This is a genomic window from Nonomuraea sp. NPDC047529 (assembly GCF_040642995.1).
GTDB lineage: Bacteria > Actinomycetota > Actinomycetes > Streptosporangiales > Streptosporangiaceae > Nonomuraea.
On record NZ_JBEYTJ010000046.1, the window covers coordinates 1 to 55,171 of the forward strand.

53 protein-coding genes and 2 pseudogenes (1 of these 55 cut by a window edge) are annotated in these 55,171 nt (G+C 70.0%); 26 read left to right on the forward strand and 29 right to left on the reverse strand.

The genetic code is table 11. From position 1 onward, the window contains the following. Positions 1-112: 112 nt before the first annotated feature. Positions 113-1,339 (reverse strand): M20 family metallopeptidase, encoded by a 1,227-nt coding sequence (locus tag ABZ815_RS44340; RefSeq protein ID WP_357707707.1) that lies wholly within the window; start codon positions 1,337-1,339, stop codon positions 113-115. A 489-nt stretch (positions 1,340-1,828) separates the two neighbouring features. On the opposite strand from ABZ815_RS44340, the gene ABZ815_RS44345 reads away from it, so the two are divergent. Next, positions 1,829-3,220, forward strand: a complete 1,392-nt coding sequence (locus ABZ815_RS44345; protein WP_357707709.1) for a peptide ligase PGM1-related protein — start codon at positions 1,829-1,831, stop codon at positions 3,218-3,220. Here ABZ815_RS44345 and ABZ815_RS44350 read toward each other — a convergent pair. Continuing rightward, positions 3,192-3,422, reverse strand: a complete 231-nt coding sequence (locus tag ABZ815_RS44350) for a hypothetical protein (protein WP_357707710.1) — start codon at positions 3,420-3,422, stop codon at positions 3,192-3,194. The two genes, ABZ815_RS44345 and ABZ815_RS44350, sit on opposite strands and share 29 nt — an antisense overlap. A 198-nt stretch (positions 3,423-3,620) precedes the next feature. Between ABZ815_RS44350 and ABZ815_RS44355 the strand changes: the two genes are divergently transcribed. Continuing rightward, positions 3,621-4,607, forward strand: coding sequence for a D-alanyl-D-alanine carboxypeptidase (locus tag ABZ815_RS44355; protein ID WP_357707712.1), 987 nt, complete (start codon positions 3,621-3,623; stop codon positions 4,605-4,607). A gap of 48 nt (positions 4,608-4,655) precedes the next feature. Here the strand turns inward: ABZ815_RS44355 and ABZ815_RS44360 are convergent, their stop codons facing one another. Beyond that, complete coding sequence (locus tag ABZ815_RS44360) at positions 4,656-5,669, reverse strand: YihY/virulence factor BrkB family protein (RefSeq protein WP_357707714.1); 1,014 nt, start codon at positions 5,667-5,669, stop codon at positions 4,656-4,658. A gap of 30 nt (positions 5,670-5,699) precedes the next feature. Beyond that, positions 5,700-6,977: an amidohydrolase family protein gene (locus ABZ815_RS44365; protein ID WP_357707716.1), complete on the reverse strand. Its 1,278-nt coding sequence runs from the start codon at positions 6,975-6,977 to the stop codon at positions 5,700-5,702. A 61-nt stretch (positions 6,978-7,038) separates the two neighbouring features. Here ABZ815_RS44365 and ABZ815_RS44370 point away from each other — a divergent pair, with 61 nt between their 5' ends. Next, entirely contained in the window at positions 7,039-7,545 is a 507-nt protein-coding gene (locus ABZ815_RS44370; RefSeq protein WP_357707717.1) for a MarR family winged helix-turn-helix transcriptional regulator, read from the forward strand. On the opposite strand, the gene ABZ815_RS44375 is transcribed toward ABZ815_RS44370, so the two are convergent. Next, positions 7,542-8,405, reverse strand: a complete 864-nt coding sequence (locus ABZ815_RS44375; protein ID WP_357707719.1) for a haloalkane dehalogenase — start codon at positions 8,403-8,405, stop codon at positions 7,542-7,544. The two genes, ABZ815_RS44370 and ABZ815_RS44375, sit on opposite strands and share 4 nt — an antisense overlap. Before the next feature lie 93 nt (positions 8,406-8,498). On the opposite strand from ABZ815_RS44375, the gene ABZ815_RS44380 reads away from it, so the two are divergent. The 3 genes from ABZ815_RS44380 (at position 8,499) to ABZ815_RS44390 (ending at position 10,600) form a co-directional block, all read left to right on the forward strand. Then, positions 8,499-8,972, forward strand: coding sequence for a MarR family transcriptional regulator (locus ABZ815_RS44380; RefSeq protein WP_357707720.1), 474 nt, complete (start codon positions 8,499-8,501; stop codon positions 8,970-8,972). Positions 8,973-9,106: 134 nt separating this feature from the next. Next, a complete protein-coding gene (locus ABZ815_RS44385) occupies positions 9,107-10,297 on the forward strand; it encodes a helix-turn-helix transcriptional regulator (RefSeq protein WP_357707722.1) in 1,191 nt (396 codons plus the stop codon). A gap of 96 nt (positions 10,298-10,393) precedes the next feature. Then, positions 10,394-10,600: a hypothetical protein gene (locus tag ABZ815_RS44390; protein ID WP_357707724.1), complete on the forward strand. Its 207-nt coding sequence runs from the start codon at positions 10,394-10,396 to the stop codon at positions 10,598-10,600. 35 nt (positions 10,601-10,635) lie between these two features. On the opposite strand, the gene trpS is transcribed toward ABZ815_RS44390, so the two are convergent. Both trpS and ABZ815_RS44400 read right to left on the reverse strand, forming a co-directional pair. Beyond that, a complete protein-coding gene (gene trpS / locus ABZ815_RS44395) occupies positions 10,636-11,640 on the reverse strand; it encodes a tryptophan--tRNA ligase (RefSeq protein WP_357707725.1) in 1,005 nt (334 codons plus the stop codon). Positions 11,641-11,654: 14 nt separating this feature from the next. Then, on the reverse strand, positions 11,655-12,968 hold the full coding sequence (locus tag ABZ815_RS44400; RefSeq protein WP_357707726.1) for a hemolysin family protein: 1,314 nt from the start codon (positions 12,966-12,968) through the stop codon (positions 11,655-11,657). Between the two features lie 86 nt (positions 12,969-13,054). Between ABZ815_RS44400 and galE the strand changes: the two genes are divergently transcribed. Beyond that, positions 13,055-14,005, forward strand: coding sequence for a UDP-glucose 4-epimerase GalE (gene galE / locus ABZ815_RS44405; protein ID WP_357707727.1), 951 nt, complete (start codon positions 13,055-13,057; stop codon positions 14,003-14,005). A gap of 219 nt (positions 14,006-14,224) precedes the next feature. Next, positions 14,225-15,457, forward strand: coding sequence for an MFS transporter (locus tag ABZ815_RS44410; RefSeq protein WP_357707728.1), 1,233 nt, complete (start codon positions 14,225-14,227; stop codon positions 15,455-15,457). A 34-nt stretch (positions 15,458-15,491) separates the two neighbouring features. Here the strand turns inward: ABZ815_RS44410 and ABZ815_RS44415 are convergent, their stop codons facing one another. Together ABZ815_RS44415 and ABZ815_RS44420 are read right to left on the reverse strand one after the other, a co-directional pair. Further along, positions 15,492-16,466 carry a malate dehydrogenase gene (locus ABZ815_RS44415; protein WP_357707730.1) on the reverse strand — a complete coding sequence of 325 codons (975 nt, stop codon included), beginning with the start codon at positions 16,464-16,466 and terminating at the stop codon, positions 15,492-15,494. Between the two features lie 55 nt (positions 16,467-16,521). Further along, positions 16,522-18,642 carry a transporter substrate-binding domain-containing protein gene (locus tag ABZ815_RS44420; RefSeq protein ID WP_357707731.1) on the reverse strand — a complete coding sequence of 707 codons (2,121 nt, stop codon included), beginning with the start codon at positions 18,640-18,642 and terminating at the stop codon, positions 16,522-16,524. Positions 18,643-19,286: 644 nt separating this feature from the next. Between ABZ815_RS44420 and ABZ815_RS44425 the strand changes: the two genes are divergently transcribed. Beyond that, positions 19,287-19,577, forward strand: a complete 291-nt coding sequence (locus tag ABZ815_RS44425) for a hypothetical protein (RefSeq protein ID WP_357707732.1) — start codon at positions 19,287-19,289, stop codon at positions 19,575-19,577. On the opposite strand, the gene ABZ815_RS44430 is transcribed toward ABZ815_RS44425, so the two are convergent. Then, positions 19,552-20,580 carry a polysaccharide deacetylase family protein gene (locus ABZ815_RS44430; RefSeq protein WP_357707733.1) on the reverse strand — a complete coding sequence of 343 codons (1,029 nt, stop codon included), beginning with the start codon at positions 20,578-20,580 and terminating at the stop codon, positions 19,552-19,554. The two genes, ABZ815_RS44425 and ABZ815_RS44430, sit on opposite strands and share 26 nt — an antisense overlap. A gap of 356 nt (positions 20,581-20,936) precedes the next feature. Here ABZ815_RS44430 and ABZ815_RS44435 point away from each other — a divergent pair, with 356 nt between their 5' ends. Then, positions 20,937-21,452 carry a pyridoxamine 5'-phosphate oxidase family protein gene (locus ABZ815_RS44435; RefSeq protein ID WP_357707734.1) on the forward strand — a complete coding sequence of 172 codons (516 nt, stop codon included), beginning with the start codon at positions 20,937-20,939 and terminating at the stop codon, positions 21,450-21,452. Positions 21,453-21,468: 16 nt separating this feature from the next. On the opposite strand, the gene lysA is transcribed toward ABZ815_RS44435, so the two are convergent. Then, positions 21,469-22,704, reverse strand: a complete 1,236-nt coding sequence (lysA, locus tag ABZ815_RS44440; protein ID WP_357707735.1) for a diaminopimelate decarboxylase — start codon at positions 22,702-22,704, stop codon at positions 21,469-21,471. Positions 22,705-22,826: 122 nt separating this feature from the next. On the opposite strand from lysA, the gene ABZ815_RS44445 reads away from it, so the two are divergent. Genes ABZ815_RS44445 through ABZ815_RS44465 form a run of 5 tightly spaced genes read left to right on the forward strand, consistent with a single transcriptional unit; the run spans position 22,827 to position 27,638 of the window. Further along, positions 22,827-23,693, forward strand: a complete 867-nt coding sequence (locus tag ABZ815_RS44445) for an ABC transporter substrate-binding protein (protein ID WP_357707736.1) — start codon at positions 22,827-22,829, stop codon at positions 23,691-23,693. Then, entirely contained in the window at positions 23,690-24,520 is an 831-nt protein-coding gene (locus tag ABZ815_RS44450) for an amino acid ABC transporter permease (protein ID WP_357707738.1), read from the forward strand. Before ABZ815_RS44445 ends, ABZ815_RS44450 begins: the two co-directional genes overlap by 4 nt. 1 nt (position 24,521) lies before the next feature. Then, entirely contained in the window at positions 24,522-25,274 is a 753-nt protein-coding gene (locus tag ABZ815_RS44455) for an amino acid ABC transporter ATP-binding protein (RefSeq protein ID WP_357707809.1), read from the forward strand. Positions 25,275-25,305: 31 nt separating this feature from the next. Continuing rightward, a complete protein-coding gene (locus tag ABZ815_RS44460; protein ID WP_357707740.1) occupies positions 25,306-26,889 on the forward strand; it encodes an amidohydrolase family protein in 1,584 nt (527 codons plus the stop codon). After that, positions 26,886-27,638: a serine hydrolase gene (locus tag ABZ815_RS44465; RefSeq protein ID WP_357707741.1), complete on the forward strand. Its 753-nt coding sequence runs from the start codon at positions 26,886-26,888 to the stop codon at positions 27,636-27,638. Before ABZ815_RS44460 ends, ABZ815_RS44465 begins: the two co-directional genes overlap by 4 nt. Here the strand turns inward: ABZ815_RS44465 and ABZ815_RS44470 are convergent. After that, entirely contained in the window at positions 27,607-28,530 is a 924-nt protein-coding gene (locus ABZ815_RS44470) for a LysR family transcriptional regulator (RefSeq protein WP_357707743.1), read from the reverse strand. The two genes, ABZ815_RS44465 and ABZ815_RS44470, sit on opposite strands and share 32 nt — an antisense overlap. A 52-nt stretch (positions 28,531-28,582) precedes the next feature. Between ABZ815_RS44470 and ABZ815_RS44475 the strand changes: the two genes are divergently transcribed. Beyond that, positions 28,583-29,164 (forward strand): GNAT family N-acetyltransferase, encoded by a 582-nt coding sequence (locus ABZ815_RS44475; protein ID WP_357707744.1) that lies wholly within the window; start codon positions 28,583-28,585, stop codon positions 29,162-29,164. A gap of 49 nt (positions 29,165-29,213) precedes the next feature. On the opposite strand, the gene ABZ815_RS44480 is transcribed toward ABZ815_RS44475, so the two are convergent. From ABZ815_RS44480 to ABZ815_RS44525, 10 genes and pseudogenes are all read right to left on the reverse strand, one after another. After that, a complete protein-coding gene (locus ABZ815_RS44480; protein WP_357707745.1) occupies positions 29,214-29,519 on the reverse strand; it encodes a hypothetical protein in 306 nt (101 codons plus the stop codon). Between the two features lie 87 nt (positions 29,520-29,606). Next, entirely contained in the window at positions 29,607-30,362 is a 756-nt protein-coding gene (locus ABZ815_RS44485) for a glycosyltransferase (protein WP_357707746.1), read from the reverse strand. A gap of 22 nt (positions 30,363-30,384) precedes the next feature. Further along, positions 30,385-31,146: a zinc-binding dehydrogenase gene (locus ABZ815_RS44490; RefSeq protein ID WP_357707747.1), complete on the reverse strand. Its 762-nt coding sequence runs from the start codon at positions 31,144-31,146 to the stop codon at positions 30,385-30,387. Between the two features lie 365 nt (positions 31,147-31,511). After that, positions 31,512-32,678 carry an NAD-dependent epimerase/dehydratase family protein gene (locus ABZ815_RS44495; protein WP_357707748.1) on the reverse strand — a complete coding sequence of 389 codons (1,167 nt, stop codon included), beginning with the start codon at positions 32,676-32,678 and terminating at the stop codon, positions 31,512-31,514. Positions 32,679-32,687: 9 nt separating this feature from the next. Continuing rightward, complete coding sequence (locus tag ABZ815_RS44500) at positions 32,688-33,890, reverse strand: S8 family serine peptidase (RefSeq protein WP_357707749.1); 1,203 nt, start codon at positions 33,888-33,890, stop codon at positions 32,688-32,690. A gap of 215 nt (positions 33,891-34,105) precedes the next feature. Then, positions 34,106-34,978 carry a radical SAM/SPASM domain-containing protein gene (locus ABZ815_RS44505; RefSeq protein ID WP_357707750.1) on the reverse strand — a complete coding sequence of 291 codons (873 nt, stop codon included), beginning with the start codon at positions 34,976-34,978 and terminating at the stop codon, positions 34,106-34,108. 100 nt (positions 34,979-35,078) lie between these two features. Next, positions 35,079-35,537: a hypothetical protein gene (locus tag ABZ815_RS44510; RefSeq protein ID WP_357707751.1), complete on the reverse strand. Its 459-nt coding sequence runs from the start codon at positions 35,535-35,537 to the stop codon at positions 35,079-35,081. Next, positions 35,518-36,876, reverse strand: coding sequence for a radical SAM protein (locus ABZ815_RS44515; protein WP_357707753.1), 1,359 nt, complete (start codon positions 36,874-36,876; stop codon positions 35,518-35,520). The genes ABZ815_RS44510 and ABZ815_RS44515 overlap by 20 nt, the downstream gene beginning before the upstream one ends. Before the next feature lie 815 nt (positions 36,877-37,691). Next, entirely contained in the window at positions 37,692-38,339 is a 648-nt protein-coding gene (locus tag ABZ815_RS44520; protein WP_357707755.1) for a LysR substrate-binding domain-containing protein, read from the reverse strand. A gap of 127 nt (positions 38,340-38,466) precedes the next feature. Next, positions 38,467-38,592 (reverse strand): annotated as a pseudogene (locus ABZ815_RS44525) (LysR family transcriptional regulator); the annotation flags it as partial. A gap of 144 nt (positions 38,593-38,736) precedes the next feature. Between ABZ815_RS44525 and ABZ815_RS44530 the strand changes: the two are divergent. Then, a complete protein-coding gene (locus ABZ815_RS44530; protein WP_357707757.1) occupies positions 38,737-39,240 on the forward strand; it encodes an SRPBCC family protein in 504 nt (167 codons plus the stop codon). A 252-nt stretch (positions 39,241-39,492) separates the two neighbouring features. Here ABZ815_RS44530 and ABZ815_RS44535 read toward each other — a convergent pair whose 3' ends face one another. From ABZ815_RS44535 to ABZ815_RS44545, 3 genes are read right to left on the reverse strand one after another with little or no spacing between them, the layout of a single operon-like run. Beyond that, the gene (locus tag ABZ815_RS44535) at positions 39,493-40,710 is read right to left on the reverse strand and encodes an NADP-dependent isocitrate dehydrogenase (protein WP_357707759.1); all 1,218 of its coding nucleotides are present in this window, start codon (positions 40,708-40,710) and stop codon (positions 39,493-39,495) included. Between the two features lie 53 nt (positions 40,711-40,763). Continuing rightward, positions 40,764-41,063, reverse strand: a complete 300-nt coding sequence (locus ABZ815_RS44540; protein ID WP_357707760.1) for a DUF3017 domain-containing protein — start codon at positions 41,061-41,063, stop codon at positions 40,764-40,766. Then, positions 41,060-42,181, reverse strand: coding sequence for a citrate/2-methylcitrate synthase (locus ABZ815_RS44545; RefSeq protein WP_357707762.1), 1,122 nt, complete (start codon positions 42,179-42,181; stop codon positions 41,060-41,062). The genes ABZ815_RS44540 and ABZ815_RS44545 overlap by 4 nt, the downstream gene beginning before the upstream one ends. Positions 42,182-42,362: 181 nt before the next feature. Between ABZ815_RS44545 and ABZ815_RS44550 the strand changes: the two genes are divergently transcribed. Continuing rightward, a complete protein-coding gene (locus tag ABZ815_RS44550) occupies positions 42,363-43,010 on the forward strand; it encodes an FHA domain-containing protein (RefSeq protein ID WP_125644444.1) in 648 nt (215 codons plus the stop codon). 237 nt (positions 43,011-43,247) lie between these two features. On the opposite strand, the gene ABZ815_RS44555 is transcribed toward ABZ815_RS44550, so the two are convergent. Then, positions 43,248-44,777 carry a family 10 glycosylhydrolase gene (locus ABZ815_RS44555; RefSeq protein WP_357707764.1) on the reverse strand — a complete coding sequence of 510 codons (1,530 nt, stop codon included), beginning with the start codon at positions 44,775-44,777 and terminating at the stop codon, positions 43,248-43,250. Positions 44,778-44,865: 88 nt separating this feature from the next. Between ABZ815_RS44555 and ABZ815_RS44560 the strand changes: the two genes are divergently transcribed. Together ABZ815_RS44560 and ABZ815_RS44565 are read left to right on the forward strand one after the other, a co-directional pair. Beyond that, positions 44,866-46,296, forward strand: a complete 1,431-nt coding sequence (locus tag ABZ815_RS44560; RefSeq protein WP_357707766.1) for a glycoside hydrolase family 3 N-terminal domain-containing protein — start codon at positions 44,866-44,868, stop codon at positions 46,294-46,296. Continuing rightward, positions 46,281-47,153, forward strand: a complete 873-nt coding sequence (locus ABZ815_RS44565; protein ID WP_357707767.1) for a MurR/RpiR family transcriptional regulator — start codon at positions 46,281-46,283, stop codon at positions 47,151-47,153. Before ABZ815_RS44560 ends, ABZ815_RS44565 begins: the two co-directional genes overlap by 16 nt. A gap of 5 nt (positions 47,154-47,158) precedes the next feature. On the opposite strand, the pseudogene ABZ815_RS44570 reads toward ABZ815_RS44565, so the two are convergent. Continuing rightward, positions 47,159-47,693, reverse strand: a pseudogene (locus ABZ815_RS44570) (IclR family transcriptional regulator C-terminal domain-containing protein); the annotation flags it as partial. Positions 47,694-47,794: 101 nt separating this feature from the next. On the opposite strand from ABZ815_RS44570, the gene ABZ815_RS44575 reads away from it, so the two are divergent. The 5 genes from ABZ815_RS44575 to ABZ815_RS44595 are packed head-to-tail and all read left to right on the forward strand — an operon-like array spanning position 47,795 to position 52,577. Continuing rightward, positions 47,795-48,727, forward strand: coding sequence for an ABC transporter substrate-binding protein (locus ABZ815_RS44575; protein ID WP_357707768.1), 933 nt, complete (start codon positions 47,795-47,797; stop codon positions 48,725-48,727). Next, a complete protein-coding gene (locus ABZ815_RS44580; protein WP_357707769.1) occupies positions 48,724-49,494 on the forward strand; it encodes an ABC transporter permease in 771 nt (256 codons plus the stop codon). Before ABZ815_RS44575 ends, ABZ815_RS44580 begins: the two co-directional genes overlap by 4 nt. Continuing rightward, positions 49,491-50,240 (forward strand): ABC transporter permease, encoded by a 750-nt coding sequence (locus tag ABZ815_RS44585; protein ID WP_357707770.1) that lies wholly within the window; start codon positions 49,491-49,493, stop codon positions 50,238-50,240. The genes ABZ815_RS44580 and ABZ815_RS44585 overlap by 4 nt, the downstream gene beginning before the upstream one ends. Then, entirely contained in the window at positions 50,233-51,003 is a 771-nt protein-coding gene (locus ABZ815_RS44590) for an ABC transporter ATP-binding protein (protein WP_357707771.1), read from the forward strand. Before ABZ815_RS44585 ends, ABZ815_RS44590 begins: the two co-directional genes overlap by 8 nt. A gap of 5 nt (positions 51,004-51,008) precedes the next feature. Next, the gene (locus tag ABZ815_RS44595) at positions 51,009-52,577 is read left to right on the forward strand and encodes a thiamine pyrophosphate-dependent enzyme (RefSeq protein ID WP_357707772.1); all 1,569 of its coding nucleotides are present in this window, start codon (positions 51,009-51,011) and stop codon (positions 52,575-52,577) included. A 6-nt stretch (positions 52,578-52,583) separates the two neighbouring features. Here ABZ815_RS44595 and ABZ815_RS44600 read toward each other — a convergent pair whose 3' ends face one another. Both ABZ815_RS44600 and ABZ815_RS44605 read right to left on the reverse strand, forming a co-directional pair. After that, on the reverse strand, positions 52,584-53,735 hold the full coding sequence (locus tag ABZ815_RS44600) for a C45 family peptidase (protein WP_357707773.1): 1,152 nt from the start codon (positions 53,733-53,735) through the stop codon (positions 52,584-52,586). A 73-nt stretch (positions 53,736-53,808) separates the two neighbouring features. Next, a complete protein-coding gene (locus ABZ815_RS44605) occupies positions 53,809-54,654 on the reverse strand; it encodes a bifunctional methylenetetrahydrofolate dehydrogenase/methenyltetrahydrofolate cyclohydrolase (RefSeq protein WP_357707774.1) in 846 nt (281 codons plus the stop codon). A 243-nt stretch (positions 54,655-54,897) separates the two neighbouring features. Between ABZ815_RS44605 and ABZ815_RS44610 the strand changes: the two genes are divergently transcribed. Then, positions 54,898-55,171, forward strand: partial view of an ROK family protein gene (locus tag ABZ815_RS44610; RefSeq protein WP_357707775.1) — the beginning only. Its footprint extends 626 nt past the window's final position; only the first 274 of its 900 coding nucleotides appear in the window; its start codon is at positions 54,898-54,900; its stop codon lies off the right edge, out of view.

Sequence of the window (55,171 nt, forward strand, 5' to 3'; positions counted from 1 at the left end):
GGCCCCCGGTGGCGCGGGGCCACGGGCCGGGGGGGGGGGGGGTGGTCTGGCCCGGCCACCCCCCCCCCCCCCCGGCCCCCCCGCGTCGCGCGGCGGGCCGTCGGACCTGGGCTCAGGCCATGGCGTTGTTGCTGATCGAGTCGAGCGGGCCGACGTCCCACAGCGCGGTCAGCGCCGTGGCGGCCATCACCCGCACGCCCATCGCGATCGCCTTCTCGTCGACGTCGAAGGTGCCCTGGTGGATGTCGTACGTGACGCCGTCGGGCGAGCGCGTGCCGAGCCGGGCGAAGGCCCCGGGGATCGACTCCAGGTACCAGGCGAAGTCCTCGCCGCCGAGCGACTGCTGGGTGGGCACCACCGCGCCGGCCCCGAGGGCCCGCTCGGCCGCCTCGGCCAGCATCTCGACGCTGACCTCGTCGTTGACGACCGGCGGCACGCCCCGCGTGTAGTCCATCACGGCCTCGACGCCGTACGCGCCGGCGACGGACTCCAGCAGGGCCTTGATCAGGTCGGGCGCGGCGTGCCAGGCGTTCTCGTCGAGGCAGCGGATCGTGCCCTCGGCGATGCCGTCGTCGGGGATGGCGTTGGCCGCCGAGCCCGCCTCGACCCGGCCCCAGACGAGGCTGAGCGACGAGCGCGGGTCGACCCGGCGGGAGAGCGCGGCGGGCAGCTCCGTGAGGATCTTGGCGAGGGCGAAGACCAGGTCGGCCGTCAGGTGCGGACGGGCGGTGTGGCCGCCGGGGCCGGAGACCCTGACCACGAGCTTGTCGCAGGCCGAGGTGATGGGACCGCTCCGCAGGCCGAGCTGGCCGACGTCGACGCGCGGGTCGCAGTGGAGGCCGAAGATGCGGTCGACGCCGCTGATGCCGCCGTGGGCCATGACCTCCAGGGCGCCGCCGGGCAGCTCCTCGGCGGGCTGGAAGATCAGCCGGACCCGGCCCGGCAGCAGACCGGCCGCGGCCTGCTGGGCCAGGAAGATCGAGGTGCCGAGCAGGACCGTGGTGTGCACGTCGTGGCCGCAGGCGTGGCACGCGCCGGGGACGGTGGAGCGGTAGGGCACGTCCTTCTCGTCCTGGAGCGGGAGCGCGTCGATGTCGGCCCGCAGGGCGATGGTCGGCCCGTCGCCGCTGCCCACCTCGCAGACGAGCCCGGTGCCGCGCGGCAGCACCGACGGGGTCAGCCCGGCGGCGGTCAGCCGGTCGGCGATGCGCTGGGTCGTGCGGTATTCGGCGAAGGCCAGCTCAGGATGCATGTGAAGGTCGCGACGGAACGCCACCAGCTCCTGCTCGATCTCCGCCAGGAACGCGTCCAGCTCTCCCCGCAGCTCACGTCCCCGCATATGTCACCATCCATCCCGTCGAGGCCGCGCGTCCCACGCGGCGACGGCGGCTCATAACGCTCTCGAAAATCATCCATCCTGCGGTAGCCACCTGGTTGAGGCGGCCGCTCGGCGAATCAAAAGCCACACCCGGAGGTTTCGGTGCGCGAGATCGTCAGCACGGGCTTCGCGTTCATCGGTCGCAGCAGCCCGGGTGCACGGCGGTAAGCCGTGAGCCCGATGGCGATGCTTCTGACTTTATCGCCCCCGTGCGCCTTCGCGCCGACAGATACACCAAAAGTTGGCCGACGGCATGCCCGTAACCGCAGGTGGTCACGTTCCGCACATGTCCGCCTGATCCGGAAAATAGTCACAAGGGATCATTAGATGGTGACCCGATGTCGCCACTTCCAAACGTGCTCACCGATTTTGAATCCTGTCACCTTCTGTCATGGTCATGACACTTTGTCGCTTGCTGCATTTGTGAAGAATGCGTGTTTCACTCGCTATATGATCACTAATATCCCGTTCGGGGAGAAGTATGCCGGGTTGAGCATCTTCGAGCCGAGTGAGGGGACCCTGGTGGTCGTACCCTCGCTCTCCCTGCCGCAGGACGAGCTCCGCCGCATCACGGCAGCCCGATCGTACGAGGAGCGCCTTCTCTTCCTCCTCCTGACGCTCCGGGAACCCGGGGTCAAGGTGATCTACCTCTCCTCCGCGCCGATCGATCCCGACATCATCGACTACTACCTCAGCTTCCTCCCCGACCCGGACGACGCCGCCAAGCGCCTGGAGCTCATCAGCCTCGACGAGCCCTGGTCGCAACCCCTCACCCGGACGCTGCTGCGCCGACCCGACGTCCTCGACCGGTTACGGTCGGCGATCGACGCCGACGCCTGGCTGGTGCCGTTCGTCCTCAGCGAGACCGAGGAGGAGCTGGCCGCGTCACTCAACGTCCCCATCTACGGACCCGCCACCTCGCTGGCCTACTACGGCTCCAAGAGCGGAGCCCGCGAGGTCGGGCACGAGGCCGGCGTGCCCATGGCCCGCGGCTTCGGCGACGTGCACAGCATCATCGCGATCGACGAGGCCATCGACTCGCTGCCCGGCGAACGGGTGATCGTCAAGCTCAACGACGGCTACTCGGGCCTGGGCAACGCCATCGTCAGCAAGGCCGACCGCTCACTGACCCGATTTTCGGCGGCCGGGGAGACCTGGACCAGCTTCACGACGAAGATCAGGGAGCGCGGCGCGGTGGTGGAGGAGTTCATCGAACATCGCCCGCTCTACTACCCGAGCGCCCTGGCTCGAATCACGCCAGGCGGGCACGCGGCCGTGCTGGCCACGCACGACCAGGTGCTCGGCGGCCCCAACAACGACGTCTACCAGGGCTGCACGTTCCCCGCCGCCCCGGAGTACCGGCACGAGGTGGGCGAGTCGGCCGAGCGCATCGCCGGCATCCTGGCCGAGCGCGGCGTGGTCGGCCTGTTCGGCATGGACTTCTTCGCCCTCAAGGCCGACGCCGGGTACGCCGCGCTGCTGTGCGAGATCAACCTGCGGATCGGCGGCACCACGCACCCGTACGGCGCCGCGGTGCTGACGACCGGAGCCAGGTACGACCCGGCCACCGGCCTCCTCATGGCCGGGAACCAGCCGAAGTTCTACACCGCGACCGACAACTGCTCCTCGTCCTGCCTGCGTGGCCGCACGCCGGGCGAGGTCATGCGCACCGCCCGCCGGCTCGGGATCGGCTTCGACGCCGACCGGCGCACGGGCAACGTCTTCCACCTGCTCGGCGCACTCCCCGAGTACGGGAAGCTGGGCTTCACCACCATCGGCGACTCGCGCGAGGAGGCCGACGAGCTGCACGCGCTCACCCGGCGCCTTCTTTGCGACGCCTGATCCCGGCCTCCCGCAGACCGCGCCACCCGATCACCGCCAGCACCGCGCCTAGGATCACGTTGACCGCGATCAGGATGCCGTGCACGACGTAGAAGCCGGTGGGATGTCCGTCGGCCAAGTTAAACCCCAGGTTGATCCACTCGACGATCATGAACACGCCGAGGATGACGAGGAAACCGGCGATCTTTGGTGACATGGTCATCTCTCCAGTATCGAAGGCGGATCATCCGGGGAATGTGTCGCCACATGGGCATTCACACGGAGCTACGCTGAGACCGCCATGTGGACGAAATTTGTGCCGGTTACGGCACTTCTCGCCGCGGTCACGCTCACGAGCGGGACCGCATCCGCCACGCCGACGACGCCTGTCGGCGGTGACGCGCTGGGAAGCCGTGGGCTGGTGCAACCCCAAGGCGTCAAGGCGCCCCCCGAGAGCAAGGCTACTTCCTACGTCATCGCGGACGTGGAGACGGGTCAGGTGCTCGCCGCGAAGGACGCGCACGGTCGCTACCTGCCGGCGAGCACCCTCAAGACGCTCACGGCGCTGACGCTGCTCCCGAAGCTCGACAAGAACCGCAAGGTCCGGCCGAGCCAGAACGCCTGCAACCAGGAGGGCACGGCGGTCGGGCTGACGCCCAAGATGACGTACAAGGTCGACGACCTGTTCCGGGCGCTGATGATGTCCTCGGGCAACGACGCCGCCATGGCGCTGGCCGAGACGAACGGCAGCGTGGCCCAGACCATGCGCGACATGAACGCCGAGGCCAAGCGGTTGCAGGCGTACGACACGGTGGCCAAGACCCCGAGCGGCCTGGACAAGCCCGGCCAGAGCAGCTCGGCGTACGACTTGGCGCTCATCGCCCGCGCCGGCCTCGCAAACCCCGATTTCCGGCGGTATATCAGTACAAAGGTTGCCAAGTTTCCGGCGCCCAAGGACTACTACGAGATCAGCAACCACAACAAGCTGCTCTGGCGCTACCAGGGCATGATCGGCGTCAAGAACGGCTGGACGTCGAAGGCGCAGGGCAGCTTCGTCGGCGCGGCCACGCGCGGCGGCCACACGATCCTCGTCACGATCATGCGGCACGAGGGCTACTTCTGGGACGAGGTGGCCAAGCTGCTCGACTGGGGCTTCTCGGTCAGGGGCAAGGCGGCCCCGGTCGGGCAACTCGTCGAGCCGGTGCCCGACCGGGTGCGGGCCGCCCCCCAGGCGCCGGTCTCGAAGGTGACGCCGGCCGCCCAGCCACCGCTGCTCGACGCCGCCGCCTCGAAGCAGACCGACTCCACCCGCACGGTCGGCTCGGCCGTGATCGGCGGCGGCCTGCTGTTCGGGCTGGTGTGGCTCGGCTTCGGCATCCGCCGCAAGCGCAACAGGTCCCGCCCCTGACGACAGGGCGTGGCGGGGCCCGGACCGGGCCCCGAGGAGGGGGCCGGGTCAGGGTTCCGAGGTCGGGCGCGGGGTCGCGCCCTTGCACTCGGGGCCGGGCGCCGGGTCCGGGTCGGCCGCCGGCACCTCCGTCGGGTCCCCCAGCGACGGGATCGGCGACGGGGACGGCGGCGGGCACAACCCCGTGGTGGACGTCCAGGCGGCGGCCAGCAGCACGAGCCGGGCGGAGAAGTTCATCCACACCAGCAACCCAACGGTGGCGGCGAACGCGCCGTAGACCGGGTTGCTGAGCGTGTGGCTGAGCAGCAGGCTCGCCAGTTGCTTGAGCAGCCCGAACCCGATGGCCCCGAGCAGCGCGCCCCTGACGATGACCTTGAACGGCTCGGCGGGCTTGGCCACCCAGCCGAGCATGATCACGAACAGCACCCAGTCGGCCGCGACGCTCGCCACCACCACGAAGATCCGGAACGCCTCGGTGCTGAGCAGCGAGTTGTCGCCGAAGACACGATCGAGCACCTTGTCGGTGACCGTGGTCGCGGCCCCGGACACCAGCGCGGACACGACCAGCGTCGCCCCGAGCAGGATGACCGAGACCAGGTCGCGCAGCTTGCCCAGGAAGTAGTTGGGCGGCGGCACGGTGGTCATCGACATCTCGCGCAGCGCCGCGCGCAGGGCGTCCATCGCGCCGAGGCCGGCGTACAGGAGGCCGAGGAGGCCGATGATGCCCGCGGTGGTCCGGGCGCCGGCGATCTGCTCCAGGTTGAGGTCGGCCGCCATGCCCGGCAGCCGTTCGGTGATGGCGGTCTCCAGCGCCTCCCTGGTCGCGCTGCTGGCGTCGAGGGTGAAGCCGAGCACCGCGTACCCGAGCGCGAGCAGCGGGAAGAAGGACAGGAAGCAGAAATAGGTGACCGAGCCGGCCAGCCGGTCGCCGCCCTGGAGCTGGTAGCGGCGTACGGCCCTGACCAGGTGGTCGATCCACAACCGGCGGACCCGCCAGTGGTCGAGCGTCCTGCGGCCCCAGGCGCGTATCGACGCGATCCGCTCGGTCAGACTCGCCTTCACGCCCTCACACCCCCTGCCGGAGGCGAACGATCACCTCGTCACGGCGTCGGCCGATTCTGTCAGTGACGCCAGGACCGCCGCCAGGTCCTGGTGGAGCATCTGCCCACCTCGCTTGACGGCACGCCCGCCGATCAGCACGGTTTCCACCGCGCTCGGGTCGGCGTTGAGCACGACGGCGCCGATCGGGTCGTGCGCCGCCGCCATGCCGAGCGTGTCCGTACGCAGCAGTTGCAGGTCGGCCTGCTTGCCCGGCCGCAGCGAGCCGACGACGTCGCCCAGGCCCACCACCTCGGCCCCCTCGACGGTGGCCATGCGCAGCACGTCGCGGGTGGTGAAGCCCATGCCCCCGCCGCCCGGCCGGCCGCGTTCCAGCAGGTACGCCGCCCGCATCAGGCTGAACATGTCGCCCGGCGCGCAGCTCACCGTGTCGATGCCGAGACCGGTCGGGATGCCCGCCGCCCTGGCCCGTCCGGTGACCGGGTAGCCCATCCCGAGCGTCATCTCGTCCACCGGCGAGACCGACACGCTGCCGCCGCTGCCGGCGACGCGCTTGAGGTCGTCGTCGCTGTAGCTGGTGGCGTGCACGTACGTGGTCCGGGGCCCGAGCAGGCCGTTCGCCTCCAGGAAGGCCAGGCCGCGGGCGGCGCCGTCCGGGCCCCCGACGCCCATGTGCACAGTGACCGGCAGGTCGAGCTCGCGGGCCAGACGCCATTCCGCCAGCGCGTGCTCCTCGCCCACGATCTCCGGCCCGAGCGCGGCGACGACCATGGTGACCCGCCCGCCGCCCGCCCCGAAGTGCTCCCCGTGCACCCGCAGCCCCTCGCGGACGAGCCCGCCGGGCTCGCCTCCGTGGCACCAGCCGAGCACGGCCCTGATCCCCGAGTCGCGCAGCGCCCGCACGGTCGCCTCGGTGTGGGCGGGCGAGAGCTGGATGTGGGACCAGTCGAGCAGCGTGGTGATGCCGGTGTCGAGGCATTCCAGCGCGCCGGCCAGGTTGCCCGTGTAGACGTCGGCCGGGCGGTAGCCGGGGGCCAGCTCGTTGAGCACGCGGCGCAGGTAGCCGTCGAAGGCGAGGTCGGGGGCGACCGCCCTGATGCCGGCCTGCCAGGTGTGCCGGTGGGTGTCGACGAACCCGGGCAGCACGATCCGCCCGGTCGCGTCGATCACCTCGGCGCCGGGGACGTCGGGCAGGCCGGGGCCCACCTCGGCGATCAGGCCGTCCTCGACGCGCACGTCCACCTGGCCGAGCACCACGGGCTCGGGCTCGGTGTCGATCACGGTGCCGTTCTTGATCAGGAGAGTTGTCATGCCGAAAAGCTTAAGAGGAAGCTTTTCAGAAAGCAATCTGGCGATGGGTATTCTCGATGGCGTGAAACCGGATGAGATCGACGCGATGGTGCCGCGCTGGACGGAGTCCGGGCTGTCGTCGTCGCTGATCGCCGGTCTGGAGCTGAGCAAGCGCCTGTCCCGGCTGCACCTGGTCTTCGAGCAGGCGATCAAGGCCGAGCTGGCCGAGCTGGGGCTGACCTACGCCGAGTTCGACGTGCTGGCCGCGCTCACCCGTACGCCGGCGCCGCACCGGATGAAGCCGAGCGAGCTGTCCAAGGCGCTGCTGCTCACCTCGGGGGGCACCAGCAACGTGCTGCAACGCCTGACGACGGCGGGCTACGTCGAGCGGGAGGCCAACGCGGGCGACGCGCGCAGCCGGTGGGTGCAGCTCACGGCCGAGGGCCTCCGGGTGGCCCTGACGGCGCTCGACGCGTCGTCGCGGGCGCACGAGGAGGTGCTGGCCGGGGTGCCGGAACAGGACGTCAGGGCGGCGGCCGACGCGCTGCGCGAGGTGCTCGGCCTCGTCGGCCGCCGCCGCTTCCGCTAGCTCGCACGCAGGGCGTGGCGGTCGGCCCACGAGCGGATCGCCGCCGCGATGCCTTCCGGCTGGTCCTCCGGGGCGTGGTGGCCGGCCGGGCCCAGGTGCTCGATCTCCAGCGCCGAGATGTTGCCGGCGCACCAGTCGAGCACCTCGCCCTGGATGAGCAGGGTCGGCGAGGAGTCGAAGGTGAGCAGCAGCTTGGGCACGTCGCCGCTGCTCGCCAGCCACTTGCCGTAACGCTCGACCGCCTCGGTCACGTCGGCGGGGTCGCCGTCGAGCGGGATCGAGCGCGCCCACTGCAGCAGCGGCCGGCGGCTCTCCCTGGTCGCGTACGCCTCCAGGTACGGCCGCATCTCCTCCTCGCTCAGCGGGTTCAGCACCCCGCCCGTGTAGGCCGTCCGCACCAGGAAGTCGTCGTCGAGCACCAACCGCTCGCCCTCCTCGCTCCTGATCAGCTCGCCGCGGGCGCGCGGCCCCTCACCCAGTTCGCTCCAGCTCATCGGCCGCACGATGGTCTCGAAGAAGGCCACTCCGCGCACCCGGTCCGGATGCCGCGCCGCCCAGTCGAAGGCCAGCGCGCCACCCCAGTCGTGCCCGACCAGCACCACGTCCTCCAGGCCGAGCCGGTCGAACCAGGCGTCGAGGTAGCGGGCGTGGTCGGTGAAACGGTAGGCCAGGTCGGGCTTGCCCGAACGGCCCATGCCGATCAGGTCGGGGGCCAGCAACCGGCCGGGCCCGCCCACCGCGGGGAGCACGTTGCGCCACAGGTGGGAGGAGTTCGGGTTGCCGTGCAGGAAGACGATCGGGACACCCTCGCCCCGGTCCTCGTAGTACATGGTCGAGTCCAGCACATCGACAACAGGCATGACGCGCCTCTTTCGTTTGTCTCTCTAACGTTCGTTGCTCTAACGAAAGTACATCGTTAGTGCCACTAACGCAACAGGGATAGGATCGCCGGCATGAGCCACGACATGACCGACGCCGGCGACCAGGCCGCCCCCGCCCGCCTGCGCAGCCTGCCGAGCCGCCTGCTGGCCCACGTCGCGACGCAGGCCGACCGCCTGGTCACCGAACGGCTCGCGGACGCCGACGCGCGCAAGTGGCACTACGCGGTGCTCGTCGCGCTGCGCGAGGCCGGCCCGGCCAGCCAGGCGGAGCTGAGCCGGCGCACCGGGATCTACCGCAGCGACATGGTCGCGCTGCTCAACGAGCTGGCCGAGCGCGACCTCGTCGAGCGCGCCCCCGACCCCGCCGACCGCAGGCGCAACGTGATCTCCATGACCGAGCGCGGCCGCGACCGGCTCACCCGGCTCGACGCGCTGGTCGACACCGTCCAGGACGAGCTGCTGGCCCCCCTGACCGGCCCCGAGCGCGACCAGCTCACCGGGCTGCTCGCACGGCTGCGCGACCACCACTCCCAACCATCCCAATAGTGGGCAAAAACCAGTAAAAGCCGAGGCGCGGGAGCTTGCCGACATACCTCCTGACCAGGAGGAACGCATGGCAGCGCCGGTCCGGTGACCCTAGCCTGTGCTGTGTCGGGACCTAGCCAGGAGGCGTCACCCCCATGACCGAAATCAGCACCGGGCAGATGGTGCGACTCCAGCGCGAACGAAGGGGCATGAGCACGACCGCGCTGGCGACCCAGTCCGGCTGCACCACCCGGCACATCGAACTGATCGAGCACGGCAAACGCACTCCCTCGCTGCCCCTTCTCCGCGAGATCGCCAAGGTCCTCGGCGTACGCACCGCCGTGCTCCTGGGCGAGACCCCCCGCGACTCCCACGAGCCCAGCAGGCCGCAGATCCGCGACATCGAACGGGCCCTGTTCGCCTGCCGGGCCGACGAGCCCGACCTCGAACCGCCCGACGCCGGGCAACTGACCGAACGCGTGGCGGCGGCGCGCAACGCCTGGTTCACCTCGGCCCGCCGGTACTCGATCCTGATGGCCGCGCTGCCCTCGCTGGTGGCCGACGCCGAGAGCCTGGCGGCCGAGCGCACGCCCACGGCCTACAGGGCGGCGACGGACGCGTACATGCTGGCCAGAGGGGTGCTCAAGCACCTGCAGCGGGTGGATCTCGCGCACCTGGCCGCCGATCGGGCCATGCGCTACGCCGAGGAGTCGGCCGACCCGCTGATGCTCGCCTGGGCCCACTGGAACCTCGGCCAGTCGATGCTCTCCGACGACATGCACCAGATCGCCCACGACGTGGCCCGGCGCGGCATCGAGATCCTCGAACCCCACGTGGCCGACGGCGACGTCCGGCACATCAAGGCCCTCGGCGCGCTGCACCTGCTGGCCGCCATCAGCGCGGCCCGGGGCGGCGACGACGACCAGGCCAGGGAGACCGTGCGCGGCACCGCCGCCCGGCTGGCCGAACACGCCGACGACCACTCCGGCGCCTACGACCTGGCCTTCTTCGGCCCCACCAACGTGGCCATCCACATGGCCAGCATCGAGAACGACACCGGCCACCCCGAGGCCGTGCTGCGGCTGGCCGACGACATCGACATCCGCAGGACGCCCTCCATCGAGCGGCGCACCACGCACCTGTGCCACGTCGCCCGCGCCTGCGAGGACCTGGGCGACGACGCCGCGAGCCTGGTCTACCTGCTGCGCATCGAGCGCGAGAGCCCCGAGGAGCTCGACCACAAGCTGCTGCTGCGGGAGATGGTCCGCTCGCTGGTGCGCCGCGCGCGGCCGTCGTGGGCGCCGGAGGTGCGCTTCCTCGCCGAACGGCACAACATCGACGTCTGAGGCCGGCGACCGAACTCCGAGTTCGCTCCGGCCGAACAGGGAGATCTGTCACCGCGGTTCGTCACGGAGAGGCGCCGGGGTGGCACTGTGCGTCCCATGACCACAACGCCGAGTGCCGCCGTCGTCATGGAACGTCTGCTGGAGGAGGCGATGCGCGAGTTCCCCGGCTGGGCGTTCAGCCGGGGACGAGCGGGATGGACCGCCGTGTCGGGCGACGTCCGGCTCACCGGCCGGAGCCTGGCCGCGCTCCGCGCCCGGCTGCGCGTACGCCCGCTCGACCGGTCAGGCGCGCGCCCCGGATGACCCGTGAAGGGCGGCGACCCGCCACCCTTCCGGCCTCAGAGCTTGGGCAGGAAGCCCACGCGGTCGCGGACCTCGGCCATCGTCTGCCGGGCCACGGTCGCGGCGCGCTCGGCGCCGACGGCCAGCAGGCGGTCGAGCTCGGCCTCGTCGGCCAGCAGCTTCTCCGTGCGCTCCCGGATCGGCGTGAACGTCTCCACGACCGCCTCGGCGACGTCCTTCTTGAACGTGCCGTAGCCCTGGCCCTCGTAGCGGGCGACCAGGTCGGGGATCGGGGTGCCGGTCAGCGCCGACTGGATGCGCAGCAGGTTGGAGATGCCCGGCTTGTTCTCCTCGTCGAACAGCACCTCCGAGCCCGTGTCGGTCACCGCGCGCATGACCTTCTTGCGCAGCGGCCCCGGCTGCTCCAGCACGTCGAGGATGCCCGCCGGGCTGGAGGACGACTTCGACATCTTCGCCGTCGGGTCCTGGAGGTCGGTGATCTTCTCGACCTCCTTGAGGATGTACGGGTCGGGCAGCGTGAACGTGTCGCCGAAGCGGTGGTTGAAGCGCTGACCGAGGTCGCGGGTGAGCTCCAGGTGCTGCTTCTGGTCGGCCCCCACCGGGACGGCGTTGGCCTGGTAGAGCAGGATGTCGGCGGCCTGGAGGATCGGGTAGGTGAACAGCCCGACGCTGGCCGCGCTCTCGCCGAACTTGGCCGACTTGTCCTTGAACTGCGTCATCCGGGCCGCCTCGCCCATGCCGGTGAGGCAGATCAGGATCCAGGCGAGCTCGGTGTGCTCGCGCACGTGCGACTGCACGAAGACGGTCGAGCGCTCGGCGTCGAGCCCGGCGGCGAAGAGCTGCGCTGCGGCCACCCGGCTGCGCCTGCGCAGGGCGGCGGGCTCGGTCGGCACGGTGATCGCGTGAAGATCGACCACGCAGTAGAAGGCGTCGTGGGTCTCCTGCATCGTGACCCACTGACGGACCGCACCCAGGTAGTTGCCCAGGTGGAATGAGTCCGCGGTGGGCTGGATGCCGGAGAGAACACGAGGTCTGGCCATAGCAGGCAATTGTGTCAGGAATCCTGGTCGGGCGGCGACTCGACGGCGGCCCGGCGTTTCACCCTCACCCGTGCGATGCGGCGCACGTCCAGCTCGGTGACCGTGAGCTCGAAGCCCTGGATCTCCACCTGCTCGCCGACGGCCGGCACGTGCCCCAGCATGGCCATCACGAACCCGCCCAGCGTCTCGTACGGGCCGTCGGGCAGCCGTACGCCGGTCTCGGCGGCGAAGTCGTTGAGGTTGGTCAGGCCGTCGATCTCGATCTCGCCCGCGGGCAGGACGACGACGTCCTCCTCGACGTCGTACTCGTCCCTGATGTCGCCGATCAGCTCCTCGACCAGGTCCTCCATGGTGACGATGCCCGCGGTGCCGCCGTACTCGTCGACCACGATGGCCAGGTGCTGGCCCTCGTCGCGCATCTCGTTCAGGGTGCTCAGCAGACGCTTGGAGGCGGGCACGAACTTGGCCGGCCGGATCGGCACCACCGCGCTGATGGGCTCGGTGCGGCCGATCAGCTCGGGGTCGAGCAGGTCGCGCACGTGCACGAAACCGATGACCTCGTCGTATGACTCGCGGTACACGGGGAAGCGGGAGTGCGGCAGCGTGGCGGCCAGGTGCGCGGCCTCGGCCAGCGGCGTCTCGGCGTCCATGAACTCGACCTCGGTGCGGGGCAGCATGACTTCGCGGAGCTGGCGCTTGCCGGCGGCGAACACCTCGGCGATGAGCTTGCGCTCGTCGGCCGTGAGCTCGGCGTGCCCGACGACCATGTCGCGCAGTTCCTCGGTGGTGACCTCCTCCCGGTCGGCCTCCGGGTTGCCGCCGAGCAGCCGGACGACCAGGTCCGTCGACTTCGACAACATCCAGATGATCGGCCGGGACAGCGAGGCGATGCGGTCGAGGAAGGGCGCGACGAACAGCGACAGCCCCTCGGTCCGTTGCAGGGCCAGCCGCTTGGGGGCCAGCTCGCCGAGCACCAGCGAGACGTACGAGATGGCCAGCGTCACCAGCACGAGCCCGAGCACGGACGCGACGCCCTGCGGCACCCCCCAGCGTTCGAGCACCGGGACGAGCTGCATCCCGAGCCGGTCGGCGCCGAAGGCGGCCGAGAGCATGGTGGCGACGGTCACCCCGATCTGCACCGCCGACAGGAAGCGGTTGGGGTCGCGGGCGAGCTTGGCCACGCGCTCGCCCCTGCGGCCGCGCTCGGCGAGCTTGCGGACCTGGCTCTCACGCAGGGAGACCATCGCGATCTCCGCGCCCGCGAAGAACCCGCCGACCAGGATGAAGAGCAGGACCAGGGCGATGTTCGCCCCGAGGGTGTCAAACATGGTGGTTGGCAGCGTACTCGGCGGGTTTCCCGCGTATGCTGAACGGCAAGCCGTACAAAATCAAACATATGTAAACAGGAGTGAACATGAGGCTGTTGGTCACCGGAGGCGCCGGGTACGTCGGCAGCGTCGTCGCCGCGCAGCTCGTCGAGGCGGGGCACGAGGTGACCGTGCTCGACGACCTGTCCACGGGCCACGAGGACGCGGTGCCCGAGGGCGCCCGGTTCGTCCGCGAGTCGATCACGAACGCCCACGACGCGCTCGACGGCATCGACGCCGTGCTGCACTTCGCGGCCAAGTCCCTGGTGGGCGAGTCGGTGGAGAAGCCGGGCCTCTACTGGGCCAACAACCTCGGCGGCACCCTGGCCCTGCTCGACGCCATGCGCGACAAGGGCGTGCGCAGGATCGTCTTCTCCTCCACGGCGGCCACGTACGGCGAGCCCGAGCGCTCCCCCGTCGAGGAGAGCGACCCGACGCGCCCGACCAACCCCTACGGCGCCTCCAAGCTGGCCGTGGACACCGCCCTGAGCGCCTACGCGGGCATCCGCGGGCTCGGCGCGGTGAGCCTGCGTTACTTCAACGTGGCCGGCGCCTACGGCCGCTTCCGCGAGCGGCACACGGTCGAGACCCACCTCATCCCGAACGTGCTCAAGGTCGCCACCGGCGAGCGCGACTCGGTGAGCGTGTTCGGCACCGACTACCCCACTGCCGACGGCACCTGCGTGCGCGACTACGTGCACGTCAGCGACCTGGCGCGGGCGCACCTGCTGGCCCTGGAGGCGATCGCCGAGGGCGAGCACAAGATCTACAACCTGGGCAGCGGCACCGGGTTCAGCGTGCAGGAGGTGATCTCGGTCTGCCGCGAGGTCACCGGCCACGAGATCCCGGTCGTCGTCGGTGACCGGCGGCCCGGCGACCCGGCCGTCCTGGTGGCCTCGTCCGCGCGCATCCAGAGCGACCTGGGCTGGAAGGCGGAGCGGGCGGCGCTGCGCGACATCGTCTCCGACGCGTGGACGGCACTTTCCGGGAACGCCTGATGCGGGTGGCGAGTATGTGCTGTGATACCCAAATGTGAGGAGCTTTTCACCAAGGGTCACGAAGCTGGTCTTTGGTGCCCTCATCCTGCTGGGCAGCCTCGCCGCGGCAGCCGGGGTGATCTTCGCGACCTCCCAGCCCGCGCCGGCCGCCCAGCCCGTCCCCTCCTGCCCGGGGGTGGACGAGTAGGAGATGCCGGGTGACCAGTAGCGTGTTCCGCCGTGTCACTCCTCCCCGAGAGCGGGACCGTCCGCGCGCTCACCTACGCCACACTCCTGCGTTCCGTCGGCCGCGGCCTGTTCGTCACCGTGAGCGTGCTGTTCTTCAAGCTCTCGGTCGGCCTGTCGGACGGCGAGATCGGGCTGGGGATGACGATCGCCGCGGCCGTCGGGCTCACCGCCGGGCTGCCCGCAGGGCGGCTGGCCGACCTGGCCGGGCCGCGCCGGGTGCAGATCGCCTTCTCCGCCGCGGGTGGGCTGCTGGTGCCGGTGTACGCGCTGGTGTCGGGGTTCGCCGGGTTCGTCGTGGTGGCCGCCCTGGTGACGTTCGCCGAGGCCGCGGAGGGCACCGCGCGGGCGGCGCTGGTCGGGGGCGCGGTGCCGGGGCCCGACCGGGTGCGGGTGCGGGCGTACCTGCGGGCGGTGACCAACGTCGGCTGGTCGGTCGGCGGGCTCGGCGCGGGCGCGGCACTGCACTTCGACAGCAGGCCGGTGTACCTGGGGATGATCTTCGGCTGCGCGCTCTGCTACCTCGGGAGCGCGGCCCTGACGTTCCGGGTGCCGTCGGTCGCGCCGGTCCGGCGGAAGGCGGGCGAGCCGGTCTGGATCGTGCTGCGCGATCGGCCGTACACGGTGCTGGCGCTGCTCAACGCCGTGCTGTTCATGCAGAACGGGCTGCTCACCATCGCGATCCCGCTCTGGGTGGCCGGGCGCACGTCCGCGCCCACCTGGACGGTCGCCGCGGTCGCCATGGTCAACACCGTCACCGTCACGCTCCTTCAGGTGCGGCTCAGCCGCGGCACCGACGACGCGGCCGGCGCGGCCCGCGCCCAGCGCCGCTCGGGCGTGTTCCTGCTGCTGGCCTGCGTGCTGCTGGCCCTGGCCGCCGGGCAGCCGGTCTGGGTGGCGCTGGTCGCCCTGTTCGGCGGCGCGCTGCTGCACGTCTTCGGTGAGCTGCTCCAGGCCGCCGGCTCCTGGGGCCTGTCGTACGAGCTGGCCCCGCCGCAGGCCATCGGCCAGTACCAGGGCCTGTACGGGATGGGCCAGCAGGTGGCCAACATCGTCGTGCCGGCCGTCATGACCACGGTCATCGTGGGCTGGGGGCTGCCGGGCTGGCTGCTGTTCGGCGGGCTGTTCCTGGCGGCCGGGCTCGCCGTGCCGCCGGTGGCCCGCTGGGCCGAGCGCACCCGCGCCGCCGCCCTCCCCCTCACGACGACGGACGCGCGCCCCCGCTGAGCCGGGGACGCGCGTCCGTGGTGTCGCGCCGGGTTCAGATGAGGCCGAGCTCGCGGACCGCGTCGCGCTCCTCGGTCAGCTCGCCCACGCTGGCGTCGATGCGCTCGCGGGAGAAGGAGTCGATCTCCAGGCCCTGGATGATCTCGTACCGGCCGTTGACCGAACGCACCGGGAAGGACGAGATGAGCCCCTCCGGCACGCCGTACGAGCCGTCGGAGACGACGGCGGCCGAGGTCCACTCGGTGCCGTTGACCCAGTCGTACACGTGGTCGATCGCGGCGTTGGCGGCCGAGGCGGCCGAGGAGGCGCCACGGGCCTCGATGATGGCGGCGCCGCGCTTGGCGACCGTCGGGATGAACGTCTCGCGCAGCCACTCGCCGTCGACCTGCTCGGCCGCGACCTTGCCGCCGACCTCGGCGTGGTACAGGTCGGGGTACTGGGTGGCGGAGTGGTTGCCCCAGATGGTCATCTTCTTGATCTCGGTGACCGGGACCTGGAGCTTGGCGGCGAGCTGGGACAGCGCGCGGTTGTGGTCGAGGCGGGTCATCGCGGTGAAGCGCTCGGCCGGGACGTCGGGCGCGTTCTGCTGGGCGATGAGCGCGTTGGTGTTGGCCGGGTTGCCCACGACCAGGACCCTGATGTCGTCGGCGGCGTGCTCGTTGATCGCCTTGCCCTGCGGGCCGAAGATGCCGCCGTTGGCGCCGAGCAGGTCGCCGCGCTCCATGCCGGCCTTGCGCGGCATGGCGCCGACCAGCAGGGCGACGTTGGCGCCGGCGAAGGCGACGTTGGCGTCGTCGGTGATCTCGATGCCGGACAGCAGCGGGAACGCGCAGTCGTCGAGCTCCATGGCGGTGCCCTCGGCCGCCTTCACCGCCTGCGGGATCTCCAGCAGGCTCAGCTTGACCGGGACGTCAGCGCCGAGCAGCTGTCCCGACGCGATGCGGAACAGCAGTGCGTAGCCGATCTGACCGGCGGCCCCGGTGACGGTTACCTTGACGGGCGTGGCCATGGCCTTCCCCTAACTCACAGGATGAATTCGTTGGACTTTCGGATGTTACCGCTCGTCATCCGCAGGGCTCCATCGCGGGCACCTTCAGCTCGGGCTGGAAGTCGACCTTGTCGAAGTGGCTGTTCAGGAGCTTCTTGATGGTGCCCGTGCGGTAGAGGTCGGCGATGACCCCCTTGACCGCGGCGCAGGTCTTGGTGTCGCCGCCGCGTATGCCGACCGCGTACCGCTCGTTGTCCAGCTTGGCACCGATGATCTTGTAGCGCAGGTTCTCCCGGCTGGCGAACCCGGCCAGGATCAGGTCCTCGCCGGGCACCGCGTCGACCTTGCCGTTCCTGAGCAGGTCCATGCATTCCGCGTAGTTGGCGGCGGTCACGGGCTCGACCTTCACCCTGTCCTGCACCTCGCCGACCGTCGGGGTGTCGAGCGCGCAGATCTTCCTGCCCTTGAGGTCGTCCAGCGAGTCGATGTCGGTGCCGGCGCGGACCAGCACGTCGCGGTGGGCCACGTAATACGGCCCGGCGAACCGGGTCTCGCTCTTGTCCACCGAGTACGTGGCGACGACCAGGTCGACCCTGCCCTCGGCCAGCGCGGCCGCCCGGTCGTTCCGGCCGACCCGGGCGAACCTGGTCTCCTCCGCCCCGAGCGCCGCGGCCACCAGCTTGGCCACCTCGACGTCGAAGCCGGTGAACTCGTCGCCGTTCTGCAGGCCGACGCCCGGCAGGTCGGCCTTCACGCCGATGACGATCTTGCCGGTCTGGGCGACCTTGTCCACCACCGAGGCGAACGTGGGGGGCCGCTGGGTCTTCTTGCCCGTCGTCGAAGGGGTCACGACCTCACCCTTGAACGCCAGCGGCGACCAGCCGTTCGCCATCGCAGCGACGGCGACGACCACCAGCATGACGAGCGCGGCGGCCAGCGCGAGCCACACCTTGAGCCGCCGCCGGCCGCCGGACGGCACGGGCTCGTCAAGGGGCCGCGGCGCGGGGCCCTGGCCGGGGGGCGTCGTCTCCACCTGCCCCGCGCCACCGGTCCCTGTCGCGTGGCTCCCGGTCCCGGTCATGTGACCCGCCGCCGAGCCGGTCACCGAACCGGTCACCGGGCCGGGGGGCGCGGTCACCGGCGGGCCCGACCGGCTCTGCCCGGTCGTGCGGTCATGGCGGACCTGCTGCCCGGTCATGCGGTCGTGGCCGGGGGCCGTGCCGGCCGGCGGACGGCCGGAGGCGGCGGGGTCGGCGGGGTGACCGGTGGCGTGCGTGACGGGCCGTTCGGTGATGGACGTCGCCGACACCCGGGTGAACGGCGTGGTGTCGTCACCGGCCACCTGCACGCCCCTGGTCAGCACCGCCGTCGAGGCGCCGGCGGCCGTGCCGGTCTGGCCGAGCAGGCGCAGCAGGAGCTGGTCGGCCGAGGGCCGCTCGTCGGGCGACTTGGCCAGCGCCGAACGCACCACCCCCCGCAGCGGCTCGTGCATCATCTCCACGTCGACCTCGTGGTTCAGGATGCGGTTGAGCACCACCGCGATCGACTTGCCCTCGAAGGCCGCCTTCCCGGTGGCGGCGAAGGCCATGGTCGCCCCCCAGGCGAACACGTCCGTGAAGGGCCCGATGTCGTCGCCGGCGATCTGCTCGGGCGCCATGTACGCGGGCGTGCCGATCGCGCGGCTGGTGATCGTGCCGGTCGAGTCGATGATGCGGGCGATGCCGAAGTCGACCACGCGCGGCCCGTCGGCGGCGATGAGCACGTTGTCGGGCTTGAAGTCCCGGTGGACGATCGAGGCGTGGTGGATGGCGGTGAGCGCGGTGGCGGTGCCGATGGCCAGCCGGTCGAGCACCGTGCCGCTGAGCGGGCCGTCGGTCTCGACGATGTCGCGCAGCGCCCGCCCGTCGATGTACTCGCTCGCGATGTACGGCGTGTCGCCGTCGAGGTCGGCCTCCATCACCCGCGCGGTGCAGAAGGAGGCCACCCGCTGCGCCGCCTTCAGCTCCCGGGCGAAACGCGACCTGGCGATCGTGTCACCGCTGAACTTCACGTGCAGCAGCTTGATCGCGGCGCGCTCGCCCTGCTCGTTGACGCCCAGGTAGACGATCCCCTGGCCGCCTTCGCCGACCCGTCCGGACAGCCGGAACGAACCCAGCAGCGCTGGATCGCCGGCCACCAGCGGCGCGATCTGCGGCATTCGTCTTCCCCACGTTCACTGAACCCCAACCACGCAAACTTTACGACGCTCAGCAACTTCCCAGGGATCCGTTAACCGTTCGTGACTCACCGGTTTTTACACAAAGCCCGTACACAGCGTCCATTCGGACCCTGTAACTACGGTCTTGACTGCTTATGGATCAGGCCGCCGACGGCCTCCCGCCGGCATCGGGTCCATCGGGAAATCCTGCTTCCAACCTGGCATCCCGACTCTGCCGATCGCTACGGTTGATCAACGGGAGAGTGCACGTTCCTGGTCGCGGCCGAGGAGATCACGTGGACGAAGTGGCGTCCCGCGCCCGCGATGCTCCCCCACCAGCGCCGTACGGCTTCGACGAGAGCATGTTCGCCCTCAGCCGGGACGGCCGGCGTGCCGCCTTCCTGAGGGACAGTGACAACACCCACGTCGTGGCCGACCTGCGGACGGGAACCGTCGAACGGCTCCCGTCAGGCAGCCGCGCGCGGCACGGCCACCCGCCTCCCGGGTCGCGGGCAGGTGGCCGGATGGACGTCGGAAGGCCTCATCATGAAGAGCGGCGAGCCCTCCCGCCGCTCCCCGGGACACCTCAGATCGGTCTGGTTCGCCGTCTACTCGCCCAAGGGCCACCTGCTGCGAGCTACACCATGCCGGGCAACGTGGAGTGGACCATCGAGCCGTCCCCCTCCGGCCGCCTGATCGCGTCACGGCACCGGGAGCTCACCCCCGACGGCGTGCTCCAGCAGGGCGTCGCCCTGTTCGACACGAAGACGGGCGAGCACGTGCGCACGGTCACGCCGCGGCTGGCCACCAGTTGGTGGCTCGCCGCCCTCCTGCGCTGGGAGGACGAGGACACCCTCACGGTCAGGGCGCAGGGCCCGCCGAGCTGGGCGCGGTGCTCGGGCGCGTCCGTCAGTAGGGCAGGCTCCAGGTGGTGAAGGACTTGCGCAGGTACGGGTTCTTGAACTTCGGGTACGCGACCGTGCTGACGTCGCCGTCGGAGGTGTAGCGCATGTCCGGGTTGTTCTTGAGCCAGTCGAGCCAGGCCGCCGAGCAGAACTGGGCGCAGTCGCCCTTCTTCTCCATGACGCGGATCCGCGGGATGCCGCCCGGGTCGAACGCCTTGCTGAACGGCGAGGGCGCGGGCGTGTACCCGGCCAGGAACGCGCCGGCGTGGTTGTAGAGCTTGCCGTGCAGCGCCCACTCCTTCTTGCTCGGCTGGTTGCCGTACGGCAGGGCGATGGAGTTCGGCTTGACCTTGGTCAGGTCGTCGATCTGCTTGGCGATGCCGCCGATCTGGTCCTCGACCTCCTTCTCCGAACGTCCGCGCAGGTTGACGTGGTCGCGGGTGTGGTTGCCGATGTCGAAGCCGTTGTCCTTGAGCCAGCCCAGCGTCTGGGCCTGCTCCTCGCGCACGGTCTTGCCGAACATGTCGCGGGTGACGTAGAAGGTGGCGGCCGGCCTGAAGCCCGGGTGCTTGGCGGCCACCTCGCGCAGGATCGCCACGGCGGTGTCCGGCTGCGGGACGCCCATCTCGTTCAGGGTGAGCTGCGAGGGCGACGAGTCGTCGAACGTGAGCACCACGGGATGCTTGCCCGCCGGGACGTTGATCTTCCCGGTCACCATCTCCGAGGCGCTGATCGGGACGTAGTCCTCCTTGACCAGCCGTTCGAGGTCCGAGCGGAACTGCTGCGGAGTCCTGTCGTCGGTGGTGGCCGGGTTCTTGATGACCCGGTGGAACATCAGCACCGGGATCTGGCCCAGTTCGTTCGCCTTGACCTTGCGCGCCAGCGCGATCTTGGCCGCCTTGCTCTGCTTCAGCCTGGCCGCGGCCTCGGCCTTGCTGTCGGTGATCTTGGCTGTGTCGGGCGGCGAGTCGCACCCGGTCAGGACGACGGCGACCGCGAGCAGCCCCGCTCCTGTCAAAATACCCAGTCGCATCCGAACCCCCCGAGACGCGTACGACTGTTACAGGTTGGGCCTTACCCAGATGATCAACTGCGCCACGCCGCGGCCTCGTCAAAGAAGCGTCAGGGATTGCGAAAAGCGTCATTCCCTGCCGAGGCCGAACCGGCGGGCGAGCAGCGACATCCTGGACGGCTACGGGCCGGACGAACTGGCGGTGATCCTCGGCTTCCTGCGCACCGCCCGCGGGGTCCAGGAGGAACAGGCCGCCCGCGTCAGAGATTCGTCCTGAGTCCGGAAAACATGACACAGGGTGTCGGGTTTCCGGACGAGCATGGTCCTGCCGGCCCAGCCGAACGGGGGCCGGTGCGTACGGACAGACAAGGACCTCAATGCGTGAAACCCCGCAGGAGCTCGAAGAGCTTCAGGCGCTCCTCGACGCCTCACTCTCCCGCTCCACCTCGCACCTGCGCTCGATCGTCACCGAGCGCACCCTGGACGCCGAGCAGCTCACCCGCGTCCTGACCGGCATGTGCGTCCTCGCCCTGTCCACCGTGACGGCGAAGGGCGAGCCCCGCATCAGCGGCGCGGACGGCCACTTCCTGCACGGCAGGTGGGTCTTCGGCACCGCGCGCGGGGCCGCCAAGGCACGCCACCTGGCGGCCCGTCCGGTGGCCAGCGTCGCGCACATGCGCGGGGAGGACCTGGGCGTGTTCACCCACGGCACGGTGGAGATCCTCAACCCGCAGGACGGCGAGCCGGCCGCCGACTGGCCCGACCTGCTCGCCTACCTCAAGGACTTCTACGGCGAGAACGCCTTCGACTGGGACGACGACGTCGTCTACTTCCGGCTGCACCCGCACTGGATGACCGTCTACGCCCCCGATCTCGCCAAGCTCACGTCCTGACCGGCCGGCGCGGCTCTCACAGGTAGAGCCGCAGCAGGTCCTCCTCGCTCTCCCGGCGGACGACGGCCCGTGCCTCGCCGTCCCGCACCGCCACGACCGGCGGCCGGGGCACGTGGTTGTAGTTGCTCGCCATCGAGCGCTGGTAAGCGCCCGACACCGGTACGGCGAGCAGGTCCCCGGGCCGCACGTCGCCGGGCAGCGCGATGTCGCGCACCAGCACGTCGCCGCTCTCGCAGTGCTTGCCGACCACGGTGAAGGCACCGGCAGGGGCGTCGGAGGCGCGGTTGGCCAGCACTGCGGTGTAGGCGGCGCCGTACATGCCGGGGCGGGGGTTGTCGCTCATGCCGCCGTTCACGCTGACGTACCGGCCCTTGATCGTGCCGATCTCGTAGAGGGCCACCGTGGACGGGCCGGCGATGGACCTGCCCGGCTCGACGGCCAGGTGCAGGCCCTGGGTCTCCTTCCTGAGCACGGCGACCAGCTCGGCGGGCGTGGGCGGGGTGGGGTCGTCCGGCGTGTAGGCGATGCCGAGGCCGCCGCCCAGGTCGAGCCTCATGACGCCGGTCTCGGCGGCGAAGGCGGCCATCCTGGCCGCGGCGGTGGCGAAGCCGTCCAGCTCGAAGATCTGCGAGCCGATGTGGGAGTGCAGGCCGTACAGCTCCAGCGAGGGCTCGGCGGTCACCTGCGCCACCGCGAGCGCCGCGGCGCCGGCGCTGAGCGAGAAGCCGAACTTGGAGTCCTCGCCGCCGGTGGCGATGAAGGCGTGGGTGTGCGGGTCCACGCCCGGCGTCACCCTGATCATCACCCGTTGCCGCACGCCCAGGGAGGCGGCGATCCCGGCCAGCCTGGCGATCTCGGCGAAGGAGTCGACGACCACGCAGCCGATGCCCCAGGCCACGGCCCGGCGCAGCTCGTCGGCCGACTTGTTGTTGCCGTGGAAGACGACCCGCTCGGGCGGCATCCCGCCGGCCATGGCCACGGCGAGCTCGCCGCCCGTGCAGACGTCGAGCGACAGGCCCAGCCGGTCCAGCCAGCGCACCACCTCGGGGCAGAGGAACGCCTTGCCGCCGTAGTGCACGTCGCCGTCGGGGAGCGCGTCCAGCCAGGCGCGGGCGCGGGCGGTGAAGTCGGCCTCGTCCAGCACGTACGCGGGCGTGCCGTGCACCCGGGCCAGTTCGACCGCGCCGATCCCGCCGAGATGCAGCTCCCCGTCGTGCCATGCGGCGGTCTGGGGCCAGATGTCCAAACTCATGAGGGGCGAGCGTAAGCAACCCCGAGGGCTCACGGGGTCGAGCATCGACGGATTCGTTGCTGAGGGTCGCATGCCTTCACGAGACTTGGTGGCGCCTGACGGCCTGGCCACGATGACATGCCATGCGAACACACCTGGTCATCGCCCTGGTGGCGGCCTGCGCTCTCGGCGCGGGATGCGGGAGGTCCACCTCGGGTACGGCGACCCCCACGCCGCCCTCCTCGACCGGCAAGAGCGCCAGCGATCTCGTCCCCGATTCCATCAGGAAGTCGGGCGAGCTCCGCATGGCGACCTCGGAAGGTTATCCCCCGATGGAGATGTACAAGCCGGGCACCCAGGAGATGACCGGCGTCGACGCCGACCTGGCCGTGGCCGTCGGGCAGCGACTCGGGCTGAAGACCCGGATCATCAACGCCTCCTTCGACGGTCTCATCCCCGGCCTCCAGGGCGGCAGGTGGGACATCGCCATGGCCGCGCTCAGCGACCTCGAACAGCGCCGCAAGGCCGTCGACTTCGTCGACTACTTCAACGCCGGCGGCTCGATCATGGTCAAGAAGGGCAACCCCGAGGGCATCAAGACCCTCGAAGACCTGTGCGGCAAGAAGGTCGTCCTGGCCAAGGGCAGCTCCAACCTGGAGATCGGCAAGCGCCAGAACGAGAAGTGCGCCCAGAAGATGGAGATCATGCAGAGCGAGGACGCCCCCACCGGCCTGCTCACCATCGACTCCGGCCGCACCGTCGCCACGATCGTCGACTCCCCCGTGGCCGCCATGTACGCCAAGGAGACCGGCAAGTACGAGGTCCTGGCCGAGCAGTACGACGCCGGCCCCTGGGGCATCGCGATCGACAAGAAGCAGACCGGCCTGCGCGACGCCGTCGCCAAGGCGCTCCAGGAACTGATCGACAGCGGCGAGTACGGCAAGATCCTGGAGAAGTACGGCACGACGGCCAACGCCGTGCCCAAGGTCACGATCAACACCGGCGCATGATGGAGCTCCCGATCGAGGCGGTGAAGCCGCCCAGACCGGGGCGGCTCGTCGCGGCGGCGGTCGCGACGCTGCTGATGGCGTGGCTGGCCTACACCGTCATCGTCAACCCCAACCTCCACTGGGACGTGATCTCCGAGTTCCTGCTGGACGGCCGCGTGCTCGGCGGCCTGTGGATCACGATCGCGCTCACCGCGCTGTCCATGGTCATCGGCGTCGCCCTGGGCGTGGTCGCCGCCGTCATGCAGCTCTCCGACAGCCCGGTGCTGCGCGGCGCGGCCGGCCTCTACACCTGGTTCTTCCGGGGCACGCCGCTGCTGGTGCAGCTCATCTTCTGGTTCAACATCGGCCTGGTCTTCCCCGAGATCGGGATCGGCGTGCCGTTCGGCGGGCCGATGTTCCTCCAGTGGCCGGCCAACGAGCTGATCACGCCGTTCACGGCGGCGCTGCTCGGGCTGACCATCAACGAGGGCGCGTACATGGCGGAGATCGTCCGCGCCGGCATCCGGTCGGTCGATCCGGGGCAGCAGGAGGCGGCCGAGTCGCTGGGCATGTCCCACCGGCAGATCCTGCGCAGGGTCGTGCTGCCGCAGGCGATGCGGGTGATCATCCCGCCGACCGGCAACCAGTTCATCTCCATGCTGAAGACCACCTCGATGGTCTCGGTCATCTCCGGCGCGGAGCTGCTGACCGTCTCCCAGCGCATCTACCTGGACAACTTCGAGGTGATCGCGCTGCTGGTGGTCGCCTCCACCTGGTACTTGCTGCTCACCAGCGTGGCCACCGTCGGCCAGCGCTTTCTGGAGAGGAGGTTCAGCCGTGGCCACTAGCATGGTGAAGATCGAATCGGTCAGGAAGCGCTTCGGCCAGCTTGAGGTGCTGAAGGGCGTCAGCCTCGACGTGCCGGCCGGCGGGGTGGTCTGCGTGGTGGGCCCGTCCGGGTCCGGCAAGTCGACGCTGTTGCGCTGCGTCAACCGGCTGGAGACGATCGACGCGGGCCGGGTGTGGGTCGACGGCAAGCTCATGGGCTTCAGCGAGCAGGGCGGCAAGCTGCACCTGCTGCGGCCCGACGAGCTGTGCCGCCAGCGCCAGGAGATCGGCATGGTCTTCCAGCGCTTCCACCTGTTCCCGCACATGACCGCGCTGGAGAACGTCATGGAGGGCCCGTGCACGGTCAAGCGCCTGCCGAAGGCGAAGGCGGCCGAGCGGGCGAAGGCGCTGCTCGACCGGGTGGGGCTGGCAGACCGGGCCGGCCACTACCCGCGGCAGCTCTCGGGCGGCCAGCAGCAGCGGGTCGCGATCGCGCGCAGCCTGGCCATGGACCCCAAGCTCATGCTGTTCGACGAGCCGACCAGCGCGCTCGACCCCGAGCTGGTGCAGGAGGTGCTGCAGGTCATGCGCGACCTGGCGGCCAGCGGGATGACGATGATCGTGGTGACCCACGAGATGGGCTTCGCCAGAGAGGCGGGCGACCACCTGGTGTTCATCGACGACGGCGTGATCGTGGAGGAGGGGCCGCCCCGCGAGGTGCTGTCCGCACCACGTCACGAACGCACCCGGGCCTTTCTCGGGCAGGTGCTGTGAACGGCTCGCCACTCGGGAAGGGTTCGGCCACGTGAGCCTCGACATGCTGATCAGCGGCGGCCTCGTGGCCGACGGGACGGGCTCGCCGCTGCGCCGGGCCGACGTCGGCGTCCGCGGTGACCGCCTCGTCCTGCTGCCCGGGGGCGGCCCGTCCGACGGCGGCGGAGGGCGGGTGATCGACGCCGCCGGGCTGGTGGTCGCGCCCGGTTTCATCGACGTCCACACCCACTCCGACGCGGTCACCCTGCTCGGCGAGGCGGGCCGGGAGCTGGCCGCCGCGCCCGTGCTCATGGGCGTCACCGTGGAGATCTGCGGCAACTGCGGGTCGAGCCTGTTCCCGGCGCTGCCCGAGCGGGTGCCGGCGCTGCGCCGGTCCAGCAGGGCCGGCTTCGGCGGCAACATCCCCATTTTTCAGGACTACGAGGAATTCGTGGAGGCGCACGAGCGGGCTCCCCGGTCGAACCACCTGACCTCCCTCGTCGGCCACGGCACCCTCCGGGCCGGTGTGCTCGGCTACGAGGACCGCCCGGCCACTCCCCCCGAGCTCGACACCATGTGCGCGCTGCTGGACGACGCGCTCGCCGCCGGGGCCGCCGGGCTGTCCACCGGCCTCATCTACACCCCGGGCACGTACGGCGACACCGCCGAGGTGGTCGCGCTGGCCCGTGTCGCGGCCAGGCACGGCAAGCCGTACGTCACCCACCTGCGGGACGAGATGTCCCGCGTCGAGGAGGCGCTGGAGGAGGCCGTCGAGATCGCCCGCCGGAGCGGGGCCGCGCTGCACGTCAGCCACCACAAGACCGCCGGGAAGCACGCCTGGGGCAAGACCCTGCGCACGCTCCCCCGCATCGCCGCGCTGCGCGCCCAGGGCATGGACCTCACCTGCGACGTCTACCCCTACACCGAGGGCAGCACGTCCCTGTCGGCGATGTTCCCCCCGTGGGCCAACGACGGCGGCACCGAGGCGCTGCTCGACCGGCTGCGCGACCGCGGCCAGCGCGACCGGATGCGCGCGGCCATCGAGACGGGCGTGCCGGGCTGGGAGAACACGGTCGGCAACGGCGGCTGGGACCGCATCTCGGTCGCCTGCGCCACCCGTCATCCCGAGGCCGAGGGCCGTACGATCGCCGAGCTGGGCGGCGACCCCGTGGACGCGGCGGCCGAGCTGCTCCTCGCCGAGGAGGGCGAGGTGACGATCATCAGCCACTCCATGCGCGAGGACGACGTCCAGCGGGTCCTGTCGAGCGAGTTCGCCATGATCGGCTCGGACGGCGTGCCCAAGCCGGGCCACCCGCACCCCCGTCTGGCCGGCACCTTCCCCAGGGTGCTCGGCCGCTACTCCCGCGACCAGGGCCTGTTCCCGGTGGAGACCGCCGTCCACAAGATGACCGGCATGGCGGCCGACCGGTTCGGGCTGGAGGACAGGGGCGTCGTACGCGACGGGGCGCACGCCGACCTGGTGCTCTTCGACCCCGGGACGGTCGCCGACGGCGCGACCTACGCCGACCCGCTGCTGCCCCCCGTCGGCATCAGGGCCGTCGTCGTGGCCGGACGGCTCGCCGTGCAGGACAACAGGCTCACCGAGGACAGACCAGGAAGGATCATCGGGCGGTGAACGACATCACGCTCGCCGTCGCGACGCGCGATCTGGCGACGGGCGAGTTCCACGGCGTCAACGAGGACGCCGAGCTGCCGTTGGCCAGTGTCGGCAAGCTGCTGCTGTTGGCCGAGGTGGCGATGAGTGTCGAGGGCGGCATCCTGGCCCCCGACACGCCGGTGACGCTGCACGACGACGACTACTGCGGCGGCTCCGGGCTGCTCACGGCGCTGTCGGCGCGCAGCTGGACGGTCGGCGACCTCGCCGTGCTGACCGCCGCCGTCAGCGACAACACCGCCACGAACGCGCTGCTGCGCACGATCGGCCTGGACCGGGTCAACGCCGCCGCCGCGGCGCTCGGGCTGTCGCGGACCAGGCTGCTCGACCGCATCAGGGAGCCGCGCACCCCCCAGGACCCGCCGACGTTCGCGATCGGCACCGCGGCCGAGCTCTCCGGCCTGGCCGCGCTCCTCGCCGGTCCGGGCGGCTGGCAGGCGCTCATGCGCGGGTGGATGCGCAGGAACACCGACCACGGTCTCGTCCCGGCCCTGCTCAGGCACGATCCCGAGGGCGACTGGCTGGCCAACAAGACCGGCACCGACGAGGGCGTCCGGTCCGACGTCGGCATCATGGACGGCCGCATCGCCTACGCCGTCCTCGCCCACGGCCCGGCGGGCAGCGAGCACGACCTGACCTCCGCCGTACGGCGAGCCGGCCTGGACGTCGCCGCCCGCCTCAGCGCAGCGAAGGCTCCAGCGAGTTCCTGAGCTGGGCCGAGGCCGTACGCAGGTAGGCCAGGAACGACCGGGCGGCCGGGTTCGGATTGGTCGGCCGCCTGGCCACGCCGATCCTGCGGAACAGGTTGGGCGTGGTCAGGCGGCAGGTGTGCAGCCCGGTCGCGCCCTGCAGGCCGAGGCTCGGCACCAGCGCGACGCCGAGCCCGGCCCGTACCAGGCCGATCGTGACCTCGTAGTGGTCGCTGCGACAGCGGATGCGCGGCGAGAAGCCCTCCAGTGTGCTGGCCCGTTCGAGGATCGACACCGGGTGCTCGGCGCCGAACGTGGTGATCCACGGCTCCTCGGCCAGGTCCGCGAGCCGGATGCCGGAGCGCTGGGCGGCGGGATGGCCGGTCGGCAGCACCAGGAGCTGCGGCTCGTGGAACAGGTGGACCACCTCCACTCCCTCCGGGCACTGCCACGGGTCGAGCGCGTGCTCGAAGACCACCAGCACGTCGAGCGCGCCGCGTTCCAGATCGGGCAGCAGCTCGTACGGCTGGCCCTCCACCAGGTCGAGCGCCACCTTGGGATACCGGGAGGCGAACCGCGACAGCGCCAGCGGCAGCAACCGGTACCCGGCGGAGGCGAAGAAGCCGATGCGCAGCTCGCCGGCGTCCACCCTGGCCTGGGCGAGCAGGTCCTTCTCGGCCGCCTCGATGATGTCGACGACCTCCTGGGCGCGGATGGCCAGGCGGCGTCCGGCCTCGGTCAGCCGCAGGCTCTGGGCGTTGCGCTCGACCAGCCCGACCCCCGCCTCCTGCTCCAGCCGCGACAGCTGGTGGGACACGGCGGACGGCGACAGCTTCAACACCCGGGCCGCACCGGCGATGCTGCCCGTCCGGAACACCTCAAGCAGGACACGCAGCCGGTTACTACTCAACACGGGACCAAGCGTACGAGCTCTCCTACCTCGCTCCGCGCATAAGATGTCACCGGTGATCGACTCCACCCTTCTGCCGCCGGTCGAGCTGCGCACCGAGCGGCTCCTGCTGCGCCCCTGGCTGCCCGCCGATCGCGAGCCCTTCGCGGCGCTCAACGCCGATCCCGAGGTCATGGAACACTTCCCCGCCACGCTCAGCCGCGAGCAGAGCGACGCGTTCGCCGCCGCCAGCGACGAGGCGATCACCCGGCAGGGCTGGGGACGCTGGGCGCTGGAGAGGCTGGACACCGGCGAGTTCATCGGCTTCACCGGCCTGAACCAGCCCACCTTCGAGGCCGACTTCATGCCGGCCACGGAGGTCGCCTGGCGGCTGAACCGCGCCTCGTGGGGCCACGGCTACGCGAGCGAGGCGGCCGCCGCCGCGCTCGACTTCGCCTTCGACCGCCTCGGGCTGGCGGAGGTGGTCTCCTTCACGGCCACGGTCAACACGCGTTCCAGCGCCGTCATGCGACGACTCGGCATGGTCCATGACCCTGGCGGGGACTTCGACCATCCCGTCCTGCCACCCGGGCACCGACTGCGCCGCCACGTCCTGTACCGCCTCGCCGCGAGCGACTGGCGCCGGGCGAGCAGGTAGCCCGCCTCGGCGGCGGGTCAGCCGCCGCCCGGAGGCGGCCGCCCGCGTCTCAGCGCTTGTTGGTGCGGATGGAGATGATCGTGCCGGGCGGGATGGTGGCCGCGGAGACCTGGCCGGGAGAGACCCATGGGCCGACGTTGTAGACGTACCCGACGCTGGGGTTGACGTGCAGGACGGTGATCGCGATCTGGTGCTGCCCCGTGCCGCCGGTGCAGCGGCTCTCGGCCGTCGAGCCGTTCACGCTGGTGGTGCAGCCGTCGGGGACGGCGTGCGCGGCCGGGGCGAGGCCCGCGAGCAGCGCGGTGGCGAGCAGGGTCGTGGCGGGCAGGCCGGTGGCCCACTTCCTGGACAGCACGAGGACGCCTCCTGAGGACCGATGGACGCTTCTTTTAGGAAACTTTCCTAAAAGGAACATAACCACTCCCGCTCCGCCGTCAACCCCTCACCCATCCCCCGCCACTCGCGGGCCTGCACAACGTTTCAGCTCCTGTAGGCACTCCTGCAGTTCCGGCGAGATGGGCGTCGGCAACTCCCGGCTCACCGTGCGAGCCGCGGTGTGCCGCTTGCCCAGCAGGCAGTGAAGGTGGAAGTGGAATTGCCCCTCCAAGGTCCTGAAGTGCCATGGAGGATGACCGGAGAAGGACACACCGCAGTGACGGGTGATGTTCTCGTACTGTTTCGAGGCGACCGGACAGAGCTCGAACCGTTTCTGCAGGGAAGAGCGCCAGACTCTCGTGTGCGGGTCGAGCAACAGCTTTCCTCCGACGACTTTGTCCAGTCGCGGCTCATGCCAATGACGAGTCTCCGACGTCAGGGTGTAGCAGGAGCAGACCACCGCATCGTGCCCCTCGTCCAGTCGCGTCACGATCGAGAGGAGGCCGGGATCGTAATAATCGTCGGCATCGAACTGGAGCAGCCACTCCACACCGGAGTCCTCGATCAGGTCCAATGCATGGTTCCTGGCCGACAACTGGTCGTAGCCTCCTTGGCCAAGGCTCCTGGAGTACCCCTCGCCGAAGTCCCGGTGAACTTCGCGAACCTTGCTGTAGCGGGAGGCGAGACCGCCGTAGTCGGGAGGACGCCTGGGGCCGGTGTGAAGTACCAGCGCGGTGCGGACAGCGTCGTGTTCGAGCAGATTTCGCAGGGTGAGACCGAGCAAGGCATATTCCGATTCCGAGACCGCGCACCAGATCCCCACTGATGACATTCCGAACCGCCATTCAATCGATGGTCCAATCAATGATCGCCCCGATGCGGTTGCCTTTGTCCCCGAGCAACAACTCGTACGAGGACGCGATCTCACTCGGAGCTACATGATGGGTGATGAGTCCTTCTATGTTGAGCGACCCGTCACGGATGAGGCGAACAGCCAGATCCAGGAGGCTCTGCCATTTCGCGGAGTCGCCGTTCGGCCCCACGGCGCCGGTCTGGTGCACACCGATGATCCGGACATTCCGCCGGAACACCCGGCCTGTCAGGTCGATACTCGTCATCCCCGCCCGGCCGCCGACAAGCAGCAGGGCGCCGCCCACCGCGGTCATCTCGAGCCCTTCCGTGACGGCGGAAGGACTGCCGCATGCCACAAGTACGACGTCGACCTCGTTCTTCACGTCTTCGGCGAGTGGTGCCACCTGTGCGACCCGCTGGACCGCGGCAAGACGGTTCCGATGATGATCCACGGCGGACACCGGCCGCGCACCGGCGATGACGGCAAGACGGGCGATCAGCTGCCCGATGACCCCCAGCCCGATGACATGAACAGAAGTACCGAGCCCGATACCGGCGGTCCTGACCGCGTGAATTCCGATGATCGCCTGGCGGGCGAGGAGCATCGCCTCGTCGGTGACATCGTCAGGAACCGGGTAGATGCAGTCGCTCAGAGCATCACAGTGCGCATACGCCTGATGATGCTGTCTGACGAACACCCTCTGCCCCAGCCTGAGTTCGGGACGAACCCCTTTCACGGCGTCCCCGACCCGCACGATTTCTCCGACGATCCCCGCCCCGGGCCGGATGGGAAATCTCGGACTCGCCGGAGACCCCGGCGGGTGGTAGAGAAACGCCGTCTCAGTGCCGGAACTCATGATCGACGACCGCGTTCGAACGATCAGGTTGTAGGGCGACGGCGATGAGGGCAGCTCGCGTGGTCTTATCGAGATGTCACCCGGACCTTCGAAGACGACCTCACGTTGTCGGTAACTCACGTCACGGCTCCCACCGGCCCGTAACCCCGCACGCATGGGCTCTTCAGCCCTGAGAGCGGGGGATCATCGTCAATGGCAGAGGCGAGTCTCCTCAGGTGATCCGGCCCGATCGCGACCACCGCACGGACGGTCGCGCTGACGGATCAAGAGCGGTGCCGAAGAGTCCCCTGAAGGGACACGCACCGCCGATACCATTCCGCGTGGGCCCGGACCCCTTCCCGGAGTTCGACTCGTGGACTCCAGCACAGCACGCGTTTGATTCGCTCGATGGCGCCTCCGGTGCGCGAGACGTCGCCCGGTTGGCATGCGCCGCCCAGAATCGGCACGGGAAGACCGACGACCTCCTCCACCATTGAGATCAGCTCCTTCACCGACGTCGCCGAGCCACCGGCGACGTTGAGCACCGCACCCGGCTCCACCGGCAATGTCCCGGCGGCGATGGTCGCTGTCACCACGTCTGCGACGAAGGTTAAGTCGCGTACTTGGTCGCCGTCGCCGAAGAGCCGGAACGGCACGCCGTCCCAGGCAGCCCTCAGCATGCGGTGCAACGCCATGTCCGGCCGCTGCCGGGGACCGTACACGGTGAAATACCGCAAGCTCACGACCGGAAACTGGTGGCTCCGCGCGTACACCCGGCACAGATGCTCGGCAGCGAGCTTGGTGACTCCGTACGGATTTGCCGGCAGCGTCGGCGCCTCCTCGCCGGTGGGCCATGCCTGCTGTTCCCCGTACACCGAGGAGCTGGAGGCGAAGACCATTCGTCTGACGGAAGCGCGGCTCGCCGCTTCCAGCAACCGCTGCGTGACACCCACGTTGTTCCGGCCGTACGCCGCGAAGTTGTCACCCCATGACGTTCGTACGCCTGGCTGGCCGGCCATATGGAACACCACATCGACCTCACCCAGGAGCCGGTCGATCTCGACACGGGCGAGATTCGCGTTGACGAACTCGAAGCGCGGGTGATCGACGGCGCCCGCCAGATTCCCGCGCTTGAGTGCGGGCGAGTAGAAGTCACTGAAGCAGTCGATTCCTCGCACACAATGGCCCTCGGCGAGCAGTCGCTCGACGAGGTGGCTTCCGATGAATCCGGCGGCACCGGTTACCAGAGCGCGCACAACTCCGCCTGATCGCGATCGATGCCCGCTGTCGGCGGCCTGGACCACAGCGCCGGCTCCGGCGTTCAGCGCGACGTCCGCCGAGGGCTCGTGCACCGCCTCCGAGCGGACGGAGGTGGCGCATTCTGGGGTCACCGCGATCCACAGGTCTGTCTCGCGGTCGCGACAACGGTTCACCCGGTCTGTGCCCTCCATAAGGCCAGCTCACTTCCAATTCCGTGCCAATGTCACCGCTTGGACCGCGTCCACCTTGCCGTAGCCGAACCAGGGGCTCCACCCATGGTCGTTGAACGACCCCTGACCGAAGGGAGTGACGGGAGGAAGGTCCCATGCGGAATCAGGTGACGCGGGCGAAGGAGGTTCGTAACCGGCGTGGTCCAGATCCTTCGAAGCGGATTCCTGCAAGACCCGGCACACCTCCAACGCCGACAGTCCTGAGTTCACACTCACCACCAGCGCGGCCGTGCCGGCAACGAGCGCCGCCGCGCCCGAGGTGCCCTTGAACCGATGGGTTGGTTTCGCCGGGTCAGCCGTGGCCGTCGTGAGCCCCAGACCGGCCAGCATGTCACCCCGGAACACCCGCGAGTTGCTCGACGGCGCACAGAGATCGATTCCCGGGCCGTAGCACGAGTAGTGGCAACGCCGGGCCAAACTTGAAACAGAGCTCACATGCAACACGCCCGGCAACGGGACGAGAACGTTGCGAAACGTCCTTGAGCGCTTGACGTCCGGCCCGAACGGCCTGCCACTCCCGAAATGGGCCTCGTACGGTATCGCGGTCCCGGAACTGAACTGGATCGGACAGTTGGAATTACCTGCCGCACAGACGACGACAACTCCTCTGCCGCGCCGGCCTCCGCACTCCGTGAGCTCCCCGATGCGGTCGACAACGGTACTCGACAGCAAGAAGTACGGGAGTTTCGACCAGGAGATCAGAAGCACGTCCGCCCGTTCGGCCACGTAATCCAGGATGCGAAGTATCGCGTCCTCCGAGACATGGGCGAGGTTGGCATCGGTCGGCAATCTGATCGGCAGTAACCGGCATGCCGGCGCGACGCCGACAGGCTGGTCTCCGCCGACCGCCGAGATCAGCGCGCACATTGAGGTTCCATGATGCTGACCGGGCAGGTACATCCCCGAGCCCATGCTCCTCGACGTGGCCATGGTGCGCAGTTCCCTGCCCTCGAAGTATCCCCATCCGGCGAACTTCTCCGGCCCGCCGAAAGCAGGATGGTCGAGCCGGCACCCACTGTCGGTGGTCGCGACCACCACATGAGGGTCGCCGAAGTTGTTCAGCTCAGCCCACGCCTCGTCGCAGCGAAGCGATGAACGGACATCTACCTCATCGTGCTTGAGCCGACTGTGGAGATGCCACTGCGCATGGTAGAGGCCGCCAATATCGATCACGCCACCTCCAGCACGGAGTGATCTCAACGAGTGGGAACAGGTGAACCGTCGGCGCTCTCGAAAAGCACCTCGCAGAGCGCCTCCGCAGACGCGGTGGTCGGCGTCGCGACTCCGAGCGTAGCTCGGAGCCTGCCGCCCAGGTCGTCGGCCATCCTCAAAGGAAAGAAAATTCTCTGCTGTCTCCGGCCCTTCGGGAGGACGGGCCTCGAACCGTGTCACGTGTCACGGCCGCGATAGGCGCCCGGCAGGGCGTACTCACATCGCCGGCAGAGAACATCCGAATCCGGATCGTTCAGCGCGGCAAGAGTCCGCGCGAATCCCGGCCCCGTCGCGATCTCCTGGTACGTCTGGTCCCCCAGATTGCCGAGCCGGTGTTCCAGGCCGTAGTCCATGCTGCAGAGGTGTACGTCCCCGTTGGGCAGAAGAACGTTGGCGAATATGCGGTCCTTGCGGCATATCAATGTCGTACGCGCGTTCCGTGCCGCGATCTCGGCTGCGCTGAAAGCCACGCCGACCGCTGTGGACGAGCATTTCACATTGCCTGCACGACTTTGGATGCGCCGAGTGGACCACATTGCGTCGAGTTCGGTCGCGATCCGCGGGTGGGGCGTGCCGATGGTGTGGTACTCAAGATTATGGATCGCGCTCGACGCCAACAGCCTCAGCAACGAGACGTACTCGGCGCCCACCTTCTTGCGCATCTCCCCTCCGCCGTCGGGCAGATGCACCAGAAACCGTTTGAACGGGATGTCGGCGAGGCGGGACACGTCCTCGGCCGTCATCCGATCCGCAGTCGTGAAAACAGCTATCGTGTGGCCGCGCTCATGCGCGATGTGAATCATTTCGACGCAGTCTTCGGCGTGCCAGGGTTCGCTGAAGCCGGAGAAGTGGATGTGCACGGACGCCGGAACGGTGTCGATGTACGCCCTGAACGACTCCCGGGTCATGGTGTGGAGCAACGCCCGCGGAGCTCCGCCCCCGTCCGGCTCCTTGTGATAGGCGCGGACCACCGTCGACTGCGGGCAGTAGGAGCACCGCAGCCGACAGCCGATGTTGGTCGTGATCTCAAGGACGCGTTGCGGCGGCACCTTGTCTCCTCCATGCCCGTGCCGGGCCGGCGTGCTACTGGATCGCGGCCAGGGCCGTAGCGGGCAACCCCACGTCGGTCAGAAGTACTGCCCCGTCCCTTCAGGAGGGGTCGGAGAGCGCCGCAAGGCGCCTCTTGACGTAATCCTCGGCCAGCATTCTGGCCGCTTCGACGGAGTATTTCTCGACGATCCATTCAAGCGCCTGATCAAAGGTCAGGCCCTTCATCCGCATCAGCAACTCCAAGGCCTTACGGCCGGTGTACAGCGTTTCGTCACCGCGTTTGATCTTGAAGTGTCCCTTCAGCAGGTCGACTTCGATCGTGGTGCCTTCCTCGTGCTGGTAGGTGATGACGTCGCGCACGACCTGACCCGGATTTCCGGTCAGCTCATAGAGAACTTCCGCCGCAGTCAGGTAGTTGTCCGTGGAACCCCCTCCTCCGAAAGTTCCTCCGCCACTCGGGCCGCAGCAGAGGAGCTGGTAGTCGTTACCGTCCACATAAACCTGGCGGCTCAGGTCGATCGGGTCCGAGACGAACAGCTCATCCTCTTCGTTCGACATTTGCATCCTCCACTTGCTGCTCGATGGAGAATACGAGCAGGTCTCTGGTGAGGTCGCAAAGCGGGCCCTTCTGGGAGATCTCCCCGTTGCGTCCCACCCGGGCAGAAAGACAACCGCCTGCGCAGTTCCAGCGCGCCATGCACGATGTGCACTCGGCGAACGAGTGCACATCGATGGACCGCAGGGCGTTCACCCGGTCGATGTCGAACTGAAACCGCTGGCCGTCGTATCGCCCGATGCGGAACAGATCGTATCCGTCGTGCTCCTCCCGGCTGTATCGATGGCAGCCGGACACGATCCCTTCGGGAGTGACGGAGAATTCGGCGTTGCAGAACCGCGAACTTCGCCTCAGGGTATTCTGGAACATCTTGCAGGTGATCTCGATGCCGAGCTCCCGGCCGAGCTCGTACGCCTCTTTGAAGGAGTCGACGAACTCCTGCTGCAAGGGTTTGGCCATTCCCTGCTCAAGCGATCGCCCGATCTCGGCCATCGGCTCGAAGCGAATGCTCTTGGCTGCCGTGTGCTCGTGTATGAACGCCACCATTTCGGCCAGCCGACTCGCACCTCGGGCGGACACGGTGGTACGCAGGTGGAAGGCGACTCCATTGTCCGCGAGCTCCCTGACGACATCGAGGAGCTTTCCGTGCGTCGACCGCCCGTTCGCGTACGCCCGCTGCGCCTGGAGCTCGGGCAGGATGTCGAAGGACAAGGTCACGAACTGGATGTTCTCCTTGATCCAGGCGACCCGATCCGGCGTCAGCAGCGTGCCGTTGGTGATGAGACGGATCTGGTACCGAACTCCCAGCTCCCGAGACGTCGTGCCGATGTACTCCGTGATCGCCTTGAGGAGATTCCACTCGACCGTGGGCTCACCGCCGCCTATGTAGCGGAACAGCGCAAGATTCTGCTCCGTCTTGCTCGCGTTCTGGAGCACGAGGTCGACAGCCGCGCGCGCTATCTCTTCGCTCATCGGCGGAGACTTCTTCGGCAGGGCGCTCGCATAGCAGTAGGTGCACCCGAGATTGCAGCTCTCGGTGAGGATCAGCGTGGCCTCGAGGGGGGTGAACTCCTGCAGAGGCGGCGTCCGTGGTTCAGGCGTCCTTTCGCCACCCAGGATGCCCATGCGGTGCAGGACCTCCCGGACGTCGTCGCCGATCTCGTCGGGCGCCCTCAGACCTGCCGCGAGTTCCTCGACATTCCGCCTGACGCGTTCGTCGACACGGAAGGCCCGCCCTTTCAATGGCAGGTGGACTATCGCTTCGCCATCGGCCCCGTCGAAAATCGACACCTCGGTGCTCAGGACACCTTGGCCGTCGCGCAGCGCACTCCTCATGTCCATGCGACCACTCCCTTGGACTTGGCTGTGATTTCAACCATTGAATGCACTCGCCCGGCGCCGCTCAGCGGGAATTCCAACCGTCGATGCCATCCGGACGCGATTCCTTGAGGGCTGACGAGAGTTCTGCGTCGCAGAACCGAGAACTTCACCTCAAGAGGCTTCGAAAAACTTCGGATGCTATCTCAATCCCGAGCTCTGGTCCGAGACTATCTGCCGTCTTGAGGGAGTCAACGAAGACTGCTGCAAAGGTTCGGCCATCCGCTGTTCGAGCGACCACCTAAGCTCACCCATCAGTTGATGGTGAATGCTTCCGGCCAGGCGTCGAGGCGTTCCCGACCGGTGGCGCTGCCGGGCCCGGGCGCTCAACGCCGGCGCCTGGCTCACGACGGCCTCTTGGCGGTGCGTCGAGGCGCTTCCACAAGCCGACGGCCGGCGAAGTCGTCAGGCAGTACGGCGCGCCGCCAGGCACTCCGCGGAAGTCCGCCGTATGGATCCGCGGACGGCCCGTTGGTGACCTGACGTCGCGGCCGGCCGAGTATGAAGAACGTCCAACGAAGACGGAGCAGGTGGCATCCCGAGCCGCACAGGCCGCCCGCGAGCGCACCATACACAGCCCTGTGGCCACTCCTACGCCTCAGCGCTCCTGGGCGCCGGAGACAACATCACGGCCCTCAGCGAAGACCTCGTCCGCGCATCACCCTGCGGACCTACACCCCCTCATGCCGAGCAGCCGGGCCCGCAACGCCTTATCCGCGTCGTCAGGGTCGCCGACTGACTGCTGTGATGAGTGGATTCGCTCTCCGCCGGCATGTCCTTCAGCGCCGCGAGCCTGGACGCGGCAGGGTGTCGACGGCCTCGGCGAGGGCACGGATGAGCGGGTTGGTGTCGGTGGCGCGCCAGGCGAAAGCCCATCGAAGGGGCGGGGCATCGGTCACGGGGACATAGGCGAGGTCCGGTCGAGGATAGAAACGGGCGGCCTCGGCGGCGGCGGCACCGACGGCTTGTCCAGTGCTGATGACCTTGAGCTCGTCCTCCCAGTTGGAGATGACCGGGCCGCGGGCGACCGGGCGCCCGGACGGCGTGTGAAAGGGCTGGAACGCCTCTTCCATGGATGCCGGGATCGGTGATCGGTGTCCCATGAAGGTCAGGTCTCCGTAGTCCTCCAAGCTCAGCGATTCCCGGTCGGCGTACGGATGAGTGGCGGCCATGACGACGACGACCGGTGAGGTGTGGGTGACCGGACCGGTGGTGATGTCGGGTTCGCCGACCGGCAGCCACAGGTGGGCCACGTCGACCTCACCGGCTCGAAGCGATGTGAGCGGGTCGACGACGTTGAGTTCGCGATGCACGAGCCGGACGGCCGGACATCGGTTGCGGAACCGATCGACGATCTCGCGGATCATCCAGCCCTGCGGGCCCATGCTGCCGAGCGTGAGCACACCGGCGACGCCTTCGGCGGCCATTCGCGCGCGTTCCAAGCTGTCGTTCAGGCTCGTGTAGATCGGTCGAAGGTCGTCGCTGAGTTGCCGGCCCAGCGGGGGGGAGGCGGATCTGGCGGCGGTTGGAGCGGTCGAACAGTTCCCCGCCCAGCCGGCGTTCCTGCTGACTGATGGCCTGGCTGATACGGGCCTGGGACACGTGCAGCCGTTCGGCCGCCCGCCCGAAATGCAACTCCTCGGCCAGCGTCAGGAAGATCTCGATGTCCCGAAGTTCCACAAGCCCCGCCCCTAGTCATAACCCGTGCGTTATCGGCACGGGCGTGAAGTCTACGTTGATCCAGGCCAGGGTCTTGACGAGAGTGGACGGAGCAAACGGCTGGCGAACGCCCAGCCCACTCGTGATCACGCATGGGGGACCCAGATGCTGCGGGAGATTCGCTACCGCGGACCGTCGCTGGATGAGCTGCACAACAACTACGCCAAGCGGCACCGGATCGACGAGGAGGCGCCCATCCGCTCCGCGCACGAGGTGGTGATCGACGCACCGGCTGAGCGGGTCTGGGGTCTGCTCGCCGACCCCACCGCATGGTCGGCATTCCACCGAGCCATCCGCGACGTGCGCATCGCGGGCGACAGCGGCGTCACGGTGGATACGCCGTTCACCTGGGTCAACGGCCGTACCGCCATCAGCTCCCGGTTCGCCGTCGTCGAGCCACTCCGCGAGATCACCTGGACCGGCAGCGCGATGGGCTCGCGCGCCGCGCACCGCCACCTCATCACCACCCGGCAGGACGGAACCACGCTCCTGCGAACCGAGGAGTCCATGGCCGGCTCCCTGCTCGGGCTCTTCTACAACAGCGCGAAACTGCACGCCGAGCTGACGCGCTGGCTCGGCTCGATCAAGACCGCCGCCGAGGCGCCGTGACCCTGGCAGTCACGGCAAGGAGATGGCCTGCTGCGAGGCGACCGTCAAAAGGAAGGCGTCTTTGATCCGCAGGGTCGGAGACACCTCTCTCACGCGGCGTGCAGCGCGGACATCGACGTGCCGGCCGAGCTTCAACAACGTCCCCTGGAAGACGGCCCTCGTACGAGCAGGTGTCATCCCGAAGCTCGGACTGCCAGACATGCGAAACGGCCCCTACCGTACGACGAAGCCGCAGGTAGAGGCCGTTTTCTCTCAAGCAGACATCTTCTTCTTGAGGTTCTCGTCCAGGGCGGCCAGGAAGTCCTGGGTGGTGAGCCACTTGGCGTCGCCGCCGACCAGCAGGGCGAGGTCCTTGGTCATCTGACCGCTCTCGACGGTCTCGATGCAGACCTGCTCCAGCTTGTTGGCGAAGTCGGTCACGGCGGGGGTGTTGTCGAGCTTGCCGCGGTGGGCCAGGCCACGCGTCCACGCGAAGATCGAGGCGATCGGGTTCGTGGAGGTGGGGTTGCCCTTCTCGTGCTCGCGGAAGTGGCGGGTGACGGTGCCGTGGGCGGCCTCGGCCTCGACGGTCTGGCCGTCGGGGGTCATGAGGACGGACGTCATCAGGCCGAGCGAGCCGAAGCCCTGCGCGACGGTGTCCGACTGCACGTCGCCGTCGTAGTTCTTGGCGGCCCAGACGTAGCCGCCCTCCCACTTGAGCGCCGCGGCGACCATGTCGTCGATGAGGCGGTGCTCGTAGGTGAGCCCGGCCTTCTCGAAGTCGGCCTTGAACTCGGTCTCGAAGACCTCGGCGAAGATGTCCTTGAAGCGGCCGTCGTACGCCTTGAGGATGGTGTTCTTCGTCGACAGGTAGACCGGGTAGTTGCGGGCCAGGCCGTAGCGCATGGAGGCGCGGGCGAAGTCGCGGATCGACTCGTCGAGGTTGTACATCGCCATGGCGACGCCGCTGCCCGGGAAGTCGTACACGTCGATCTCGATCGGCTCGGAGCCGTCCTTCGGCGTGTACGTGAGGGTCAGGGTGCCCTCGCCGGGGATCTTCAGGTCGGTGGCGCGGTACTGGTCGCCGAACGCGTGACGGCCGACGACGATCGGCTTGGTCCAGCCGGGCACGAGCCGCGGCACGTTCGACATGATGATCGGCTCACGGAAGATCACGCCGCCGAGGATGTTGCGGATGGTCCCGTTGGGGGACTTCCACATCTTCTTGAGCCCGAACTCCTCGACCCGCGCCTCGTCCGGGGTGATGGTGGCGCACTTCACACCGACGCCGTACTTCTTGATGGCGTTGGCGGCGTCGATGGTGACCTGGTCGTCCGTCGAGTCACGGTGCTCGATCCCCAGGTCGTAGTACTTCAGGTCGACGTCGAGGTAGGGAAGGATCAGCTGGTCCTTGATGAACTGCCAGATGATCCGGGTCATCTCGTCGCCGTCGAGCTCGACGACCGGACCCTCCACCTTGATCTTGGGCATGCGAATGGTTCCCCTTCAATGAATGGATGCGTTGAGGCTATCGGACCGTCCCGTCAACCGGCCAAAAGGGACAGAAGCCAGGCCTTGAACGCGTTGTTGTACAGCGCCAGCGAGGTCAGGGCCATCAGGAAGCCGAACGCGGTCAGCGTGATGACGTCCGTCCTCCTGTCGCGGACGGCCAGTTGCCCGTCGAACCCGGCGAACCGGAGCGCGGCGGCGACCATCAGCACGCCACCCAGCGCGAACCCGCCCCAGCGCGGGTCCACCAGCAGGATCACGAGCACGGTGACGACCGCTCCCGCCAGGATCAGCGGGAACGGTCCCCAACGTTCGCGTTCGTTCTCTCGGCTCAACGCTCTTCTATTGGCTTCCACTTCTGATCGCGCTCGCCAATGTATTCACTGTCGGGCCGGATCAGCCTGTTGTCGGCATGCTGCTCGATCACGTGCGCGGTCCAGCCGGACATGCGGCTGATCGAGAAGACGGGGGTGAACAGGTCCGTCGGAATGCCAAGGTAGTGGTAGACGGACGCCGCGTAGAAATCGACGTTCGGATAGAGGCCCTTCGTCTCGAAGACGACCTCCTCCATCTCCTTGGACATCCGGTAGTAGGTGTCGTCGCCGGTGGACTCGGCCAGCTCGGCCGACATCCGGCGCAGGTGCGTGGCGCGCGGGTCCTCGGTCTTGTAGACGCGGTGGCCGAAGCCCATGATCTTCTCGCCCGCGGCGAGCCTGTCGCGTACGGCCTGGGCCACCCCGCCCGGCGAGATCGACTCCAGCGTCTTCATGACCTGCTCGTTCGCGCCGCCGTGCAGGGGGCCCTTGAGCGTGCCGATGGCCGCGACGATGGCCGAGTGCATGTCCGACAGGGTCGCGGCGCAGACGCGGGCGGCGAACGTCGAGGCGTTCATCGTGTGGTCGGCGTGCAGCACCAGGCACTCGTCGAAGATCTCGACCGCGCGCGCCTCGGGGGCGCGGCCGGTGACCTGGAGCAGGAAGTTCCCGGCGATGCTCAGCCCGGGGTCGGCCTCGGGGACCGCGCCGCCGGTGCGGGCGGCGTGGTAGCGGGCGACCAGCACGGGCTGCTGCGCGGTCAGGCGCGCCGCCTTGCGCAGGTTGGCGTCGGGGGCGGTGGAGTCCTTGTCGGGGTCGTCGGCGCCGGAGAGGGAGACGAGCGAGCGGAGCGCCTCCATGGGTTTCTGCTTCTCGGCGATCTCCGCGACGTTCGCCGCGACCAGCGCGCCGAGCTCCCTGCCCTGCGCCAGGTCGGCCCCGTACGCCTCCAGCTCCGCCCGGCCGGGCAGCTTGCCGTACTGCAGCAGGTACGCGGTCTCCTCGAACGTCGCTCGGCCGGCCAGGTCGTGGATGTCGTATCCACGGTAGAAGAGGCGACCGGCCTTGCCGTCGATGTCGCTCAGCGCTGTGGACGCGGCGACGACATCGGCCAGGCCTTTCGTGGGCTTGTCCGCCATGAGTGATTCCTCCGCTTATCTTCCTCCGAAGTCTACCCGTGAGCAGGTAAAACCGTCCGCAGAGGTCCAGACCAATTTCACGACGGATTCTCCTTTCGGCAAAGGAGATTCCGCATCCCCTCGGTTGGGTAAGCCGGAGCTGTAGTAATAGTTACGGCGGGCTACCTGGGGAGGAACTGCCGTGGAGGGGCCGTTCATACGCATCGAGGACACCGGCGACGTGGTCCCGTTGCGCCCCGAGATCACGACGGTCGGGAGAGGCCGGGGTGTGGACATCCGGCTCACCGACCCCAGTGTGTCTCGACTCCATGCCGAGTTCGTCAGACGAGGACCCTACCTGTACGTCGTTGACCTGGGCCTGTCCCGCAACGGCACACGGGTGAACGGCAGGCCGATCGCCCGGAGGGTCCTCGACGACGGCGACGTCGTCTCGTTCGGCGCGGCGCGGGGTCGCATCGGTGGAGTCCCCCGTGAGGACTTCACCCCCGAGGTCGAGCTGCGCAGGGCGGCGGCGCCCGAGCTGACCAGGCGCGAGGTCGATGTGCTGACCTCGCTCTGCAGGCCGGCGCTGTCCGACGAGGCGTTCGTCGCTCCGGCGACGGCGCGCGAGATCGCCGACGACCTGGTCGTGACCGAAGCCGCGGTCAAGCAACACCTGCTGCGGCTGTACCAGAAGTTCAGGATTCCTGAGGGCACCAACCGCCGCACGCGCCTCGCCAACGAGGTCGTCGCGCTCGGGCTGGTGCGCCCGACCCCTGTGGTGCCACCACAGCGGTCGGCGGGCGCCGCGGCTGAGCAGCCGTCGGCGGCCGGTAGGAGGGCTTCCTAAGAGGGAGCCGGATCGCGACCGGGGCTTCGGCGAGGGGTTCCGGCAGCGTCGGAACCATCGACAGATCACCGTGCCCATCCCTGCTGGGCGCGGAACGGGCGAGGGCGGGTGACCGCGGACCGAAAAGGCCCGCGGCACGCGTGCCGTGCTTGTCGCCGGTCGGGAAACGTCCCGGCGACGCGCGCTGGTCAGCCATGCGCGCGGCGCCGGAGATGAACGTTTCCTTACCGGCGTATTTCAGATCACCCGGAACCCGTGGCTGGCCTGGCTGGTCCTGTTGGCCCGGTCGACGGCGACCGCGTAGTAGTGGTCGCCGCGCTTGCCGTCCGGGTCCGTCCAGCGGATCTGCCGGTCGCCAGGCACGACGGCGACCAGGTTGCGGGCGTCGGCGAAGGCGTTCTGGCCGGCTTCGCCCGGGAAGCGGAAGATCGCGAACTGGAACGGCTCGTTCCGGCCGGTCGCGACCACGCGGACCTCGACGCCGCCGTTGCGGCGCAGCGCGTACGCCACCACCGGGCGGCGCGGCGGCTCGCCGTTCGCCAGGCGGGGCAGCACGGGCGCGAGCGCGGGCCGCTGGTAGTGGTCGTTGACGGTGGTCGTGATGGAGGCGAGCCTGTCCACCTTGACGTCGTTGGCGTTGTACCAGATGTCGCCGCCGACCTCGGGGTGGGCGCGGTTGAGCGTCAGGTGCTTCGACAGCTCGTCCGGCTTCTGCCACTCGGCGGCCTGGGCCGGGTCGCCCGCCTTGTACGCGGCCTGCCCGATCCACAGCAGCGTGTTCGTGCCCGCGGCCACGTCGGACCACCACGGGACGAGCTTGGAGTAGTCGGCCGGCGGCTGCCCGATGTACCAGTAGAGCTGCGGCGCGATGTAGTCCAGCCAGCCCTTCTTGACCCAGCCGCGGGTGTCGGCGTGCAGGTTGTCGTAGGACTGGCCGCCGTTGGTCTCGGAGCCGAGCGGGTCGGTGCCCTTGTTGCGCCAGATGCCCGACGGGCTGATGCCCCAGGCGATCTCCGGCTTGGCCTGGAGGACGCGCTGCTGCATCTCGCTGACCATCAGGTCGACGTTGTTGCGCCGCCAGGAGGCCAGGTCGGGGAAGCCGGCGCCGTACTTGGCGAACGTGGCGCTGTCGTCGAAAGCAGTGGTGTTGGTCGGGTAGAAGTAGTCGTCGAAGTGCAGGCCGTCGATGTCGTAGCGAGTGATCGCGTCCATCATCGCGTCCTGGCAGAACTTGCGGACCTCGGGCATGCCCGGGTTGTAGTAGAGCTTGCCGCCGAACGGGAGGATCCAGTCGGGGTTCTTGCGTCCGGGGTGGTCCGGGTGCAGCTTGCTGGGGTCGGGCTGCATCGACACGCGGTAGGGGTTGAACCAGGCGTGGAAGGCCAGGCCGCGCTTGTGGGTCTCCTCGACGGCGAACCCGAGCGGGTCGTAGCCGGGGTCCTGGCCCTGGGTGCCGGTCAGGTACTGCGACCAGGGCTCGAACGGCGACGGCCAGAACGCGTCGGCGGTCGGCCTGATCTGCACGAACACGGAGTTGAGCTTGCGCTGCACGGCCACGTCGAGCCAGGCGAGGTATTCGGCCTTCTGCTCGTCGGCGCTCAGCCCCGGCTTCGAGGGCCAGTTGATGTTGACCACGGAAGCGATCCACATGCCGCGCATCTGACGCAGCGGGGGGACGTAGTCGGCCTGGGCGAAGGCCGGCAGCGGCACGGCGGACGCTGCGGCGGCGAGAGCGAGACCCTTCAGGAGAGTCCTTCTGCTGGGCATGGGGGGTGGCCTCTCGACAATGGTTGTGTCGAGGGCGACGATGACAGAAAATTACCTTCAGATCAACAACCGTGAAGGAAAATGCCGCATGAGCGCAGAGCTGGTCCGACTTGCGATGACGGTGCTCCAGCCGGGGTTCGAAGGGACGTCGCCTCCCGACTGGCTGCGCCGCGCGCTGGGCGAGGGCCTGGGCGGTGTCATCCTGTTCGCCCGCAACTCCATCGGCGAGGAGCTCGTCCGTTCGGTGCGCGCCGAGAACCCCGGCGTGATCGTCGCGATCGACGAGGAGGGCGGCGCGGTCACCCGGCTCGAAGTGGCCGCGGGCAGCTCCTTCCCCGGCAACCGGGCGCTGGGCGTGGCCGACGACGTCGACCTCACCGAGCGGGTCGGCCGGCAGATCGGCCGGATGCTCGCCGAGCTCGACATCTCCCTCGACTACGCCCCCTCCGCCGACGTGAACGCCAACCCGGAGAACCCGGTCATCGGCGTGCGGTCGTTCGGGCCCGATCCCGAGCTGGTCGCCCGGCACACGGTCGCGTACGTGGCCGGGGTGCAGGGCGCGGGCGTGGCCGCCTGCGCCAAGCACTTCCCGGGGCACGGCGACACGATCACCGACTCCCACCTGGCGCTGCCCACCGTGCACGCCTCGCGGGCGGTGCTGGACGAACGCGACCTGCCGCCGTTCCGGGCCGCCATCGCGCACGGCGTACGCACGATCATGTCCGGCCACCTGCTCGTGCCCTCGCTCGACCCGTCGATGCCGGCCACGCTCAGCCACAGCGCCCTGACCGAGCTGCTCAGGGGCGAGCTCGGCTTCGACGGCGTGGTCGTCACCGACGCGATCGAGATGCAGGCGGTGGCCGCCATGTTCAGCCCCGGCGAGATCGCGGTGCGCGCGCTGGCCGCCGGCGTCGACGTCATCTGCGCCGGCCGGGCCGACGAGCGGAGCCTGCACGAGATGCGCGACGCCGTCGTCGCGGCCGTGCGCTCGGGCACGCTGGCGGAGGAGCGGCTGGCCGAGGCGGCCGAGCGGGTGCTCGCCCTGTCCACCTGGTACGCCGAGCGGTCCGCGCTGCGTGAGAAGGCCCGCGCCGACGTCGACGAGGGCGTCGGCCTGGAGGCCGCCAGGGCCGCGCTGACCACGACCGGCTCCGCCGTGCTGGACCGGGCCCCGCTGGTCGTGGAGGTCAACACCCGGCTCAGTCAGGCGGTCGATCCGGCCACGCCGACCGGCATCACGGCGGCGCTGGCCGCCCGGCTGCCGAACACCGACAGGGTGCGCCTCGACCGCGACGGCGCGCTGCCCGCCTTCGACGACCGGCCCGTGGTGCTCGTGGTGCACGACGCCGCCCGGCATCCGTGGGTGCGCGAGGCGCTGGCGCGGGCGCTGGCCGTCCGGCCCGACGCGATCGTGGTGGACACCGGCATCAGCGACGCGCCCGTGGGGGCCGCCCACCTCGCCACGCACGGCATCTCCCGCGTCTCCGCGCAGGCGGCGGCCGAATGGCTGACCCGTTGAGCGCCGAGCCCGTGAACCCGGTCGCCACCGTGCGCGCGGTGCTGCCGTCACTGACCCCGGCGGCGCAGGCCATCGGGCGCATCATCCTGGACGACCCCGGCCTGGTCGTGCGGAGCACGATCACCGAGTTCAGCGCGGTGTCGGGCACGAGCGAGGCCACGATCGTGCGCACCGCGCGGGCGCTCGGCTTCGCCGGGTACTCGCAGATGCGCTTCGCGCTGGCCGCCGCCGTGGCCAAGCAGCCGGAACGCCTGGTGCCCGGCGACCTGGCCCCCGACGACCCGCTGACCGACGTGATCGCCAAAGTGGCGCGGGCGGAGTCCGACGCGCTGGCGGACACGGCGGCGCAGCTCGACCCCGACCAGCTCGGCGAGGTCGTCCAGGCCATCGCGATGGCGCGACGGGTGGACGTCTACGGCGTGGCCGCCTCGGGGCTGGTGGCCGCCGACATGTCGCAGAAACTGCTGCGCATCGGCCTGTCCAGCCACCCGTTCAGCGACGCCCATCTGGCCCTGACCAGCGCCGCGCTGCTGCGGGACGGCGACGTGGCGGTGGCCATCAGCTGCAGCGGCGAGACGCCGGACGTGCTGGTCCCGGCCCGTACGGCGGCCGAGGCGGGGGCGCTGATCGTGGCCATCACCAACAACCCGCGCTCGTCGCTGGCCGACCTGGCCAGCCACACGCTGGTGTCGGCCGGCCGGGAGACCGCCTTCCGGCCCGGCGCGCTGGCCAGCCGGATCAGCCAGCTCCTGATCGTGGACTGCATCTTCGTCGGCCTGGCCCAGCGCACCTACGACCGGGCCGAGGCGGCGATCCGCGCCACCCGCGACGCGACCGACCGCTACCGCAACCGGTGAGGGAGGACCGTACGGCCGGCGTGGTCGCGTACGGGCGCGGCGACGGACCGCAGACCCTCCTCCAGTTCCTGGTCCACCATGGCCCAGCCGCGCAGGCGCACCTGCTCCAGCTCGGCCCGCAGCGCGGCGGGCCGCACGACGGTCCTGGAGGTCAGCTCGCGTAACGCGGCGCGTCCCAGGTGGTCCTCCAGGCCGGCGGGCGGCAGGGCGGACAGCAGCACCCGGCCCATCGACGTGCAGTAGGCCGGGAAGCGGGTGCCGATGCTGATCGACACGCTCATGATCCGGGCGGTGGCGACGCGGGCGACGTAGACGACGTCCTCGCCGTCGAGGACCGCGACCGAGGCGGACTCGTGCACCTCGGCCGCCAGGCGTTCCAGGTGGGGTCCGGTCGGCGAGCGTGATGAGGAAGCGCCTGGCGGCGGCGCGGCTGAGACCGGTCGCCCGCGCTACCTGACTGAGCGTCAGCTCGGGCACCGCGGCGCTGAACGCGCGGATCACCGCGAGCCCTCTGGCCAGCGACTGCACATGACCGACCATGGTGATCCCTTGACAGGAACCGACAAGGGCGTAGTTTCCGCCATACAGAGCTGTTCGGACAGAGAATACCTGTGCGCATTGCGAACACCTGGGAGCAGCCCGTGCGTCGCGCTCTGATCATCCTCGCCGCCCTGCTCGTGACCGCCTGCGGCGGCACGCAGCCGGGTACGCGGACGGAAGGCAAGGACGAGGTCAACGCCGGAGTGATCGCGATCGTGGACACCGCGCCCATCCACCTGGGCAGGTCCAAGGGCTTCTTCGCCGAGCAGGGCATCGACCTGACGATCACACCTGTGCAGGGCGGCGCGGCCAGCATCTCCGGGGCGGTCGGCGGGCAGTTCCAGTTCGCCTTCGCCAACACCACCTCGCTGCTGACCGCCAAGCAGCAGGGCCTGGACGTCAAGGTGGTGGCCAACGGCGTCTCCTCGACCGGACGGCAGGGCGAGGACTTCAGCGCGGTGCTGGTCGAGCCGGGCAGCCCGATCAGGTCGGCCAAGGACCTGGCGGGCAAACGCGTCTCGGTCAACCAGCTCAAGAACATCGGCGACACGACCGTACGGGCCTCGGTGCGCAAGGCGGGCGGCGACCCGGGCGGCATCGAGTTCGTCGAGCTGCCCTTCCCCGACGCGCCCGCGGCCCTGAAGAGCGGCCGGGTGGACGCCATCTGGGTGGTCGAGCCGTTCGTCAGCCAGGCGATCAGCCAGGGAGCGCGGCCGGTGGCCTGGAACTTCGCCGACGCCGCCCCCGACCTCACCGTCGCCATGTACTTCACCACCGGCCGGACCGACCCCGGCCTGACCAGGCGGTTCACGGCGGCGATGCGCAAGTCGCTGGAGTACGCCGACGGCCACCCCGACGAGGTGCGGCAGATCCTCGGGACGTACACGAAGATCGCGCCCGAGGTGATCGCGAAGATCAACCTGCCGCGGTGGCCCGTCGAGGTGAACAAGGCGTCCGTGCAGACCATCGCCGACCTGGCGCTGGCCGACGGCGTGCTGACGAAGAGGATCGACGTGTCCGCGCTGGTCCCGTGAGCCGCGGTCCCGCCTACGGGCTCGCCGGGCTGTGCGGCCTGCTCGCGCTGGTGGAGGCCGTGCCGCGGCTCGGCCTGGTGGACGAGCGTTTCCTGCCGCCGGCCACGCGGATACTCGGCGCGCTCGCCGCCGAGCTGGCCACGTCCGCGTTCTGGATCGCGCTCGGCGAGACCATGCGCGGCTGGGCGCTGGGGCTGGCCGTGGCGTTCTGCACAGCGGTCGCGGCGGGCGTGCTGATCGGGACCGTGCCGGGGCTGCGGGCGCTGACCGGCTCGACGGTGGAGTTCCTGCGGCCGATCCCCTCGGTCGCGCTGGTGCCGCTGGCCACGCTGCTGTTCGGCGCCTCGCTGGGCTCGACGCTGCTGCTCGTGGTGTACGCCGCCTTCTGGCAGGTGCTCGTCCAGGTCCTGTACGGCGTCGCCGCCGTCGATCCGGTCGCCCACGACACCGCGCGCTCGTACGGACTGTCGGCCTGGTCGCGGATCAGGCACCTGGTGTGGCCGACGGCGCTGCCGTACGTGATGACCGGGCTCAGGCTGGCGGCGGCGGTGGCGTTCATCCTGGCGGTGACGGCCGAGCTGGTGATCGGCAGCCCGGGGCTCGGCGCGGAGATCCAGGTGGCGCAGAGCAGCGGGGCCGTGCCCACCGTGTACGCGCTGATCGTGGTCGCCGGGTGCGTCGGCATCGTGGTCAACGCGGCCGTGCGGCTGCTCGAACGCCGGGTGCTGGCCTGGCATCCGGCCGTGCGCTCGGAGGCGGCGGCGTGAGGGCGCTCCGGCTGGTCGCACTGCCCGCGGCGCTCGTGCTGGTGTGGTGGGCGGTCGGCGGCAGCACGTTCTACCTGCCGGGCCCGGCGGAGGTGGGCCGGGCCTTCGCCGCGACGTGGTTCTCCCGGCGGCTGCTCGACGACGTGCTGCCGAGCCTCGCGCGGCTGCTGGCGGGGTACGCGGTGGCCGGGCTGCTCGGAGTGGGGCTCGGCGTGCCGATCGGGCTGTCGCGGCGGCTGCGGGCCACGCTCGAACCGGTGCTGGAGTTCTTCAGGGCCGTCCCGCCGCCCGCGCTGGTGCCGCTGATCATGTTGCTGGCCGGGATCGACACGCCCATGAAGGTGCTGGTCATCGTGTCGGGCTGCGTGTGGCCCGTCCTGCTCAACACCGTGGAGGGCGTACGGGCGCTGGACGAGGTGCTGTCGGACACCTGCCGCATGTACGGCGTGCGCGGCCTGTCCAGGCTGCGCCGGTTCGTGCTGCGCGGCGCGAGCCCGCAGATCATGACCGGGCTGCGGCAGGCGCTGTCCATCGGGATCATCCTCATGGTCATCAGCGAGATGTTCGGCGGCTCCAGCGGGCTCGGGTTCACGATCCTGCTGTTCCAGCGGCAGTTCCAGATCGCCGAGATGTGGAGCGGGATCCTGCTGCTCGGGCTGCTCGGCCTCGGGTTGTCGCTGCTCTTCCGCCGGCTGGAGCGGCGGGTCCTGGCCTGGTACCACGGAGGTGGGGCCGCCCGTGCTTGAGATCTCCGGGCTGAACAAGGTCTACCGCAGTCCCGGCCGCCGGGTCGAGGCCATCGGCTCGGTCACCTTCGGCGTCGCGGCCGGTGAGCTGGTGTGCGTGGTGGGCCCGTCCGGGTGTGGCAAGACGACGCTGCTGCGGTGCGTGGCCGGGCTGCTGCCGGTCAGCGGGGGCGAGGTGCGGGTGGCCGGCGAGCCGGTGACCGGGCCGCCGCCGCGCATGGCCGTGGTCTTCCAGGAGTACGGCCGCAGCCTGTTCCCCTGGATGACCGTGCGGCAGAACGTCGAGCTGCCGTTGAAGGAGAAGCGGGTGCCGCGCGCGCGGCGGGACGAGCTGGTGACCGGGTCGCTGACGGCCGTCGGGCTGGCCGACGTGGCCGACGCGCACCCCTGGCAGCTCTCCGGCGGCATGCAGCAGCGCGTCGCCATCGCGCGGGCCGTGGCGTACGAGCCGCAGGTGCTGCTCATGGACGAGCCGTTCGCCGCCGTGGACGCGCAGACCAGGGCCGACCTCGAAGACCTGATCCTGCGGCTCTGGCGGGACCTGGAGGTGACCACGCTGTTCGTCACCCACGACATCGACGAGGCCGTCTACCTGGGCCGGCGGGTGATCGTGTTGTCGTCGTCGCCGACCTCGGTCATGGAGGACCTCACGATCGACCTGCCGCGCGACCGCGACCAGCTCACCACCCGGTCGCTGCCGCGGTTCGGCGAGCTGCGCGGGCAGGTCTACCGGCGGATCCAGCAGGCGAGAGGGGCACAGTGAGCACAGTGAGGGCAGCGGCGTTCGAGGTGCTGCGCCGGTACGGACTGACGACGATCTTCGGCAACCCCGGATCGACCGAGGTGTCGCTGCTGACCGGCCTGCCGGACGACCTCCGCTTCGTGCTCGCGCTGCACGAGGGTTCGGTCGTCGGCCTGGCCACCGGCTGGGCGATCGGGCAGGCCGCGCCCGCGCTGGCCGTGCTGCACACCACGGCCGGGCTGGGCAACGCGGTGGGCGCCCTGGCCACGGCCCGGGTGAACCGGGTGCCCCTGGTCGTCCTGGTGGGGCAGCAGGACCGGCGGCACCTGGCGCTGGAGCCGTTCCTCGCCGGGCGGCTGGCCGGGCTGGCCGGCGACTACCCGGTGTGGACGAACCAGCCGGTACGGGCGCAGGACGTGCCCGGCGCGCTGGCCAGGGCCTTCCACGAGGCGGTCACGCACCGGGGCCCGGCGCTGGTCGTGGTGCCCATGGACGACTGGGACGCGCCCTTCGACGGCCAGACCCCGGCCGCGCCCGTCCGGGTGCTGCGGCCCGCCGCGGTGCCGGACGCCGGCCTGGCGCCGCTGGCCGAGCTGCTGGCCGGGGCGCGGTCCCCGGCGATCGTGGCGGGCGCGGGGGCGTCGTGGGGGCCGCTGGTGGAGCTGGCCGAGCGGCTGGCGTGCCCGGTGTTCCAGGAGTCGTTCGGGGCGCTGGCGGGGTTCCCGCAGGACCATCCCCAGTACGCCGGGGTGCTGCCGGCCGACCGCGGGCGGCTGCGGGCCGCGCTCGCCCCGCACGACGTCGTGCTGGCCGTGGGGGCGCCGGTGTTCCGGCAGTACCCGTACGCGCCGGGGCCGCTCGTCGAGCCGGGGACGGCGGTCGCCGTGGTCACCGACGACCCGGCCGAGGCGCACCGGAGCGCGGCCGACCTGGCCGTCCTGGCCCCGCCGGGAGCCGTCTGCGAGCGCCTGGCGGTCCTGGTGCCCGCCCGTTCCCCCGCTCCGGTGGACGTGGCCCCGGTTCCCGAGGTGCCCGGCGGGGAGTCGATGCGGGCTGCGTACGTGCTGCGCGAGCTGGCCCGGCGGCTCCCCCGCGACGTCGTGCTGCTGGAGGAGACCCCGTCGTCCCGTCCTGACCTGCACCGGCTGGTCCCGGCCAGGAACCCGCTGGGCTTCGTCTCGGCGGCCATGGGCGGGCTCGGGTTCGCCGTGCCCGCCGCGGTCGGCCTGCGCATGGCGCTGCCCGGACGTCCGGTGGTCGCGGTCGTGGGCGACGGGTCGGCGCTCTATGGCGTGCACGCCCTGTGGAGCGCCGCCCACTACCGGGTGGGCGCGTTGTTCGTCGTGCTCGCCAACGGCCGCTACGCGGTCATGGACCGGCTGGCCGACCGGCAGGGCGGCAAGGCCCCCTGGCCGCCGTTCACCGAGGTGGACATGGGCGCGCTGGCCAGGTCGCTGGGCTGCCCGGCCCGGCGGGTGGACGGCCCCGCCGAGCTGGCAGCCGCGCTCGACGAGGTGATCCCGTCGCTGGCCGGGCGCGAGGAGCCGCTGCTGCTCGACGTCGCTGTGACCGTGGACCCGGACTTCCAGCCCTGAGCGGGCTCACCAGGCCGAAGGACGCCGCCCGTCGTCGGTCGTGGGGTCGAAGCAGAGCTCGGGGGTGGCGTCCGGCTTGAACACCTCGTCCAGGGACCATCGCTCGTACGGGCGGGCGCACGGCGGCGCGCCGGCGATCGACAGCTCGCGGGCGTCGAGGTCCATCACGACGGAGTAGACCGTGCGGCACTGCTCGGCCAGGGTGGCGTCGGGGTCGAGGTGGCGGCAGACGCCGTCGGGGAAGGAGTAGTGGTCGCGCAGGGCGGCGACGACGTGCTCCAGGCCCACCGCGCGCTCGGCGGCGGTGTCCTCCAGCAGGTGGCGCACGCGTTCGGGGCGCAGCAGGGTCAGGCCGGACCGGGCCGCCTTCATGTCCTCCAGCGGCAGCTCGGCCTCGAAGTGGTTGGCGTGGGTGAGCAGGCCGTCGCGCGGCAGCAGCGCGCCGAACGCGCCGGGCGCCACCTCCAGGTCGATGGCCTCGCCTCCGGCGTCGGCGATGAGCAGGTTGCCCGAGGAGACGCGCGGCACGTCGAGCACCTTGCGGTGGGCCCGGCTCATCCGCTCCGACTGCAGCACCCCGCGCAGCAGGTAGTGGTACGGCACCCCCGCCCCGGCGTGGTCGCGGTCGGACTGCAGGCGGTTCGCGCACACCCCGAGCCCCGCCGAGTTGAGCCCCGACTTGGCCAGCATGCCCGCCTCGGCCAGCGTGAGCACCGCGAACCCCTCGGTGTCGCGGGTGGCCAGCAGGAAGGTGACCGCGCCCTGCTCGGGATGCCAGTCCCAGTTCTGGGCGAGCAGGGTGTGACCGTCGCGGGTGTACTTGGGCAGGACGGCGACCGAGGTGCAGCCGTCGTCGTGGTAGCCGGTGCCGTCGAGCAGCTCGGTACGGGCGTTGAGCGCCGCGATGTGCTCGACCGGCCGGCCCGCGCCCGCCGCGAGGCCCTCCAGCATGGCGGCGATGCTCGCGTCGTACGCCCTGGCCACGTCGAGGAAGGTCTGGCCCCAGCGCAGCACGTCGGCGGCGGAGAGCCCCGACTTGTCGCGGAAACGCCGCAGGTAGGTCTCGACGCTCCGCGCGACCAGGTCGGCGGTCTGGTGGCCGATCGCGGCCCCCATCTCCTCGTAGGTGCCCTCGACAGCGATGAGCGGGGTGTCCATGAATCGGCCTTCCGTGATGGGGGTGGGGCTCGCTCTTCTTCCCATTCCCCCCATCAGGGCTTCATCCCACCGCTCAGGAACGCTCGGCGGCCTCCACCACGTTGGACAGCAGCAGCGCGCGGGTCATCGGGCCGACGCCGCCCGGGTTGGGGGTGAGGAAGCCGGCGACCTCCTCCACGTCGGGGGCCACGTCGCCGGCGATCTTGCCGTGGACCCTGGAGACGCCCACGTCGAGGACGGCCGCGCCGGGCTTGACCATGTCACGCGTGATGAGCTCGGGCACGCCGGCCGCGGCCACGACGATGTCGGCGCGGCGCACGTGGGCGGCCAGGTCTTCGGTGCCGGTGTGGCAGAGGGTCACCGTGGCGTTCTCGCTGCGGCGGGTCAGCAGCAGGCCGAGCGAGCGGCCGACGGTGATGCCACGGCCGACCACGACGACGTCGGCGCCCTTGATCGGCACGTCGTACGCCTGGAGCAGCAGCACGATGCCGTGAGGGGTGCACGGGAGGGGCGCGTCGACCATGTGGACGAGGCGGCCGAGGTTGACCGGGTGGAGGCCGTCGGCGTCCTTGGCCGGATCCATGCGCTCCAGCAGCGCCATCGTGTCGAGGTGCTTCGGCAGCGGGAGCTGGACGATGTAGCCGGTGCAGGCCGGGGAGGCGTTGAGCTCGTCGATGGCCGCCTCGACGTCCTTCTGGGTGGCGGTGGCCGGGAGGTCGACGCGGATGGAGGCGATGCCGACCTCGGCGCAGTCGCGGTGTTTGCCCGCGACGTAGATCTGACTGCCGGGGTCGTCGCCCACCAGGACGGTGCCCAGGCCGGGCGTGATGCCACGGTCCTTGAGCGCGGCCACCCGGGTCGCGAGGTCTGCCTTGATCCTGGCGGCTGTCGCCTTGCCGTCGAGTTTCACTGCGCTCATGCCGTCAATCCTTCCACGACTCCCCGGCCCGCCGGCACCGGCCGCGCGTTCGTCCACAGTTTTTCCACAGATGGGAGGCAGACGGCCTCCGTTGTCCACAGGGTAACGATGACATCGTTGTCATCGATCAAGGAAAGACATATCGTGGCGCCGACAGCACGCCAGACGGAGGTTCCCCTTGCCTGCCCGCTCCCCCCTGCCACGCCTCGGCGGTCGCCGCCGGCCCGGCCACCCCGTACGCGGATGAGGTGCGTACTCGCCGTCGACATCGGCGGGACCAAACTCGCCGCCGCGCTGGTCGACGAGGCCGGTTCCGTCCTGCGTCCGGCCACCCGGCCCACGCCGCGGGCCGACGTCATGGCCGCCCTGAAGGACCTCGTCGCGGAGGTGACCGGCGGGGGCCCGCCCCCGCACGCCGTCGGGGTCGGCTGCGCGGGCCCGCTCGACCTCACCACCGGCACCGTGAGCCCGGTGAACATGCCGAGCTGGCGCGGCTTCCCGCTGCGCGACGAGCTGC

What these genes read in the sequence shown, in the direction of transcription:
- ABZ815_RS44340 (WP_357707707.1), bottom strand. Translation starts at nt 1,339, where the DNA reads ATGCGGGGACGTGAGCTGCGGGGAGAGCTGGACGCGTTCCTGGCGGAG.
- ABZ815_RS44345 (WP_357707709.1), top strand. Translation starts at nt 1,829, where the DNA reads ATGATCACTAATATCCCGTTCGGGGAGAAGTATGCCGGGTTGAGCATC.
- ABZ815_RS44350 (WP_357707710.1), bottom strand. Translation starts at nt 3,422, where the DNA reads ATGACCATGTCACCAAAGATCGCCGGTTTCCTCGTCATCCTCGGCGTG.
- ABZ815_RS44365 (WP_357707716.1), bottom strand. Translation starts at nt 6,977, where the DNA reads ATGACAACTCTCCTGATCAAGAACGGCACCGTGATCGACACCGAGCCC.
- ABZ815_RS44375 (WP_357707719.1), bottom strand. Translation starts at nt 8,405, where the DNA reads ATGCCTGTTGTCGATGTGCTGGACTCGACCATGTACTACGAGGACCGG.
- ABZ815_RS44380 (WP_357707720.1), top strand. Translation starts at nt 8,499, where the DNA reads ATGAGCCACGACATGACCGACGCCGGCGACCAGGCCGCCCCCGCCCGC.
- ABZ815_RS44385 (WP_357707722.1), top strand. Translation starts at nt 9,107, where the DNA reads ATGACCGAAATCAGCACCGGGCAGATGGTGCGACTCCAGCGCGAACGA.
- ABZ815_RS44390 (WP_357707724.1), top strand. Translation starts at nt 10,394, where the DNA reads ATGACCACAACGCCGAGTGCCGCCGTCGTCATGGAACGTCTGCTGGAG.
- trpS (WP_357707725.1), bottom strand. Translation starts at nt 11,640, where the DNA reads ATGGCCAGACCTCGTGTTCTCTCCGGCATCCAGCCCACCGCGGACTCA.
- ABZ815_RS44400 (WP_357707726.1), bottom strand. Translation starts at nt 12,968, where the DNA reads ATGTTTGACACCCTCGGGGCGAACATCGCCCTGGTCCTGCTCTTCATC.
- galE (WP_357707727.1), top strand. Translation starts at nt 13,055, where the DNA reads ATGAGGCTGTTGGTCACCGGAGGCGCCGGGTACGTCGGCAGCGTCGTC.
- ABZ815_RS44415 (WP_357707730.1), bottom strand. Translation starts at nt 16,466, where the DNA reads ATGGCCACGCCCGTCAAGGTAACCGTCACCGGGGCCGCCGGTCAGATC.
- ABZ815_RS44420 (WP_357707731.1), bottom strand. Translation starts at nt 18,642, where the DNA reads ATGCCGCAGATCGCGCCGCTGGTGGCCGGCGATCCAGCGCTGCTGGGT.
- ABZ815_RS44425 (WP_357707732.1), top strand. Translation starts at nt 19,287, where the DNA reads ATGCCGGGCAACGTGGAGTGGACCATCGAGCCGTCCCCCTCCGGCCGC.
- ABZ815_RS44430 (WP_357707733.1), bottom strand. Translation starts at nt 20,580, where the DNA reads ATGCGACTGGGTATTTTGACAGGAGCGGGGCTGCTCGCGGTCGCCGTC.
- ABZ815_RS44435 (WP_357707734.1), top strand. Translation starts at nt 20,937, where the DNA reads ATGCGTGAAACCCCGCAGGAGCTCGAAGAGCTTCAGGCGCTCCTCGAC.
- lysA (WP_357707735.1), bottom strand. Translation starts at nt 22,704, where the DNA reads ATGAGTTTGGACATCTGGCCCCAGACCGCCGCATGGCACGACGGGGAG.
- ABZ815_RS44445 (WP_357707736.1), top strand. Translation starts at nt 22,827, where the DNA reads ATGCGAACACACCTGGTCATCGCCCTGGTGGCGGCCTGCGCTCTCGGC.
- ABZ815_RS44450 (WP_357707738.1), top strand. Translation starts at nt 23,690, where the DNA reads ATGATGGAGCTCCCGATCGAGGCGGTGAAGCCGCCCAGACCGGGGCGG.
- ABZ815_RS44455 (WP_357707809.1), top strand. Translation starts at nt 24,522, where the DNA reads ATGGTGAAGATCGAATCGGTCAGGAAGCGCTTCGGCCAGCTTGAGGTG.
- ABZ815_RS44495 (WP_357707748.1), bottom strand. Translation starts at nt 32,678, where the DNA reads ATGGAGGGCACAGACCGGGTGAACCGTTGTCGCGACCGCGAGACAGAC.
- ABZ815_RS44510 (WP_357707751.1), bottom strand. Translation starts at nt 35,537, where the DNA reads ATGTCGAACGAAGAGGATGAGCTGTTCGTCTCGGACCCGATCGACCTG.
- ABZ815_RS44515 (WP_357707753.1), bottom strand. Translation starts at nt 36,876, where the DNA reads ATGGACATGAGGAGTGCGCTGCGCGACGGCCAAGGTGTCCTGAGCACC.
- ABZ815_RS44520 (WP_357707755.1), bottom strand. Translation starts at nt 38,339, where the DNA reads ATGGCCGCCGAAGGCGTCGCCGGTGTGCTCACGCTCGGCAGCATGGGC.
- ABZ815_RS44530 (WP_357707757.1), top strand. Translation starts at nt 38,737, where the DNA reads ATGCTGCGGGAGATTCGCTACCGCGGACCGTCGCTGGATGAGCTGCAC.
- ABZ815_RS44535 (WP_357707759.1), bottom strand. Translation starts at nt 40,710, where the DNA reads ATGCCCAAGATCAAGGTGGAGGGTCCGGTCGTCGAGCTCGACGGCGAC.
- ABZ815_RS44545 (WP_357707762.1), bottom strand. Translation starts at nt 42,181, where the DNA reads ATGGCGGACAAGCCCACGAAAGGCCTGGCCGATGTCGTCGCCGCGTCC.
- ABZ815_RS44555 (WP_357707764.1), bottom strand. Translation starts at nt 44,777, where the DNA reads ATGCCCAGCAGAAGGACTCTCCTGAAGGGTCTCGCTCTCGCCGCCGCA.
- ABZ815_RS44560 (WP_357707766.1), top strand. Translation starts at nt 44,866, where the DNA reads ATGAGCGCAGAGCTGGTCCGACTTGCGATGACGGTGCTCCAGCCGGGG.
- ABZ815_RS44565 (WP_357707767.1), top strand. Translation starts at nt 46,281, where the DNA reads ATGGCTGACCCGTTGAGCGCCGAGCCCGTGAACCCGGTCGCCACCGTG.
- ABZ815_RS44600 (WP_357707773.1), bottom strand. Translation starts at nt 53,735, where the DNA reads ATGGACACCCCGCTCATCGCTGTCGAGGGCACCTACGAGGAGATGGGG.
- ABZ815_RS44605 (WP_357707774.1), bottom strand. Translation starts at nt 54,654, where the DNA reads ATGAGCGCAGTGAAACTCGACGGCAAGGCGACAGCCGCCAGGATCAAG.